Origin of the sequence: Streptomyces sp. NPDC050508 (assembly GCF_040655155.1) — a bacterium.
In the GTDB taxonomy this organism is placed as follows: Bacteria; Actinomycetota; Actinomycetes; order Streptomycetales; family Streptomycetaceae; genus Streptomyces.
Window position 1 is genome coordinate 845,575 of the sequence record NZ_JBFAJJ010000002.1, and the last position, 56,473, is coordinate 902,047.

The following is a 56,473-nucleotide window of genomic DNA, read 5'->3' on the forward strand; positions in this document are numbered from 1 at the left end:
CGAACCGCCGCCGACCGTCCTGGCGGCGACGGGATGCCGGGTCTCACTGTCGTACAGATAGGTCTCGACGAACGACCGCCCGAAATACTCGGGAATGGCGTCGGACAGCAACGGCCGTACGCGCGACCAGGCGCCGTCGGCGCCGACGAGCAGGTCCGTGACGACGACGCTCCCGTCGGCGAAGGCGACTTCGTGCCGTCCGTCGTCGAGGGTGCGGGTGCCGCTGACCTTGTGCCCCCACCGCACGGTCCCGTCCGGGAGCGAGTCGAGCAGGATCTGCCGCAACTCCCCGCGCTGCACCTCGGGTCGGCCACCGGCGCCGTCGTCGGGCTCGTCGAGCTGGACGGTGCCGTTCCAGTCGATGACACGGGTCGCCTGGCGGCCCTCCTGGATGATGGCGCGGAACTCGTCCATCAAGTCGGCGGCTTTCAGGGCGAGTTGGCCGTTGTAGTCGTGGATGTCGAGCATCCCGCCCTGGAGGCGGGCCATCGGTGAGGCCTCCGCTTCGTAGACCGTGGCCGGGATGCCGTTCACGTGCAGGACGCGGGCGAGGGTCAGTCCGCCGAGTCCGGCGCCGATGATCGTGACGTGTGTGGTCATGACGACTCCTTGCGTGCGTTGCGTGTCGCGGGCCCACCGGACGGTCGCCCGGCGGCTACTCCGGAACGGTTCCAGCGAGCACCGACAATCCACCGACGCGAGACCGACACGGCCGACAGCTGACCGACATGGCTGTTGCATGGCAGGTGCGGCGCTTGCATCATCCGTGGATGGATGACGACACCCCGATGATCACCCCAACTGCCCTCCCCTCCCTGCGCGTTGCGGCCCAGGAGGCAGGCTTCACCAGGTCGTGCGAGGAACGGACCGGCAGCCTGTTGTCCGTGCTCGCGGCAACCCGTCCAGGTGGCCGCATCCTCGAACTCGGCACCGGCGTAGGCGAAGGCACCGCCTGGCTCCTGAGCGGCATGGACGAAACCGCTCGCCTGATCACCGTCGAACGTGACGCCACCGTCCAGGCCATCGCCCGCGAGGAGTTGGGGTCGGATGGGCGGGTGACTTTCGTGACGGCGGACGCGGGTCCATGGCTGGAGGAGTACGACGGGGAGCCCTTCGACCTGGTCTTCGCGGACACATGGCCCGGCAAATTCACCCACCTCGAACGGGCGTTGGACCTCGTGGCTCCCGGCGGCACCTACCTGATCGACGACCTGCTCCCACAACCGGACTGGCCGACGTCCCACAAGTCCGCGGTGAATCGCCTGTTGGCCGAACTGGAGGGACGCTCGGATTTCCGCTCCGTGCGCTTGGCGTGGTCGAGCGGTTTGGTCATGGCGGTACGGGCCGCCGGTTGAGGGGCGGCGGGGTGGCAACGTCCGCCGCAGTAGGTGGTGGGGGGCCAGGGGCCGCCGAGGCCGGTGGTGATGAACGGGATTACGGGCGTGAGGAGTTCGGGGGCGGGGGGTTGTTCGGCCGGGGGTGGCAGCGGCGGTTGTGGTGGCGGTTCGGCATCCGGCTTGACCAGTAAGAAGAGGGCGAGCAGGGCTAGCAGGCCGGCGAGGGTACTGAGGACGAGGTTCACTCCTCGACCAACTCGGTGTCGGCGACCAGTGCTTGCCGCTCGGTGTGATCCTTCAACTTCACCCACAGAAAGGCGTGCTCAGCGTCGACACCGGCATACCCGGAACCGACCTGCACGACGACGCCCTCGAAGGTCTCCGGTGCTTCCCGGCGGTGGGGTCCCGGGGGCACGTAGCTGGTGCCTTTGACTCGGTCGCCGACGAGGAAGGGGGTGTCGCTGCGGGGGTTGTTGCGTGGAGTGGTCATGGGACCACTTTCCGCAGGTGGGGTCCTGTGCGGCAATCGAACAAGGGAATCCCGCATTAACTGGTATATGCCGGGTGGTGGGCATTCGCCTGCGGGCACAGGGCACGGTATGTCAGACTCCGGGCACTGGCTGCGATCTGCTGGGCACCGTGCGTGATTCGGTGGGCATGCGGGTCGAGTTGGCGGGCACGGTACGAAAAGAGGTGGACACGGTGGCAGCGAAAACGGGGCCCACCATTCGTCGTATGCAGCTGGGTCAGGAGCTGCGACGCCTTCGAGAACAGGCGGACGGGGGAGGTGAGTTGGGCCGGGGCATCACGAGGGGCCAGGCGGTGAAGGGGACGAGCGTCTCCGAGTCGACCTTGCATCGCGTGGAGCGGGGGCTGACGAGCCTGCCGAGGGTGCAGGACCTCAAGTCGCTACTGAAGCGGTACGGAGTGACTGACACGGGTGACATCGAGTTCCTGCTGGACATCCACAAGGGCTCTCTGAACCGGGGCTGGTGGTCGCAATATCGACTCTTCATGCCCTCGGGTTTCAACATCGGCGTGGGCCTTGAGGGCGACGCCAAGATTCTCCGGGTCTATCAGCCGGACGTCGTCTTCGGTCTGTTGCAGACAGAGGCGTACGCACGAGCGATGTTCGAGAGTGCCAAGCCGGTTGACGAGCGCAACACCGAGTTCGTCGAGCGGAACATTGAGATCAGGATGCGGCGCACGGAAGTCATCACCCGAAGCGACCGCCCCGTGGAGATCCACGCGATCCTTGACGAGGCTGTCTTGCGGCGCATGTACGGCGGCCCGGAGGTGATGCGGGACCAGTACGAACACCTGGCGGAACTGGCCTCGCTGGAAAATGTCACCGTGCAGATCCTGCCGATGGGCCAGCCCGTCTACCGTTGCCACCAGAACTTCATCCTCATGGAGTTCGAGCCACCGCTGCCCACCGTGGTGAGTGTCGATGGCTTCACCTCGGTGAACATCACGGACAAGGACACGGAGATCTGGGCTTACCGGCGTCGCTTTGACGCCATGATCGCCGAAGCCGGGGCGCCGAGGCAGACAGCCGATTTTCTGAAGCGAGCAGCACGAGAGTTGGAGCAGTCATGAGTACCCACCGCAGTGCCTTCGAACTGGCCCACCGCGCAGCATGGTTCAAGTCGTCGTACAGCGACCAGACGGGCGCTCACTGCGTCGAGGTAGCCAACCTCCTGCCCGCCCGAGTTGCCGTCCGCGACTCGAAGCTCCCGCACGGCCCCGCCCTCACTCTCCCGCCGGAGGCATTCGTAAGCTTCGTGGCTCACATGAAGTCGGCCTGACCTTGAAGCCAACCTGGTTCAAGTCGTCCTACAGCAACGACTCGGGCGGCAACTGCGTCGAGATAGCCAACCTCGCTCCCACCCAAACCCTGGTCGCCGTCCGCGACTCCAAGAACCCCCACGGCCCCGCCCTCACCCTCCCCCGAAGGCATTCACCGCGTTCGTCGACCACATAAGGGCGGTCTGATCAGGCGCCCTGCGTCCGGTCGGCGTCCAAGATGCTGATGGCAGAATGCCGGGGTGGAGTCGATCTTGCGTGCCGCCGGCAAACTGCTGGATGTCGAGTTGTCCAGCCCCGTCGACCTGGGCGGCAGCTCGCGTAGCACCGTGTTGCGTTGCGAGACGGCCGGTGGCGGCACCGTGATCGTCAAGGCGTTCGGCAACGAGCCGGAGTCCTTGCGCGGCTTCACGGCTGAGGCCGCTGGGCTGTCTCTCGGGATCGCCGGTCCTGAGGTGCTGGGTGTGGACCCCGAGGTTCCCCTGCTGGTCATGGCGGATCTCGGCAACGCGCCTACCCTGGCGGACGTTCTGCTCGGGAGCGATCCGACGGCCGCGGAGAGCGGGTTGCTGGCCTGGGCCCGCGGGCTCGGGCGGCTGGCCGCCGCGTCGGTGCACCGGCGTGCCGATCTCGCGCGGCTGTGGTCCCGGTACGACAAGGGCATGCCGTCCTGGGGGGACGAGCCCTGGATCGCGCGGAGGGCCACCGACCTGCTCGCGCTGCTTGACGGCGCCGGAATCGCGGTTCCGCCGGGCCTTGCCGAGGAGTTGGCCCGGATCGGGACGGCAGGTGGGGAGGAGTATCCGGCCTTCACCCCGGGTGACACCTGTCCCGACAACAACCTGCTCACCTCACAGGGGCTGCGGCTGATCGACTTCGAAGCGGCCGGCTACCAGTCGGTGTTCCTGACGGCCGCGTACTGCCGGATGCCGTTCTCCACCTGCTGGTGCGTCTTCACCCTGCCGGCCGGGATCGCCGCGGAGATAGAGCAGGCGTATCGCGCGGAGGTCGTCGGTGTGTACCCGGCGCTGGCCGAGGACGAGGTGTGGCAGGCCGGCATGCGGCAGGCCATAGCGGTCTGGACGGTGGACGCGACGGTGAGGATGCTGCCCCGCACCGCGGAGGACGAGCCGCTGCACCGGACTCGACCGGCCCCGACGAGGCGCCAAGTACTGCGGCACCGCTGGGAGACGGCGAGCACGCTGGCGGAGTTCCCGGCACTCGCGGAGACCATGCGGTTGTTGTTGCGTGAGGTCGCCGGAGGCTGGGAGGTGGCCCCGCTGCCGGGGTATCCGGCTTTCGGGAACCGAGGCGCGAGTGGGCCGTTTCGGACACCGGCCGATGTGACGACTTCCGGCTGACGGCACGTCGGGGCGGCATCGCCAGGATTAGGCTCACCGCCATGCCTCCGGCCAAGAAGCGCACCCGCACCTACGACCCGGCCAAGACCCGCACCGCGGTCCTCGCCCAGTTCGGGAACGTACGAGAGGCGGTGGCGACACTCACGCCTGAGCAACTCGCCCTGCCCACGCGCCTGGGCGACTGGACCGTCCGGGACCTCGTCGCGCACACCGGGATGGCGATCGGTGCCGTCAGCCGCTTCATCGACCGGCCGGCACCGCCGACCCAGGAGGTCACCGCCCTCGACTGGCCGTTCGCGACCGCCGCCAACGCGGCCGGGATCGACGACATGAGCCGCCGGCTCGCCCAGGAGAACCCCGATCCGGACACCTACCTCGCCGACATCGACCGCCGCTTCACCGCGGACCTGGCCGAACACCCCGGCACCCGTCTCCTCGCCACCGGCACCGGCCCGATGCTGTTCTCCGACTACCTCGTCACCCGTACCGTCGAACTCGTCGTCCACACCGACGACTTGAACGCCGCCGTGCCGGGACTCGACATCCCCTACGACCGTCAGGCCCTCGCCGCCTGCACCCGGCTGCTGGCCGACGCCCTCGCCGTGAAGGCCCCCGGCGGCTCGACCGAGGTCCGCATCCCGCCGTACGCCGTCGTGCAGTGCGTCGAAGGACCCCGGCACACCCGAGGCACCCCGCCCAACGTCGTCGAGACCGACCCCCTGACCTGGCTCCGGCTCGCGACCGGGCGGACGCGGTGGAAGGACGCCGTAGAGGAGGCGAAGGTCAGTGCGAGCGGGGAGCGGGCGGATCTGAGCGGGCTGCTGCCGATCATGGGGTGAAGCGACCCGGGAATCCTGAAGGGAAGGCCGGGGAGTCCTGAAGGGAAGGCCTGGGGAGTCCCGAAGGGAACCTGTCCTCCACCCCTCCCGTCCCATCCCCATGGACAAACAGCGATTCACCCTCGCCGTCCTGACCATCGTCCCGCTCGTGGTGGCGTGCGGCAGCGAGAAGGCGAACAGCGGCAGCAGCTCCGGCTCGGTAGCAGCGCAGCGGCCCGTCACCGGTGTCGACTGGCGGGTGCAGGGCATCACCGTGGACGGCGCCGCCCAGCAGGTGCACGGCAAGCCGTGGCTCACCTTCGACGCCAAGACCGGCAAGGTCGGCGGCCTGCTCGGCTGCAACTCCGTCGGCGCGACCGCCACCGTACGCACCGGACAGATCACGCTCGGACGCCCGTCCACCACCCGAATGATGTGCGACGCCTCACTCATGGGCACCGAACGCGCCCTGCTGGGCCTCTTCGGAGGGCAGGTCAGTTACCGAGTCGATCACGACACCATCACGCTGACCAGCGGAAACGGCACGATCGTGCGCGCCGTCGCCGACGAGTGATCCACTACTGACCAGTAACCCCAATTCGGACCAGTGGTCGATCTCGCCTACACTCGGTGCCGTGCCACGTGGTGACGGTCGACTCAGTCATGATCTGCTCCCCGGCGAGAAAGGACCCCAGGACGCTTGCGGCGTCTTCGGAGTCTGGGCTCCCGGTGAAGAGGTCGCCAAGCTCACTTACTTCGGGCTCTACGCCCTCCAGCATCGAGGCCAGGAATCCGCGGGAATCGCGGTCAGCAACGGCTCGCAGATCCTCGTCTTCAAGGACATGGGCCTGGTCTCCCAGGTCTTCGACGAGACCTCGCTCGGTTCACTCCAGGGTCATATCGCGGTCGGTCACGCCCGCTACTCGACCACGGGTGCCTCGACCTGGGAGAACGCCCAGCCGACGTTCCGCGCCACCGCGCACGGTTCGATCGCGCTCGGCCACAACGGCAACCTGGTCAACACCGCGCAGCTCGCGGAGATGGTCGCCGACCTCCCCAAGCAGGAAGGCCGTACGCCGCGCGTCGCGGCCACCAACGACACCGACCTGCTCACCGCGCTCCTCGCGGCCCAGGTCGACACCGACGGCAAGCCGCTGACCATCGAGGAGGCCGCCCACGCGGTCCTCCCGCAGGTCCAGGGCGCCTTCTCGCTCGTCTTCATGGACGAGCACACCCTCTACGCGGCCCGCGACCCGCAGGGCATCCGCCCGATGGTCCTCGGCCGCCTGGAGCGCGGCTGGGTCATCGCCTCCGAGTCCGCCGCCCTCGACATCTGCGGTGCGGCGTACGTCCGCGAGATCGAGCCGGGCGAGTTCGTCGCCATCGACGAGAACGGCCTGCGCACCTCCCGATTCGCGGAAGCGAAGCCCAAGGGCTGTGTCTTCGAGTACGTCTATCTCGCCCGCCCCGACACCGACATCGCCGGGCGGAACGTGTACCTCTCCCGCGTGGAGATGGGCCGAAAGCTCGCCAAAGAAGCTCCGGTCGACGCCGATCTGGTCATAGCGACTCCGGAGTCCGGCACCCCGGCCGCCATCGGCTACGCGGAGGCCTCGGGCATCCCGTTCGGTGCCGGTCTGGTGAAGAACGCCTATGTCGGCCGTACGTTCATCCAGCCTTCGCAGACCATCCGGCAGCTCGGCATCCGGCTGAAGCTGAATCCGCTGAAGGAAGTCATCAAGGGCAAGCGCCTGGTCGTCGTCGACGACTCGATCGTGCGCGGCAACACCCAGCGGGCGCTGGTGCGCATGCTCCGCGAGGCCGGGGCCGCCGAGGTCCACATCCGGATCTCCTCGCCGCCCGTGAAGTGGCCCTGCTTCTTCGGCATCGACTTCGCCACCCGCGCGGAACTCATCGCCAACGGCATGACCATCGACGAGATCGGCACCTCGCTCGGCGCCGACTCCCTGTCGTACATCTCCCTCGACGGCATGATCGAGGCGACCACCATCGCCAAGCCGAACCTCTGCCGCGCCTGCTTCGACGGCGAGTACCCGATGGACCTCCCGGACCCCGAGCTGCTCGGCAAGCAGCTCCTGGAGACCGAGCTGGCGGCCGGTCCGGCCGCCACGGCCGCGGCCGACGCGATCCGTCGCCCGTAGAAGCCCCGTTTCACCAACCCGAAAGATCCCAGGCAATGTCTGAGACCACTGGTGCCAGCTATGCGTCCGCCGGCGTCGACATCGACGCGGGCGACCGCGCCGTAGAACTCATGAAGGAGTGGGTGAAGAAGACCCAGCGCCCCGAGGTCCTCGGTGGCCTCGGCGGCTTCGCCGGGCTCTTCGACGCCTCCGCCCTCAAGCGGTTCGAGCGCCCCCTGCTCGCCTCCGCCACGGACGGCGTCGGCACGAAGGTCGACATCGCGCGCCAACTCGGCGTCTACGACACGATCGGCCACGACCTGGTCGCGATGGTCATGGACGACATCGTGGTGTGCGGTGCCGAGCCGCTCTTCATGACCGACTACATCTGTGTCGGCAAGGTGCACCCCGAGCGTGTCGCGGCGATCGTGAAGGGCATCGCGGAAGGCTGTGTGCTGGCCGGCTGCGCCCTGGTCGGCGGCGAGACCGCCGAACACCCCGGTCTGCTGGGCCCGGACGACTTCGACGTCGCCGGCGCCGGTACGGGCGTCGTGGAGGCCGACCGGCTGCTCGGCGCGGATCGCATCCGGACGGGTGACGCGGTCATCGCCATGGCCGCCTCCGGACTTCACTCGAACGGGTACTCGCTCGTCCGGCATGTGCTCCTGAACCAGGCCGGTCTCAGCCTGGAGGCGCGCATCGAGGAGCTCGGCCGCACGCTCGGCGAGGAACTCCTGGTGCCCACCAAGATCTACTCGCTGGACTGCCTGGCGCTGACCCGCACGACCGACGTGCACGCCTTCTCGCACGTCACGGGTGGCGGACTCGCCGCCAACCTCGCACGGGTCATCCCGGACGGCCTGCACGCGATCGTGGACCGCTCCACCTGGACCCCGGCCCCGATCTTCGACCTCGTCGGCAGGACGGGCCAGGTCGAGCGCCTGGAGCTGGAGAAGACCCTGAACATGGGCGTCGGCATGATCGCGATCGTGCCGGAGGAATCGGCGGACGTGGCCCTGGAGACCCTGGCCGACCGCGGGGTCGAGGCGTGGGTCGCGGGCGAGATCACGGAGCGGGGCGAGTACGCGACGGGCGCGGAGATGGTCGGGGACTACTCAGCCTGATCCAAGCGGCTGCCTGAGGAACGGCAGCACAAAACCCGGTCCGGCGGTGTTGCCCCGGACCGGGTGAGGTGCAGTTGTTCCGGATATGCGGAAACTGCGAGGGACGCTGTTGCGTCAAGCGCCGCGACGTTGCGACTGAGGACCGGACTCGTCGTCCTCGTCCTCGTCGTCGTCGTTATAGAGATCCGCGTACTGAGCGTACGGGTCGTCTTCTTCCTCGTCGTCGTCCTCGAACGGCTCGCCATTCGGCGGCTGGCTCGAAGTCGAAGCGCCCAGCTCATTGGCCAGACGCGAGAGGTCAGTCCCGCCGCTGCTGTACTTCAGCTGGCGGGCGACCTTCGTCTGCTTGGCCTTTGCCCGGCCGCGCCCCATGGCTCGACCCCCTCGGATACGAGGCTCGGTGGCCTCAGAGTCTTGACACGCGTTCATGATCTGGAACGGACTCTCCGTGGAGAGACCGGTCCGTAGGGCTTCCACGGTACCTGAGCCCGCGCCCATACGGTACGTCGCCCGCAGCACGTGCCGGGCTCCAGGACCCGCGGGGTGCCCTGTCCTCGCTGGTCAACCGCGATTTTAACCACTTCTTGGCAGGCGACCCGCCGACGAACGTGAGAGTTCTCTCTAAGTCGTCGCCGACGGGTACCGGAGACGCATGCCGAGCGGCCGAGCGGAACCTCAGCGTCCGCGCGCTGCGGCGGCCTCGTGCATCCGCTGCTCGGCGATCCGGTCGGCCGCGGCGGCCGGCGGAATACCGTCTTCCTTCGCACGTGCGAATATGGCCAGCGTCGTATCGAAGATCTTCGCGGCCTTCGCCTTGCACCGCTCGAAGTCGAACCCGTGCAGCTCGTCGGCGACCTGGATCACCCCGCCGGCGTTCACCACGTAGTCCGGCGCGTAGAGGATCCCGCGGTCGGCGAGGTCCTTCTCGACGCCCGGGTGCTCCAGCTGGTTGTTGGCCGCGCCGCACACCACCTTGGCGGTCAGCACCGGCACGGTCTCGTCGTTCAGGGCACCGCCGAGCGCGCAGGGGGCGTAGACGTCGAGCCCGTCGACCCGGATCAGCGCCTCCGTGTCCGCGACGGCCGTGACGCCCGTCGGGTGCTTGTCGAGGATCCGCCGTACGGACTCCTCGCGCACGTCCGTGATCACGACCTCGGCGCCCTCGTCCCGCAGGTGCTCCACCAGGTGGTGCCCGACCTTGCCGACGCCCGCGATGCCGACCGTACGGCCGCGCAGCGACGGGTCGCCCCAGAGGTGCTGCGCGCTGGCCCGCATGCCCTGGAAGACGCCGAAGGCGGTCAGCACGGAGGAGTCGCCCGCGCCGCCGTTCTCCGGGGAACGTCCGGTCGTCCAGCGGCACTCGCGCGCCACGACGTCCATGTCGGCGACATACGTGCCGACGTCGCACGCGGTGACGTACCGCCCGCCGAGCGAGGCCACGAACCGGCCGTAGGCGAGCAGCAGTTCCTCGGTCTTGTCGCGCTCCGGGTCACCGATGATCACGGCCTTGCCGCCGCCGTGGTCCAGTCCGGCCATGGCGTTCTTGTACGACATCCCGCGGGCGAGGTTGAGCGCGTCGGCGACGGCCTCCTCCTCGCTGGCGTACGGGTAGAAGCGCGTACCGCCCAGGGCGGGGCCCAGGGCGGTGTTGTGGATGGCGATGACGGCCTTGAGGCCGCTGGCCCGGTCCTGACAGAGCACGACTTGCTCATGACCGCCCTGGTCCGTGTGGAACAGGGTGTGCAGGACGCCGTTGTCTACGTCGGTCACTGTGGTGACTCCTGGGTGAGTGGCGGCGGTTGGAGACAGGCTCCCGTAGGGGTGGCGGGTGCCGTGGCACGAGCGTAGAGCTTGAGTCCGACCGCCATCGGTGCAGTGTTCAGGATCACCTACCGAAGGAGGGTGGCCGTGCGACGATTTGCATAGTTTTCCCGCGCGTTTGTGAGCGGGTTCCGGAGGTTTTCCCGACGGTCGGCGGGGGAGGGAGCAGGCGTGCCCAAGAAGGTGTCCTCGGTGGTCGTCCCGTACGCGACCTATCTGCGCGTCTACGAGCCGCTGGCCGCCTTCCCCGAGCCCGAGCGCGGCCACTGGGCGCGCTACGCCCGCCGCCCGGACCGTCCGTCGTACCAGGACGAACTGCGCCGCGCGCTGGCCGACTTGCTGCCCACCCCGCCGATCCCGGTGCCGGTGCAGGAGAGCGCCGACGCCTTCGTGGTGGAGGTCGACGGTGTGGTGTGCGTCTGCCCCTGGCGCACCCGGCTGCGCGGCTGGCAGGCCCTGGGAGACCTCGCGGAGGAACTTCCGCCGCCGGTCCTGGACGCCGTACTCCCGCCGCTCGTACGGCATCAGGCCACCCAGGACTACGAGCGCTGGCTGGCCCGGAACCCGGATGCCCGGCCGTGGATCCGCACGGCGACCTGGCAGGTGCCGCTGAACTGGTTCGTGCTCGTCGGGGACGAGGAGCGGCGCTACGACAAGGCCTCCGGGGACGATCCGCCGATGCTGCGCTACCGGACGCCCATGGTGCAGGCGCGGCGGCGCACGGCGCGGGCGCTGCGGACGCTGAAGGACGCGATGGACGACGGGCCGCTGATCGACGGTCTGGTGGACGTGGGGCGCTGGCTGGAGGAGTTCCATCCACGGTCCCTGGTCGAGCTGGACTACGGCGGGCTCGTGCACGTCGTGCCGGCCGGCGAGCTGGAGGGCGACCACTCGGCGGCGGACGTGGCCGCGGGGATCGAGGCGCTGCGGACCGGGGACGGGGCGGCGGCGGGCGAGGCGTACGGGCGGCTCGTGGAGCGCTGGCGGTCGGTCAGGGACCGGCGCTCGGCGAACTGACGCGACGACCGGCACGGCTGACATTTTCGAACAGGTGCGCATAGGATTCTTACGGTCCGTCAACACGGGACGTAGGTCCTGATCCGGACGATTGATGTCAAGCGTGACGGAACGCACGTACAGATCCCTTGCGCCCCTTGCCCACCCTCATGCCAAAATAGGACAAGGAGTCCGGGGAGGACTCTATCCGTCATGCTTTGGGCGGAAACTTAGCTTTGCGTGCTTTGGGGGGTCTGGATGACTCCTGATCGCCCTGTGACTGATCGTCACAGTGGTGTGACTGTCCGCTATGGCATGGTCCATCGGCTTCCGTCGCTGATGGACACCTGGGAGGGCAATTCCATCGGTTTGGCCTACGCGGTTGGACAGATGGTGTAGTTGTAGTGCCGAGGACAAGCCGTTCGTCCTATAACCGACTCGACCCGCACACGCCATTTCGGGCAACGCGGGTCAAGGTGCAGAATTTAGAGGAAAGAACCGAGAAGGTTCGGTTCTCCCGAGGAGGCCGCTCATGACCGCTCGCACCCCTGATGCCGAGCCGCTGCTGACCCCGGCTGAGGTCGCCACGATGTTCCGTGTGGACCCCAAGACGGTCACGCGGTGGGCGAAGGCCGGCAAGCTCACTTCGATTCGCACGCTCGGCGGACATCGCCGTTACCGCGAGGCGGAGGTCCGTGCCCTGCTCGCGGGCATCCCGCAGCAGCGCAGCGAAGCCTGACCAACTGAATAAGGGCGAGACGGCTGGTCCCCCAACCGGTCAAGCGCCCGACACCACAGCTCCAAGCGACGCGGGTTCTGCCCCAACAGGGCCCACGCCCAACGCTTTTGAAGTAACTGAACAGGGTGCGTCGTAGATCGCGCTGGACTCCGCCGGGTCCAGCGCGATCTTTTTTGTGCCTGGTCGTGGGTCCGTGCGCGCCGAGCGCGGGGTCCTGTGAGGGACCTTGTCGGAGTCTGGGGAGGGCTGTCGGATCTCCTGTGGACCATCCCTCGCGGGGGTGCAATTGCACATATTAAATTGACCAGTTGTAGGTGAGGTGTAAGTTCCGACGTTTCAAAAACTTATGCGGTGACACCCGTCACATGCCGGATGGCTTGTTGCCTCTGGCGTATGTGCGCTAGGAGGTTCCGCTCTCCGGATCGTCCTGTGGTTCCCGCGACGGAGGGGCGTCCATCGCCAGCCGCAGCAGTCGGTGGCAGATCGGGCAGTGCCGGGTCACGTGGCGGTAGGAGGTGGCGGCCGACAGATGTGCACGGAGCAGCGCCCGCGTCTCGTGCCTGACCGAAGCCGCCATGTGCCACCCCCAGTGGCCCTGCGCGGAACGGGGCCTGGTTTCTGGGTACCTGGCGGGTGGGCGGGCGTCAAGGGTGCCGTCCCTGGGGGCTGCGCCCCCAGACCCCCATCGGCCCTGAAGGGGCCTCGTCCTCAAGCTCCCCCAGAGGGGGGACCCCCAACGGGCTGAGTGTGCGGGCCTGCGCCAACAAGCTGGCGCCCTCCCCGGAGGGAGCGGGCACGAAGAAGGCCCGCATCTCCGAAGAGAGCGGGCCCGTCTCGATCACATGCGGTCCTGACGGGATTTGAACCCGCGGCCTCCACCTTGACAGGGTGGCGAGCACTCCAAGCTGCTCCACAGGACCTTGATTCGCGGCGCTTGATGGTGCGCTGTGCCGCGAGATGAGACTGTACAGGAGGGTGGCCCGCCTGGTCGAACTCACCCAGTGTGCAGGCGTTGTTACGGCGCGGCGGCGTCGATCGCCTTCACGATCCGCTTGTCGGAGACCGGGTACGCCGTGCCGAGCGCGTGGGCGAAATAGCTGACCCGGAGCTCCTCGATCATCCAGCGGATGTCCCGGACGGAGGAGGGCACCGGGCGGCCCTGCGGGAGTTGTTCCAGCAGCCACGCGTACTCGTCCTGCATCTCGTGGACCTTCTCCATGCGGGTTGTGTCCCGCTGGACCCCCGTCGGCATCTGCTGGAGGCGGCGGTCGGCGGCCACCAAGTAGCGCATCAGGTCGGGCAGGCGACGTATCCCCGCCGCCGTGACGAAGCCCGGCTTCACGAGGGCGTCCAGCTGGGCGCGTACGTCCGCGAGGTTCGGGAGGAGGGCCGGGCTGTGTGCCGCCTTCAGACGGCGCTCACAGGCCTGCCAGGCGGCCAGCACCTGTTGGACCTGGCCCACCGCCCGGACCGTCGTGTCGACGATCTCGGCGCGCACCTTCTCGTAGAGCTTCCGGTACGACTCCTCGTCCCACGCCGGGCCGCCGAAGTCACCGATCAGCTTGTCCGCCGCGGCCAGCGCGCAGTCGTCGAACAGCGCCTGGATGGAACCGTGCGGATTCGCGGACAGGGCGAGCTTCTGCGGGTTCGTGAGCTTTTCGGACGCGAACTTCGCCGGGTTGACCGGGATGTTGCGGACGATGAGCCGGCGCGTGCCCTTCCACATCGCCTCCGCCTGCTCGGCCTCCGTGTCGAAGAGCCGTACGGAGACGGTGTCGCCGTCGTCCACGAGTGCTGGGTACGCCTTTACCGGCTGGCCGGCCCTTCGGGTCTCGAAGACGTGCGTGAGCGTGCCGATCGTCCAGTCGGTCAGGCCCTTGCGTTCGAGGGACTCGCCGCCCTCACGCTCGGCCGTCGCCGCTGCCGCCTGGGAGATGGCCTGGCGCGCCTTCGGCTTCAGGCGGACCTTCAGCGCCTCCAGGTCCTTGTCCTCGGCGATCTTGCGGCGCCGCTCGTCGACGATCCGGAAGGTGATGAGGAGATGGTCCGGGACCTTCGACCAGTCGAAGTCGTCGGCCGTGAAGGGGACTCCGACCATGCGCTTCAACTCGCGGGCCATGGTGGTGGGCAGGGGTTCCTGAAGGGGGGCTGCCACGGCCAGGAAGCGTTGGGCGAAGTTCGGGGCCGGGACGTAGTTGCGGCGGATCGGCTTCGGGAGGGAGCGGATCAGTTCCGTCACGACCTCCTCCCGCAGGCCCGGGATCTGCCAGTCGAAGCCCTCGTCCGTGACCTGGTTGAGGACGTGCAGCGGGATGTGGACCGTGACACCGTCCGCGTCCGCGCCCGGCTCGAACTGGTACGTCACCCGGAACTTCAGCGGCCCCTGATGCCACGAGTCCGGATAGTCGTCCTTGCTGATGTCCCCCGCGCGCTCGTTGATGAGCATCGAGCGCTCGAAGTCCAGGAGTTCGGGCTCCTCATGCCGCTTGTGCTTCCACCAGGAGTCGAAGTGGGCGCCGGACACGACGTGTTCGGGCACCCGCTGGTCGTAGAAGTCGTAGAGCGTCTCGTCGTCGACCAGGATGTCCCGGCGTCTGGCGCGATGCTCCAACTCCTCGACCTCGGTGAGGAGTTTGCGGTTGTCGGCGAAGAACTTGTGGTGCGTGCGCCAGTCGCCCTCGACCAGCGCGTTGCGGATGAACAGCTCGCGGGACGCCTCCGGGTCGATCCGGCCGTAGTTCACCTTGCGCTGGGCGATGATCGGGACGCCGTAGAGCGTGACCTTCTCGAAGGCCATCACCGCCGCCTGGTCCTTCTCCCAGTGCGGTTCGCTGTACGTCCGCTTCAGGAGGTGGCCGGCGAGGGGCTCGACCCACTCGGGCTCGATCTTGGCGTTGACGCGCGCCCAGAGGCGTGACGTCTCCACCAGCTCCGCCGACATGACGAAACGCGGGGTCTTCTTGAAGAGCGCCGAACCCGGGAAGATCGCGAACTTGGCGCTGCGGGCGCCCAGATACTCGTTCTTCGCGCCGTCCTTCACGTCCTTCATGCCGATGTGGGACAGCAGGCCCGCGAGCAGCGAGACGTGGACGCTCTGCTCGGCCGCGTCCTCCTCGTTGAACTGGATGCCCATCTGCTTTGCCACCGTGCGGAGTTGGCTGTAGATGTCCTGCCACTCACGGATGCGGAGGAAGTTCAGGTACTCCTGCTTGCACATGCGACGGAACGCGGACGAGCCGCGCTCCTTCTGCTGCTCGCGGATGTACCGCCACATGTTCAGGAACGCGAGGAAGTCGCTCGTCTCGTCCCGGAAGCGGGCGTGCTGCTGGTCGGCCTGGGTCTGCTTCTCGGCGGGGCGTTCGCGCGGGTCCTGGATGGAGAGCGCGGCGGCGATCACCATGACCTCGCGGACACAGCCGTTCTTGTCGGCCTCAAGGACCATGCGGGCCAGGCGCGGGTCCACGGGGAGTTGGGCGAGCTTACGGCCCGTCTGCGTGAGGCGGTTGCGCGGGTCCTTCTCGCTCGGGTCCAACGCGCCCAGTTCCTGGAGGAGTTGGACGCCGTCGCGGATGTTGCGGTGGTCCGGCGGATCGATGAACGGGAACTTCTCGATCTCCCCGAGACCGGCCGCGGTCATCTGCAGGATGACGGAGGCGAGGTTCGTCCGCAGGATCTCCGCGTCCGTGAACTCCGGGCGGGCGAGGAAGTCGTCCTCGGAGTACAGGCGGATGCAGATGCCGTCCGACGTACGACCACAACGACCCTTGCGCTGGTTGGCACTTGCCTGGCTGACCGCCTCGATGGGCAGCCGCTGCACCTTCGTACGGTGGCTGTAGCGGCTGATACGGGCGAAGCCGGGGTCGATGACGTACTTGATGCCCGGGACCGTGAGGGAGGTCTCGGCGACGTTCGTCGCCAGAACGATCCTTCGCCCCGTGTGCTGCTGGAACACGCGATGCTGCTCGGCGTGCGAGAGGCGGGCGTAGAGGGGGAGGACCTCGGTGAAGCGATAGTTCTTCTTCGTCAGCGCGTCGGCGGTGTCGCGGATCTCCCGCTCCCCGGAGAGGAAGACGAGGATGTCGCCCTTGCCCTCGCCCTGAAGCTCTTCCACGGCGTCGCAGATCGCGGTGATCTGGTCGCGGTCGGAGTCCTCGGACTCGTCCTCCAGGAGCGGGCGGTAACGCACCTCCACCGGATACGTCCGGCCGCTGACCTCGATGATCGGGGCGTCGCCGAAGTGCCGGGAGAAGCGCTCCGGGTCGATGGTCGCCGAGGTGATGACGACCTTCAAGTCCGGGCGCTTGGGCAGCAGTTGGGCGAGATAACCGAGCAGGAAGTCGATGTTGAGGGACCGCTCGTGGGCCTCGTCGATGATGATCGTGTCGTAGGCGCGCAGCTCGCGGTCGGTCTGGATCTCGGCGAGCAGGATGCCGTCCGTCATCAGCTTGATGAACGTCGACTCCTGGTTCACCTGGTCCGTGAAACGGACCTTCCAGCCGACGGCCTCGCCGAGCGGGGTGTCCATCTCCTCCGCGATGCGCTCGGCGACGGTGCGCGCGGCGATCCGGCGGGGCTGAGTGTGCCCGATCATGCCGCGGACACCGCGGCCGAGTTCGAGACAGATCTTCGGGATCTGGGTGGTCTTCCCGGACCCGGTCTCACCGGCGACGATCACGACCTGGTGATCGCGGATCGCGGCCGCGATGTCGGCCTTCTTCTGGCTGACCGGCAGCTGCTCCGGATACGAGACCGCCGGGACGCGGGTGCGGCGCTCGGCCATCCGCTCCTCGCCACGGGCCACCTCGGCCTCGATCTCGGCGAGGACGGCGGCGCGGGCCTCCGGCTTGCGGATCCTGCGCGCGCCTTCGAGCCTGCGCCCGAGCCGGTGCGCGTCGCGCAGGGTCAGCTCGGTCAGGCGGGGGGCGAGATCGCCGAGGGCGGGGGCGGAAGGGCCGGGCGCGGAGGCGGGGTGCGTAGACATACGCCGTCCAGGATCTCACCTCGCCGAAATTCCTGGCGAACGAATTGTCCGCGACGGCTCGGCAGGGGTGGTACGGGTGAGTCAGGGTGCCGTTGTCGGAGTGGTGGGCGAGGGGACGGTGGCCGTTCCCAGGGGCTCCGCCCCCGGACCCCCGTCGGCCTGAACGGCCTCGTCCTCAAGCGCCGGACGGGCTGGTTGGTGCTGACCGGAATCCCGCGACATCGACTGTGCCGTGTTCGACACGGCCTTGATGCCCAGGTACGCCGTGGTCAGGCCCGCCATCGCGGTGAACGCCGAGGTCAGGACGCCCACGATCACCGCTCGGTCGCCGTTGAGCTGCCACACCCCGAAGACCGCCACCGCCGTGATCGCGACATTGCTGCCGACCACCGCGAGCAGTCCGTACCGCGCCCGTATCTTCTCCAGGTCGATGTCCTGGCCCATCGCGCCCCACCCTGTGTCGTCCGGGTTACGACGAAAGCCCCGTCCCGGTGGGACAGGGCTTTCGATCCGGTGGCTGGGGCCGGGGTCGAACCGGCGACCTATCGCTTTTCAGGCGATCGCTCGTACCAACTGAGCTACCCAGCCACGAGATTCCTTGCGGAATCTCAGCGGTCCTGACGGGATTTGAACCCGCGGCCTCCACCTTGACAGGGTGGCGAGCACTCCAAGCTGCTCCACAGGACCTTGCTGTTGCGTGCGAACTGGCGGAGCCAGTGTCGCACACGGTGTTACGTGCCCCCAACGGGATTCGAACCCGTGCTACCGCCTTGAAAGGGCGGCGTCCTAGGCCGCTAGACGATGAGGGCTATCGGCCCGCCTGGGCGCTTCTCAGCGCGTCGGGGACGTCAGAAGCATATGGGATGGCGGGAGGTATCGCCAAAACGGTTTACGAGACCGAAGGAGAGGGGCTTGGGGAGGGGGTCGGGGACGGACTGGGGGACTGGTGTGCGCCGGGGAGGTTCTCCTTCGGCAAGTGGCGGCTCACCTCGGCCGTCGTCAGGCCCAGGCCGCCGAGCTTGATCTCGTCCCAGGCCTGGAGGCGGCGGGTGTCGCGGTCGATGTAGAGGATCGACGCCTCGATCGGGTCGGGGTACTTGCCCTCCACCGCGCGCAGGCCGCTGCCGCCCGTCGAGCCCTCGATACGGAGGCGGGTGCCGTGCTTCATGACCTCGGTGCCCTCGTGGTGGAGGTGGCCGGCCAGGATCAGCGGGACCTCGCCGTCGGTCTGGCGTGCCGCCGACGGTTCGTGGACCAGGGCGATGTCGACCGGGGTGCCTGCGGCCTGCTGGTCGCGGAGGGCGGAGGCGAGTTGGTCGCCGGCGAGTTCCTCCGCGTTGTTGCCGCCCGGGGCGGTCGAGCGGTCGGGGGTGAACTGGGGGTCGCCGATGCCCGCGAAGCGCACGCCGGCGACCGTTTCCGCCCGGCCCTCGTCCAGGACGTGCACGTTCTTCATGCGTTCCAGGTAGCGCTGGGTCACGAGGGAGTCGTGGTTGCCCCTGACCCAGACGTACGGGACGCCCATGTCGGCGATCGGGTCCAGGAAGCCGTTCTCCGCCGACGTGCCGTGGTCCATGGTGTCGCCGGTGTCGACGATCACGTTGACCTTGTACTGCTCCACCAGCGACGCGATGATCTTCCAGCTCGCGGGGTTCAGATGGATGTCCGAGACGTGCAGGACGCGGATCGTGGCGGGGTCCGGTTGGTACGCGGGGAGTGTGGAGGTGACGTCGTAGAGCTTCGTCACGTTCGTCACCAGGCGGGCCAACTCCTTCTGGTAGACGTCGAATTCGGTGACGATGTTGCGCGCGTTGCCGACCAGGGACGGGGCGGAGGAGAGCAGGCCGGAGAACTTCGGTTCCAGGATCGACTTGGGGTTCCAGGTCGCGTAGGCCGTCGCTCCGGACGCGGCGAGGAGGGTGAGGGCCAGGCCGCCGGCCGCGAGGGCCCGGCGGGGGCGGCGGTAGACCGCCAGGCCCAGGGTCGTGGCGCCGAGGACCACGGCCGCGCACGACCGTACGGCCAGGTTGAGGGTGCCGTGTTCGACGTCGCGGGCGACTTCGTCCTGGAGGCCGGAGATGCGTTCGGGGTGGTCGACGAGGGCCTGGGAGCGTTCCGGGTCGAGTTGGTCGACGTTGACGTCCAGGCGGACGGGGGCGTGGTGGCTGTCCAGGGTCAGGGCGCCGAGCGGTGAGACGTTGATCTTCGTGCCGCCGGTGAGGGACGGGCGCAGGGTCATGGTCGTGTTCATGGGACCGACCTGGGTCCGTACGTTGCCCACGATCAGCAGGCCGAGCCAGGCCCCGACGATGACGACCAGGACGAGGCCGAGGGCGCGGGGCCAGGGGTGCGGCTGGGGGACGAGTTCGACGGTCGGGCGGGGACGGCTTGCGCGGTAGTGGCGGGTCAGGGCGCGCTGGGCTCGGCGGAGGCGGTTCAGGGCTGCGACGGGGACGCTGGCCATTGGTCCCGTATGCCCAAGGGTGGGGGGAGGTATGCGGGTGGGTCAGCCCCAGCCGAGTTCGTGCAGGCGTTCGTCCTCGATGCCGAAGTGGTGGGCCACTTCGTGTACGACGGTGACGGCGACCTCGTGTACGACGTCCTCCGTGGTCCTGCAGTAGCGCAGGGTCGGGCCCATGTAGATCGAGATGCGGTCGGGGAGGACGCCCGCGTACCACTCGCCCCGTTCCGTGAGGGGTGTCCCCTCGTAGAGGCCGAGGAGTTCGGGGTCGGACGGGTCGGGTTCGTCCTCGACGAACACGGCCACGTTGTCCATGACCCGCGTCAGCTCCGGCGGGATCCGGTCCAGGGCCTCACTCACCAGCTCTTCGAACGCCTCGCGTGTCATTTCCAGCACATACCTATTGTCCGGGACGAACGCGGGTTCGGGGTCGCGGTCGGGCCCGGAGTTCGGGGAGCAGGGCGGCCGTGCGCTCCAGTTGCTCGCGCTGGCCGCGCAGGTCCAGGGCGGCCAGACGGGTGACGAGGTGCCGGGCGCCGGCGGTGACGTACTGCTTCAGGCGGGCGGTGACCTGCTCGGCGGTGCCTGCGACGACGGTTTGGATCTTCCGCAGTTCCGGGAGGGGCATGCCGTAGGCGGCGTGCGCGTAGTCGTCGAGCGCTCGGTGGGCGTGCTTCGGGTCCTCGTCGATTCGTACGGTGACGAAGAGCGCCGGGGTGATGGCCTCGGGGGTGCGGCCCGCCGCGGCTGCCGCTTCGTGGATGTGGTGCAGGCCGGTCGTGTAGTCGGCGGGGTCGGGCGGGTAGGGGAGCCAGCCGTCGTAGAGGCGGCCGGTGCGGGTGAGGGCTGCCGGGGTCGCGCCGCCGAGCCAGATGGGCGGGCCGGTGGGGCGGGACGGGCGTAGGGCGGGCGGGAGGTCGGTGAAGTGGTGGAACTCGCCGTGGAAGGAGTCGGCGCCGTTCCAGAGGGCTCGCCACAGTGCGACCGTCTCGTCGAGGCGGGCGAAGCGGCGGGCCCAGGGGACCTCGGAGAGGTCGTAGAAGGGGCGTCCGAAGCGGCCGGGGTAGCCGGCGCCGACCGCCAGTGTGAGGCGGCCGTCGGAGAGGAGGTCGATCGAGGCGAGGGACTGGGCGGCCTGGACCGGGCGGCGGAGGAAGGGGAGCAGGGCGGCGGTGCCGAGGGTCGCCGTCCCGGTCGCCGGGGCGAGGGCGGCGAGCATCGTGAGGGCTTCGATGCGGGGGCTGATCAGGGAGTCGTTGACGAAGAGGGAGGTGAAGCCGAGGTGTTCGGCGGTGCGGCCGAGGGCGATCAGTTCGCGAGGGTCGTCGGCCGTGGCCCATTGGGCGGTTCCGGTCGGGAGCAGTACGCCGATGTCCATGACGGTGATGTTCGTGAGGAGCGGGCATGGCCTCAATTCCCTGGGGGGAATGGCCGGTTGGCGCGGGTCGTCGTAGAACTGGGCCGTGGACTTCTCCCGGGTGCTGCGTGAACGTCGTACGAGTCGTCGGCTCAGTCAGCTGGAGCTGGCGTTGCGGGCCGGTACCACTCAGCGGCATCTGAGTTTCATCGAGTCCGGGCGGTCCGCGCCGGGGCGGAACATGGTCGTACGGCTCGCCGAGTCGCTCGAACTGCCGTTGCGGGAGCGGAACGAGCTGTTGCTGGCCGCCGGGTTCGCGCCGGTGTATCCGGAGAGCTCGCTGGACGATCCGGTGCTGGCGCCGGTGCGGGCGGCGCTCGGGCACGTCCTGCGCGGGCATCTGCCGTATCCGGCGCTGGTGGTGGACCGGGGCGGGAATCTGGTCGCCGCGAACAGCGCACTCGGTGTGATCACGGAGGGGGCGGCGGCGGAGCTGCTCGGGCCGGGGACGAACGTGTACCGGCTGGCGCTGCACCCGGACGGACTGGCGCCGCGGATCCTCAACTTCGCCGAGTGGGCGCGGCACATCCTGGCCCGGCTCGGTCGATTGCCGCAGCTGCGGGCCGAGTTGGCCGGGTATGTGCCCGAACTGGAGCCGTCCGGTGGGCAGTTGGGGTTCGCGGTGCCGTTGCGGCTGCGGTCGGCGTACGGGGAGCTGCAGTTGACGACGACCGTGACGACGTTCGCGACCGCTGTGGACGTGACCCTCGCCGAACTGAAACTGGAGGCGTTCCTGCCGGCGGACGCGGCGACGGCGGAGGCGTTGGCACTGGCGGCCGCCGATCAGGCTCCGGGGAACATGTAGTCGGTGCGGATGCGGCCGTCGGTGTCGAGGACCAGTACCTCCAGGCCGCCGCCGACCACTTCTCCGCTGCCGACGGCCACCGTGTCCCATCGGAACTGGATCAGGCCGTCCAGGCGTACGGCGTCGGTGCGCGGCCGGAAGGTCAACTCGCCCTTCTCGACGAACCGTTCGTAGCTGCGCGTGACGCGGGTCTCGATCGCGTCGTACCCCTGGGCCCGGAGGGTCGGGTGGTCGAAGCCGAGGTTCGCGGCGAGTTCGCGGATCTCGGCTGGCGGTTGGAGGACGTGGGTGCCGTCCTCGGTCCAGAGGCTCTCGATCGCCGCCCGGCGGCGGGTGGCGTCCGGTTCGGTCCACTGGGCGATGTAACGCTCGGCCAGGTGCTGGGGGTCGGTCTCGGTCTTGGTCTCGGTCATCCGTGGCTCCTTCGGGACTCGCTGCGGGGGCGGTCGGTTCGCGGTCGATCGTGCGGCGGGCGCCGGGAAGGGACAATTCCCGGCCAGGAATGGGCGACGGCGGTGGGGCGCGTGTCTTCCGGCGGGCGGCGGGAGTTGAGAGGACGACTCCCTTTTTCCGCCCTCGGAGGTGGCCCCGTGCGCCCCATGTACGTACCCGTCCGTCTGGCCGCCGCGGTCGCCGTCGTCGCCGCTGCCGCCGGCTGCATGAGCGTGGGCGACGACGCGGGCGGCGGTGCCAAGCCCTCGCACTCCGCCGGGCAGCATGCCGGTGAGGCACCCGACGGCGGTTCGGGGGTGTCGGGGGGCGGGCTCGGGTTCGGCGGTTCGGCGGGGGACGGGAAGCAGGGGCACGGCAAGCCGAAGCCGGGGGAGTCCGCCTCGGGTTCGGCCTCGCCGTCCGCGCCGGGGGGTGCGGCGAGCCCGTCCGCCTCCACGGCGCCCCGACCGGGCACGAGCGCGAAGCCGGGTGCGCCGACCACGGCCGCGCCGCAGCCGACCCCGACGCGGACTCCGCCGCCCGCCGACCCGTCGCCGAGCCCTCCGCCGCCGTCCCCCAGCCCGACCGTCGCGGAGCCCTCGTCCTCGGCCCACGAGGACCCCGTACCGCAGCTGGTGGACCGTGAACCGGCACCGGCGGCCGGGTCACCGGCGTAGGAACGGGTGTGACGCACGTCAATGTGGGCCGGTTTGCGTTGGGGGGTGGTGGGTGCGTAAGGTGGTAGATCGTTTGATCCCATTGCCCGGCGCCACTGTAGAGCGCGCCGTGTGGCGCGTACTCTCCCTTGCCGTGGCGGACCGCATTGAGGCGGTCGATAGCGAATCACGGAGTTGACGGGCGCGTGCCGACGGATACTCCGGAAGGTTTCGCATTCGCATGTCCATTTCCAGTACTGATCACGTCGTCATGCCCGAGAACGAGAACGAGGGCACCGAGACGGCCGTAGACGCAGCCGTGGAGGCTCCCGAGGTCACCTTCGCGTCCCTCGGCCTCCCCGAGGGCGTCGTGCGCAAGCTCGCGCAGAACGGCGTGACCACCCCCTTCCCGATCCAGGCGGCGACCATCCCGGACGCCCTGGCCGGCAAGGACATCCTCGGCCGTGGCCGCACCGGCTCCGGCAAGACCCTCTCCTTCGGTCTGCCGCTGCTGGCGACGCTGTCCGGCGGCCGCACCGAGAAGAAGCGCCCGCGCGGCATCATCCTCACCCCGACCCGCGAGCTGGCGATGCAGGTCGCCGACGCGCTCCAGCCCTACGGCGACGTCCTCGGCCTGAAGATGAAGGTCGTCTGCGGCGGCACGTCCATGGGCAACCAGATCTACGCCCTTGAGCGCGGCGTGGACGTGCTGGTCGCCACTCCCGGCCGCCTCCGCGACATCATCAACCGCGGCGCCTGCTCCCTCGAAGACGTGCGGATCGCCGTCCTCGACGAGGCCGACCAGATGTCCGACCTGGGCTTCCTGCCCGAGGTCACCGAGCTGCTCGACCAGATCCCGGCCGGCGGCCAGCGCATGCTGTTCTCCGCCACCATGGAGAACGAGATCTCCACGCTGGTCAAGCGCTACCTCAAGGACCAGGTCACGCACGAGGTCGACAGTGCGCAGGGCAACGTCACGACGATGTCCCACCACATCCTCATCGTGAAGCCCAAGGACAAGGCGCCGGTCACCGCCGCGATCGCCTCCCGCAAGGGCCGCACGATCATCTTCGTCCGCACCCAGCTGGGCGCCGACCGCATCGCCGAGCAGCTGCGCGAGTCCGGCGTGAAGGCCGACGCGCTGCACGGCGGCATGACGCAGGGCGCCCGTACGCGGACGCTGGCGGACTTCAAGGAGGGCTACGTCAACGCGCTCGTCGCGACCGACGTCGCCGCCCGCGGTATCCACGTCGACGGCATCGACCTGGTCCTGAACGTGGACCCGGCCGGCGACCACAAGGACTACCTGCACCGCGCCGGTCGTACGGCCCGTGCCGGTCGTACCGGAACCGTCGTCTCCCTCTCCCTGCCGCACCAGCGGCGTCAGATCTTCCGGCTGATGGAGGACGCGGGCGTCGACGCCGGCCGTCACATCATCAACTCCGGTACGGCCTTCGAGCCCGAGGTCGCCGAGATCACCGGCGCCCGTTCGATGACCGAGGTCCAGGCCCAGTCGGCGGGCGACGCCGCGCAGCAGGCCGAGCGTGAGGTCGTCCAGCTCACCAAGGAGCTGGAGCGGGCCACACGGCGTGCCGCCGAGCTGCGCGAGGAGTCCGACCGGCTGGTCGCCCGCGCCGCCCGTGAGCGGGGCGACGACCCGGAGGTGGCGCTCGCCGAGGCCGCCGCCGTGGTCGAGGCCGCTGCCGAGGCCGTGGCGACGGAGCAGTCGGCCGCCGCCGAGGCGCCGGCACGCGAGGAGTCCTCTTCCTACGACCGTCCGCGTCAGCAGCGTGACGACCGCGGCAACTACGAGCGCCGTGACCGTCGTGACGACCGTGGCGGTGACCGTGGTGGCCGTTCCTTCGACCGTCGCGATGACCGTCCGTCCGGTGGCTTCCGCCGCGACGACCGCCGTGACGACCGTGGTGGCCGTTCTTTCGACCGTCGTGACGAGCGTCCCTCGGGTGGCTTCCGCCGTGACGACCGCGGTGGCAACGACCGTCCGTCTTCGGGCGGCTTCCGTCGCGACGACCGTCCGTCCGGCGGCTTCAACAACGACCGTCGTGACGGCGACCGCGGTGGCCGTTCTTTCGACCGTCGTGACGAGCGTCCCTCGGGTGGCTTCCGTCGCGACGACCGCGGTGGCAGTGACCGTCGTGACGGCGACCGTGGTGGCCGTTCTTTCGAGCGTCGTGACGACCGTCCGTCCGGTGGCTTCCGCCGTGACGACCGCGGTGGCAACGACCGTCCGTCCTCGGGCGGCTTCCGTCGCGACGACCGTCCCTCGACCACTGGTCACCGGGGCAGCGACCGTCCGTTCAACCGTGACCGCCAGGGCGACCGCCCCGGCTTCCGCGCCGGCGGCCACGACCGTCCGGCCGGCCACCGCGGCACGACCGGCACGGGTACCGGCACCGGTTCCTTCGGCCGCCGCGACGACAAGCCCCGCTGGAAGCGCAACGGCTGACGCCGTGTGACGTAGCGAAACAGTGAGATGGCCCCCGCCCGGGATCGGGTGGGGGCCATTTTTTGCGCGTTTCTGTCTGTGCGGTGACTGTATGATCGGCCGACTTCTGTGGGGGATGTGACGGCTGGGGGCCGGGGCAGCGAGAACGCCATGCATCCCTCACTTCTCTGGGGGAGGATTCCTTGGCTCGTCATGCCTTCACAGGTATCGCTGTCTCGGCCGTGCTCGCGGCGGGGTTGAGCCCACTACTGCCGACACCCGCGTCGGCCGTGGGCACGGCGCAGGAGACGGTCGTCCCGGCCACGCTGCGCAGTACGTACACGACAGCGTCGCTCTACTACCCCGACACGACCTCGGGCGGGGACGGAGCGGGCAGCCAGGGCGTGTTCCACCGGCTGGAGGGCCGCGGAGTGGTGTGGACGCGCTACTCGGACGGCACGTCGTTCGACGCGCCGGTGGGCGCCGGCACGGTGGCTACCCTGAGCACGGGCAGCGACGTCCTCGCGAACCGCTACAGCGACGGCCGCTACGTCCTGTGGAACGCCGTCGACGGCACGTCGACCACCGTTCAGGTGCCCACGGGACAGTCCGTGCACGCCGGCGTGTTCGGCGGCCTCGTCGGCACCCTTGAGAACGTCACCGCCGCGGACGGGACCACCACCAGGGTCGAGCACCTGCTGTCCGCGGGCCCCGACGGCACCACGCGCGATGTGATCGTCGGGGACGGCGCGCCCGAGGGCATGACGATCGCGGGGCCGCTGCGGGGCGACGCCTCAGGGATGATCTTCTTCGCCCGACTGGACGACTCCGTCCGCATGGTCGACGTCGACCCGGCGACCGGCCGGGTCCGTGGCTGGACGCCCCCGTTGCCCTCGGGTTACCTGTCCGCCAAGATCTCGCCCGAGCACCTCGTCGTGTACAGCGGCGCCCAGAGCCCGAAGGCGCTCGTCTTCTCCCGCTCGGACCTGTCGGCGGCGCCGGTCGAGGTCACCTTGGACACCAGTAGCAGCGGCACAGCCACGGCGGACGACCTCTCCGTGGTCGGCGACTGGCTCGTGCACCGCCCCGGCAGCCTGGGCCAGGTGACGGCGGTGCCGATCGCCGGCGGCGCCCCGGTCACCCTGATCGCCTCCTCGAACTCCGGCGTCTCCGCCGTACCGGACGGCACCGCCGTGGTGATCGGCCGCACCGGCGCCGACGACTGGGGCGTCCAGCACATCCAGGCCGGCCCCGACGGCAAGCCGACCGTCACCCTCGTCAAGCCGCTGCCGAAACCGCCGTACAAGATCCAGGGAATCGCCCTGGAGCAGGGGCGGTTGACCGTCGCGGACAGCAGCTGGGGCGGGGTTCGCGACGACTACGTGCGGACCGTCGCCGCGACCGGTACGCCCACGTTCGGTGCGCGGTCCTCGTACGACGGGACCGATCTGCTCGTCGGCGACTGCCCGGACACGGAGATCGGTTGCTCGCAGCTCTACGGCACGGACGACGACCGTGCGGTCTGGCTGTCGAAGAACTCGGCCGACTACGACCGTCTCACCGTCAGCGGGTCCGGCCCGTACGACTACTGGGAGCAGTCGGTGCCCGCTGGCGGCCGGATCACCGATGTCTCCGGCCGGTACCTGATCCACACCACGGCGACCGCGCAGACCGTCTACCGGATCGGCAGCGGCACCCCGGCGCTCACCCGCACCCCCGGCGCCGCCGCCCTCTCCGGCGACACCCTCTGGACGCCGGGCACCACCCCCGGCACCCTCACGGCGTACGACCTCACCACGAAGAGGACCACCGAGACCCTCACCACGGACGCCGGCTGCGCGCCCACCGAACTGCGGGTCGACGGCCGTTGGCTGTACTGGAGTTGCGCCGACGGCACGGCCGGCGTCTACGACCGTACGGCGAAGAAGTCAGTCCAAGTCCCGTCCGGTGAGGCGGAGTTGGGCGACGGATTCGTCGTCACGCACGACAGGCAGGCCGGACAGCTGGTCCTCACCACGCTCGCGGACGGCACACCCGTGAGCCAGGTGATCGGCGCGCTGCCGGACACCGGGGTCTCCCAGCGCGAGGTGCGCTGGACGGTCGACGAGTCGACCGGGAACGTGGCGTACGTCGACGACCAGGAGCGCGTGCACCTCGTACCGACCGGCGTGCCCCAGCAGCCGTTGCGGCTGCTCGCCCCGGTCGACTCCGCGGCCACGCTCATCGCGCGGGAGATCGACACGACACCGTCCACCCTCACCACCCTGCTGCTGTCGAAGCCGGCCGCGGGCTGGCGGCTGACCGTGCGCAGCCGGGCCACCGGCAAGGTCGTGGACACGCGGACCGGCGGTGAGACGCGCGGCGAGGTGAAGGTGGGCTGGTTCGGGACGGACGCCAAGGGGGCGTTCCTGACGAACGGGTCGTACGACTGGACGCTGTCCGTGACGCCGGCCGACGGGGTCGGCGCCCCGGTGACGGCGAACGGCACGGTCCGGCTGTTCGACGCCGCGCCGGCCCGCCACGACCACATCGGCGGCGGCGACTCCGTCGGCGACCTGGTCACCCTCAGCTCCTCGGGCACGCTGGCCTTCCGGCAGGGCTCGGGCAAGGGCACGTTCTCCTCGTCGGTCGGCAGCAGTACCGGCTGGACGACCGCCGACAAGGTGGTGTCGATCGGCGACCTGAGCGGGGACCGCTGCAACGACGTCCTGGTCCGGCTGAGGACCGGGGCGCTGCGGGCGTACAGGCCGGCCTGCGACGGCATGCTGAAGCCGTCGACGGCGTACACCTCGCTCGGCACGAGCGGCTGGAACCAGTACGACGTGCTGACCGCGCCCGGCGACATCAGCGGCGACGGCCGTCCGGACCTGCTCGCGCGGGCGGCCTCGTCCGGCACCGTCTACCTCTACAAGGGGACGAGCACGGGCAAGCTCTCCGCCCGCGTGAAGCTGTACGCCGACTGGAAGACGTACAAGAAAATGGTCGGCGTCGGTGACATCAACGGCGACGGCATCGGCGACCTGCTCGCCCAGGACAAGTCGAACACCGTGTACCGCTACTACGGCACCGGGAAGGGCACGTTCGGGGCGCGCGTGAAGCTGTTCGGTGCGTGGGGCGGGTCGTACAACACGGTGGTCGGCGTCGGCGACATCACCGGGGACGGCAAGGCCGACCTGGTCGAGCGGGACTCGGCCGGGGTGCTCTACCGCAACGCCGGTGATGGGAAGGGGTCGTTCGGGGCGCGGGTGAAGATCGCGACCGGATGGCAGGCCTACAAGGGCGTCTTCTGATGTGACTCGTATGTGACTCCTAGGGCGTTTTTTGGCCACATCGAGTCCTTATCGATTCCTTAAGTGGCGCATGTCACGCCCCCGGCGAGGGAATCGCTGGGGGCATGACAGATGACGCCATAGCGAGTGGGCTGTCAAAGGGAGATCCCCCCGGTCTCTCCGACGAAGAACGGCTTGCCCAACTCGGCTACACGCAGGTTCTCGCCCGCCGCATGTCGGCGTTCTCCAACTACGCGGTCTCCTTCACGATCATCTCGGTCCTGTCGGGCTGCCTGACGCTGTACCTGTTCGGCATGATCACGGGCGGTCCGGCCGTGATCATGTGGGGCTGGGTGGCGGTCGGCCTGATGACCCTCTTCGTCGGCCTGTCGATGGCCGAGATCTGCTCGGCCTACCCGACGTCGGCGGGCCTGTACTTCTGGGCCCACCGCCTGGCACCTCCGCGCACGGCGGCGGCCTGGGCGTGGTTCACGGGCTGGTTCAACGTCCTCGGCCAGGTCGCGGTGACCGCCGGCATCGACTTCGGGGCGGCGTCGTTCCTGGGCGCGTACCTGAACCTCCAGTTCGACTTCAAGGTGACGCCGGGCCGGACGGTGCTGCTGTTCGCGGCGATCCTGATCCTGCACGGCCTGCTGAACACCTTCGGTGTGAAGATCGTCGCCCTCCTCAACAACGTGAGCGTGTGGTGGCACGTGCTGGGCGTCGGCCTGATCGTGGGCGCGCTGACCTTCGTCCCCGACCACCACCAGTCGACGACGTTCGTCTTCACGAAGTTCGTGAACAACACGGGCTGGGGCAGCGGGGTCTACGTGGTGCTGCTGGGCCTCCTGATGGCGCAGTACACCTTCACCGGCTACGACGCCTCGGCCCACATGACGGAGGAGACACACGACGCGTCGACGGCGGGCCCGAAGGGCATCGTCCGCTCCATCTGGACGTCATGGATAGCCGGCTTCGTCCTCCTCCTGGGCTTCACGTACGCGATCCAGTCGTACAACGGGGAGTTGAAGTCGGCGACGGGCGCACCGCCGGCGCAGATCCTCCTCGACGCCCTGGGCGCCACGTCGGGCAAGTTGCTGTTGTTGGTGGTGATCGGCGCGCAACTGTTCTGCGGGATGGCGTCGGTGACGGCCAACAGCCGCATGATCTACGCCTTCTCCCGCGACGGCGCGCTCCCCTTCTCGCACGTCTGGCACACGGTGAGCCCGCGCACCCGGACACCGGTCGCGGCGGTGTGGCTGGCGGCGGCGGGCGCGCTGGTGCTGGGCCTGCCGTACCTGATCAATCTGACGGCGTACGCGGCGGTCACGTCCATCGCGGTGATCGGCCTCTACATCGCGTACGTCATCCCGACGCTGCTGCGGCTCGGCAAGGGGGACGACTTCCAGCGCGGGCCGTGGCATCTGGGCCGGTGGTCGCGGCTGATCGGGATGGTGTCGGTGGTGTGGGTGGCCGTGATCACGGTGCTGTTCATGCTGCCGCAGGTCGCGCCGGTCACCTGGGAGTCGTTCAACTACGCGCCGGTGGCGGTACTGGCGGTGCTGGGCTTCGCGGCGATCTGGTGGAGCGCGTCGGCCCGACACTGGTTCCTGAACCCGGAACACGCCCGCACGAAGGCGCGGGAGGCGGCGCGTGCCGGTGCGCCCGAACCGGTAGATCCGTAACACTCCGGACGCCCCCGGCCGCCTTCCCCGCATCCGGCGTGGCCGTGTCCCCGATACCCGATCGGAGACACGGCCACCTCCCGCTATGCTCGGGGAGGCAACATCGCGAGGACCCTTAGCTCAATTGGCAGAGCAGTGGACTTTTAATCCATTGGTTGTGGGTTCGAGTCCCACAGGGTCTACTGGCGCGGGGGAGGGGAAACCCCTTCTGACCTGCGGTGCAGCGCCCGGTTCGGCTTCGGTCGGGTCGGGCGCTGTCTCGTTCTCCGGCCCTTGCGTGAGCGGATGTGCTCGTGGTCTGCCGATCGGAAGTTGATCCCTTGGGGGCGGGGTGCCGCGGGGTCTCCCTCACTGTGGGGATGCCGCCGCCTCCGTGCGCGAACGTCGCCGTAGGTCCCGCAGGGTGATGGGTGGCAGGTCGGTCGCGGCGAGGATGCGGCGGACCGTCTCCGGGTGCAGACAGGAGCCGTCCGCCTCGGGCTGGAGGGCGCTCCGGCGGCGGAGAAGTGCTGTGCCTTGGGGTCGCATCGGGTGGTGCCGCGCGTCCGACGGGCCGTGGCCGGTGTCGGCGTGGAGTTCAAGACCTCGGTAAGGCTGGCGTTAGAAAGGGCTTGCTGCCGCATCAAAGCCCCGTCAGTGGGAGGCCGTTGACCCGGATTCGAGCCGTAGCGTCGCCGAGGGCGCCGGACCGGCGCCTGCGCAGCGGGCCCCCACATGGCCGCACCGAGGAGCTGACGAACATGACCACCACCGTGCCCGGCACCACCCCCGCGGCCGGGCCGCTCGGCGACCGGCGGACCGATGCCCGCGAGAAGGACATCATGCGCTTCCGTGTGGTGTCCGGACCGGATCTGACCACCCGCAACGACGCCTACCTGGCCTGGCAGCTCGACCGCCAACAGGCGGACCTGTGGCCCTACTTCCGCCGCTACGACACCGCCCTGACCACCCGCGCCACCGTCGTGTCCCACACCGGCGTGATCACCGGGGGACCCAACTTCGGCGGCCAGGACTACCTCTCCCTCACCGGCCACCCCGCCGTCCTCGACGCCGCCCACCAGGCCCTGCGTGACTACGGCCCCCTCACCGCCGGCTCCCCGGCCCTGGGCGGCGCGACCCCGATCAGCAGGGCGCTGGAAGCCGGTCTGGGCGAGGCGCTGCGCACCGAGCACGTGGCGCTCTTTCCCACCGGCTGGGCGTCCGGCTTCGGCACCATCCGGGCCCTGATGCACCGCCGCGACCACGTCCTGCTCGACAAGCTCTCCCACGACTCACTGCGCCAGGGCGCCGCCGCCAGCGGGGCGAGTGTGGAGTTCTTCCGCCACCTCGACAACGACGCTGTACGACGCCACCTTGCCGGTATCCGCGCCACCGACATCACCAACGCCGTCCTCGTCGTCACCGAGGGCGTGTTCTCCATGGACTCCGACACCCCGCAGCTGGCCGAACTGCTCGGTATCTGCCGGGAGTTCGGCGCCCAGCTGATGGTCGACGTCGCCCACGACTTCGGCGCCATGGGCGAGTTCGGCGGTGGTCAGCTGGAGGTGCACGGCATCCTCGGCGAGGTCGACTTCGTGGTCGGCGCCTTCTCCAAGACGTTCGCCACCACCGGCGGCTTCCTGGCCACGCCGTCGGCCTCGGCGCGGGAGTACGTGCGGATGTTCGGCGGTCCGCAGACCTTCTCCAGCGCCATCACCCCCGTACAGACCGCGGTGGCCCTCGCGTCCCTGTCCGTCGTGAACTCGCCCGAGGGCGCCCGGCGCCGGTCGGCGGTCGCTGCCGTCGCCACCCGCCTGCGCGAGGGACTGACCGCCCGCTGTCTGGAGGTCATGGGCGACGTGGTCTGCCCGGTCGTCCCGGTCCTCATCGGCGACACCCCCACCGGCCGTACCGCCTCCGGTCTCATCGCCCGCGCCGGCCTCGTTGCGCACCTCGTCGAACAGCCGGCGGTCGCCTCCGACGCGGCCCGCTTCCGCATGCAGGCCATGGCCTACCACAGCGACGACGACGTCGACACCGCGATCGACATCCTCGACACCTGCATCCGCGCGGCCCGGCAGCAGACCTCCCGCTGAACCGCGCCCCTGGCGTGAAGGAACCGGGCGGGTCGACGTGCTCGCACCGCCCGGCCCGGACGGACGCTCCGCACCGTGCCGTCGGCCTGGACATGACCGCCGACCATGAGTCTTCGTGGACCAACCGTCAAACGGTGTCCGGCGTACGCGGACCCATCCGCCGCAGCCTGAGGCGGGCGGACGGCGACATTTGGAAGGGCTGTTCAGAGGGCCTCTGTGCGGGAGCGGATGTCCGGGGTCGGATGTGCCGTCCGACGTGATCGTGTGACTGCCTCCGCACCGACGGACATCGGCATCGGCAGCGGCGTTCTCAGCTTCGGCGTCATCCCCATGGCCTTCGGCAGGGGCCTTCCGGTCGGGGTAGGTGTTTGCCTACCTCAGAAGTAGGTTTCGGCCCATGGCGCTTGCCGGACCCCTCGCAGCAGCATGAGTCTCCAGGCCGCACACGTGGCCCGGAAGATGAGACGGGGGGCGGATATGTGGCCGTTGCCGGTGGGCGGGGTGCCTTGGTCGGCGGGCGTGCTCGTGGCGTTGACCGCGGTCGGCGCGGTGCTGGCCTTCAGGGCGGAGCAGGCGTGGGACAGGCCGGGGCGTACCGCGCGACCGGCTCGGCGGATCGGCTGGCCGGTCGTGGCGGGGCTGGTGGGTACGGCCGCGTACGGCAGTGTGCCGACCCTGCTGTTCGCCCTGCACAACTCCGCCGGATCGGACGGCTACATCGTCACCGTTCCGGATCTGCAACCCGACGGGCTGCTCGCGGCGGCGCTGCTGATGGCCGGCCTGTTGGCCACCACGCTGCTCACCTCGGCGAGTGTGCCCGGGCGGTGGGTGCTGCCCGTGGTCGCGGCGGTGACCGGCGAACTGCTGGAATGGACGTACTGGCTCACGCATTCCTCTGCCGGTTATGGGAAGACACTGCTGAACGTCCTGGTGGGCTGTGTGAGCGTCCCGGTGCTCGCCGCCTTCGCCGGTGCGGCTCTGTGCCGGCCGGCGAACGGCAGGCCCGCGCGTCTGGCCGGAGCCGGCGCGTCGAGGTCCGCGCGCTGGGCCCTGCTGTTGCCCGCCGTCGTGGTGATGACCGGTGACCTGCTCGGTCTCGATCTGTGGCAGTTCGCGTCACCGGGCACTGGGATCGGGTCGGCAGTGGTGGGTTACCTGGCGGGGCTGGCGCTGCTGGCGGCCGTCGTGGCAGGGCTGGTGCGGTGGCCCGGGGCGGCGGCGAACCTGGCTGTCCTGGGGCTGGTGGGGATCGGGGGGTACGACGTCGCCCAGAGCGGGTTCGGGCAACACCTGGTGGAGGTGCGGAAGTTCGGCTCCCCGCCCGGGCCGGCGCCGTCCCTCCCCCTGGAGATTGCCAACCACGCATCGGTCCTCGGCGGCATCCAGGGGGCGGTGCTGCTGGCCCTCGGGCTGTGGCTGCTGCCGAGGACCGTGCTGGCGGATGCCGGTCGGCTGCTCGGGAGGGGTCCTGACCCGGCGCTGGCCCGGCGGGTGCGGGAGCTGGCCGAGACGCGGGCCGACGCGGTCAGCTCCGCGGCCGCGGAGCTGCGCAGGATCGAGCGGGACCTGCACGACGGCGCACAGGGACGACTGGTCACCATCGGGATGAACCTCAGGGTCGCGGAAGAGATGATTCACAGCGATCCGCACGAGGCCGCCGCGCTGGTGGTGGAGGCCCGCGTCGCCTCGGCGGCGGCACTGGAGGAACTCCGCGGCCTGATCAGGGGGATGCACCCGCCGATGCTGGCCGACCGGGGCCTGGCGGAGGCGGTCCGGGCGCTCGCACTGGACCTTCCCCTGCCGTGTGAGACCGAGATCGATCTGCCCGAGCGGCTCGCCGCCCCGCTGGAGTCGGCCTGTTACTTCGCCGTCGCGGAGGTGGTCACCAACGCCGTCCGGCACTCCTCGGCACATGCACTCCAGATCCGTATGGCCCGGACGGACGGGATGCTGCGCATCGAGGTGGTCGACGACGGGGTGGGCGGCGCGGACCCCGCCCGGGGCACCGGGCTCGCGGGGGTGGAACGACGGCTGGCGGCCTTCGACGGCATCCTGGCGGTCAGCAGCCCGCCCGGGGGGCCGACGATCGTGGCCATGGAGGTGCCGTGCGCGTAGTCGTCGCGGAAGATCTCTTCCTGCTCAGGGAGGGGCTGGTCAGGCTCCTCAAGGCACGTGGGTTCGAGATCGTGGCGGCCACCGACAGTGCGCCGGGCCTGCTCGGCGCACTGCTTGAGTTCCGGCCGGACCTCGCGATCGTGGACATCAGGCTGCCGCCCACCCACACGGACGACGGGCTGCGTGCGGCGCTGACCGCCCGGGAACGGATACCCGGGCTGCCGATTCTGCTGCTCTCGCAGTACGTCGAGCAGATCTACGCCCAGGAGCTGCTCGCCGACCAGTCCGGAGGGGTCGGTTACCTGCTCAAGGACCGGGTCTTCAGCGACGACCAGTTCGTCGACGTGATCCGCACGGTCGCCGCGGGCGGCACGGTCATGGACCCCGAAGTGGTCACCAAACTGCTCGGCCGCCACAGCCGCGGCGAACGCGAACCCCTCTCCAGGCTGACCGAGCGGGAACGCCAAGTGCTTGAGCTCATGGCAGAGGGACGCTCCAACAGTGCCGTCGCGAACCGGCTCTTCATCAGCGAGAAGGCCGTCTCCAAGCACAGCACCAGCATCTTCACCAAGCTGGAGCTCGCCCCCTCCGAGGACGACAACCGCCGCGTGCTGGCCGTGCTCGCCTACCTCATGTCCGCGCCGCGTGACGGCCGCATCCCACCGAGCCACTGAGCTGATCAAGACCGAAAAACTGCCGCGCCGGGCCGGCGGCCCAAGCGCCGGACGCAGCCCAGCACTGTCCAGAAACCCAGGGAGGGTCCGTGACAACCACGCCGTTCATGAACCAAGAAGGAATGACGCGCCGTCGCATGCTCGGAGCCGCGCTGGCAGTCGGGGTCACCGTGCCGACCGGCGTCGCAGGTCAGTCGTGGGCGGCTTCGACCGCCGCCCCGGGCCCGGTGCAGCTCACGCTGCCCGTGCCCACAGGACCGTACCCGGTGGGCACGGTGCCCCTGCACCTCGTCGACACTTCACGTCCCGATCCCGTGGCCGGTCCCGGGCATCACCGCGAGTTGATGGTCGGCGTCTGGTACCCCGCCCGGGGCGTCGAACGGTTTCCGCCGGCCCGCTGGACGTCCCCGGCCGTGTTGCGGCCGCTCCTTACGTCAGTGGGTTTTCCGGCCGATGTCGCGGTGGCGCCACTCACAGCCGGCCATGAGGGCGCGCCGGTTCGGCGAACGGGCGGGCGATTGCCCGTCGTCGTGTTCTCGCACGGCGCACACGATCACCGGGCGGACACCACCATCGTGGTGCAGGAGCTTGCCAGCCACGGGTACGTGGTGGTCACGGTGGACCACACGTACGACGCGTTCAGCGTGTTCCCGGACGGTCGGCTCACTGTCCCGCTCGACCGACCCGCCCTGACGCCACGGGACTTCGCAACCGACATCCGGTTCGTCCTCGACCGCGTCGAGGACCTTGCGGCCGGGCGCAACCCCGATGTCGAACACCGGCCGCTGCCGGCCGGCCTGCTCGGCGCCCTCGATCCGCAGCGCATCGGCATGTTCGGCTGGTCGAAGGGCGCGTCGGCGACGGCCTTCGTGATGAGCGAGGACCGGCGCGTCCGGGCCGGGCTGAGCTTCGACGGACCGATGCAGCCTACGGTCACCACCGACCTGGACCGGCCGTTCATGCTGATGACCGCCGAGTTCCCCCGTGCCACGCAGCCGAGCGTCGCCGAGTTCTGGTCGCACCTGCGGGGATGGCGGCTCAACGTCCAGGCGGAGGGCGCGGTTCACTCGTCGTACTGCGACGCCCAGTTCCTGATCCCGCAGCTGGCACAAGCCGTCGGGATGAGCGACGAGGAGCTGCAGGGCTGGATCGGCACCCTCGATCCGGTCCGGGCGGTGCGGATCCAGCAGGCGTACCCGCTCGCCTTCTTCGACCTGCACCTGCGCCACCACCGAGGGCACCTGCTCGACGGACCGTGCCCGGCCTTCCCGGAGGTGAAGTTCATCCCATGAAGCGGCGAACCGCCTCACTCCCGGTCGGCTCGCCGCCGTGACTACCGACATCCCTTGCGGTCACGGACTCCGCGTCGGCATTCGCGCGCGGTGGGGTCCTGCTTCGGAGCGGGTATCCGTACTGGTCAAACCCACGGTCTGCGTGAGCGATGCGTGAGCGGACGATGCGGCATGAGCCGTCACGAGCCGCACCGCGCATCACGGCGCGCATGCCCTGACCAGGTGGTTCCGGACACCGAAGAACCGTCCGGAACCACCCAGCAAGATCCCGCCAGGACTTTCAATCCATTGGTTGTGGGTTCGAGTCCCACAGGGTCTACCGGTGGTGGGCGGGGGTTATGGCCTCTGACCTGCTGTGCGGCGCCCGGGTCGGCTTCGGTCGACTCGGGCGCTTCCTTGTTTTCGAGCCATCATCCGCACACCGGCGGCCGGTGAAGCGATGGGCCGGTCGGCCTCTGTCGTCGCGCGGGCTGAGCGCGCACGATAACCGTGTGCCAGGTCGTGTGGAAGTGGGGCCACTGCGCGGGGCGCGGGAAGCACACCGTGCGGCACGCGGAGCGCGTCGTGTCGCCGCAGCACCCCGGCGTTTCGTCAAAGGGGTTCACTGCCATGGCTGTACAGCGATCGGGACCGGTGTCCCAGGGGCGAAACGGCGGGGAGCGGCTTGCCGGCCCGGCCGGTCGGCCCGGGCTTCGGGTACGGCTGCGGTCGCGGGCGGCCGGGGCCACGGTCTGGTACCTGCGGATGGTCGCGCTGCTGAACCTGGTGGCGGTGGTCTCGCTGCCGTTCCGGGAGGAGGTGCGTGAGCACAACGCAGGTGGTTTCTTCACTCCCTATCTCGCCACCGCGGGTCTGGTCTCGGCGGCGTTGGCGATGTTCCTGGCCGTGGTGATGCGGCGCCGCAAGCGCGCCGCGTGGATGTTCAACATGCTGCTGGCCGGCCCGCTCTTCGCGCTCTACGTCCTGGCGTTGACCCAGGCCCAGTACCAACGGCACGGCCTCAACTGGTTGTCGGCCCTGTTCACCGGCCTCTTCGTGGTCGCGCTGCTGCTCGCGCGCGAGGAGTTCCAGGCTGTCGGGGACCGTTCCAACCCCCGCCTCGCGCTGGCCGTGGCGGTCGGCGGGGTGGTGGTGAGCGGCACTCTGGGCACCGTGCTCGTGAGCGTCACCAACCGGGTCTCCGGCGCACCGCTGGGCGACCGGATCGCCTACACCCTGCTGCGGAGTGTCAGTGTCGGCCCGCTCGCCGACCACCTCGACTCCGTGGTGGCGCCCCGCTGGGCGGACGCTCTGATCAACGTCCTGGCGGCCGTCACCTTCCTTCTCGTGCTCTACGCCTGCTTCCGTGCCCCGCGAGGCCGTGAACTTCTGGGCGAGGACGACGAGAAGCGGCTGCGCGCACTGCTGGCCCGGCACGGTGAGCGGGACTCGCTCGGCTACTTCGCGCTGCGCCGCGACAAGGCCGTCATCTGGTCCCCGACCGGGAAGGCGGCGATCACCTACCGGATCGTGGGCGGCGTGGCCCTGGCCTCCGGCGACCCCATAGGCGACCCCGAGGCGTGGCCCGGCGCGATCGAGGTGTGGCTGCGTGAGGCGCGCCGGCACGCGTGGACGCCGGCCGTGATGGGCGCGAGCGAGGAAGCGGGCACGATCTATGCCCGGCACGGTCTGGACGCCCTGGAACTGGGCGACGAAGCCATCGTGGACCGTGTCGACTTCACCCTGGAGGGGCGCGCGATGCGTGGCGTGCGCCAGGCACACAACCGCGTCCGCCGGGCCGGGTACACCGTGCGTGTCCGCCGCCACGAGGACATCCCGGAGTCCGACATGGCCACCTTGGTCGACAGGGCGGACCACTGGCGGGACGGGGAGACGGAGCGCGGCTTCTCGATGGCCCTGGGGCGGCTCGGTGATCCGCTGGACGGCCGTTGCGTCATGCTGGAGTGCCACGACAGCGCGGCACGACCGCGGGCGATCCTCAGCTTCGTACCGTGGGGCGAGAAGGGGCTGTCGCTGGATCTGATGCGCCGGGACCGCAGTTCCGAGAACGGCCTGATCGAGTTCATGGTCATCGAACTGCTCCTGCGCGCGCAGGAGTTCGGCGTGGAGCGGGTGTCGCTGAACTTCGCCATGTTCCGGGCGGTCTTCGAGCGCGGCTCCCGGCTGGGTGCCGGTCCCGTGCTGCGTCTGTGGTGTTCCGTGCTGACCTTCCTGTCCCGTTGGTGGCAGCTGGAATCGCTCTACCGGGCCAACGCCAAGTACCGGCCCGTGTGGGAGCCGCGCTATCTCCTGTTCGAGACGAGTGGCGAAGTGCCCCGCATCGTGTTCGCCGCCGCCCGCGCCGAGGGCTTCCTCGCCCTGCCCGCCCTGCCGAAGCTCGGCCGCCGCCGGCGGCGGCCGCGTGCATCCGGCGAGAGCGCCCAACCGCCGCTGGGAAGCGGTCCTTTGCCGACGAACACGCCGTCGCCCGATTGACCGGCGCGCGGCGGGCAGGTCCGTGCCGGACCGGATCCCGCCGTCGCCACCGCGGCGAGCCGTGTTCCCGCCGGTGGTCGAGACGACGTCGTACAGAAGGTCGAGACGATGTCGTACCGAACCCTGCGACGGAGCGTTCACATCGAGCGGGTTCAACTCGACGGCAGTACCACTGCCGGTCCGGAGGATTCGGGGCCCGACCTCGGCCTCGTTCCGTTGACGACAGCGAGACTCATGTGGGCTTTCGGTGGCCCGGCTCAGGGAGCGAGTGAGAAGTAGCTTTCCTCCTCCTGGCTGAAGTGCAGGCGGAGGACGGAGTGGAGTCCGTACAGGCAGGCGCGCAAGTCGTCGAGTTGTTCCGGCTTCAGCGCGCCCGTCTCGTCCGCCATGCGGAGGTGGGTGGTGATGCGGCGGGCCAGGCGGGTGATCTCGGTGTGGGCCCGGCTCATGGTCTCGGTGGTCTCCGGGCCCCCGAGCTGTCTGTTCATGGCCGGGTAGAGCTGGTGCTCCTCCGCGTATTCGTGGGGGAGCAGCCGGGTGGTGAGCAGGTGGTCGACGCGGCGTACGGCGGCCAGCGACCGCGGACCGTCCTGCGCGGAGAGCAGGCCGGCGGCTTCACGGATGGCGTCCAAGGCGTCCCTGAGGTCGTCGTGTTCGGCCGCGAAGCGGTGGATGAGGGCCTCAGCGTCCGGTTCGAGAGCGGTGCGGGCGCCACGAGGCGGCAGCAGCGCGCGCAGGGCGTTGAGGATGACCGCGATGTCGATGGCTTCCTGGAGAAGGGCTCCGACGGCAGGGGGCAGCCAGCCGAGGAGGGCCGCGATCATGGCGATCAGTGACATCGCCATCCCGCCCGCGGCACTCTGGACCGCGATCCGGCGGGCCCGCACGGCGATCTCCATGGCGTCGGCGAGGCGGTCCACCCGGTCGGTCGTGAGGACGATGTCCGCGGCTTCGGAGGTCGCGGTGGAGCCGCGGGCGCCCATGGCCACGCCGATGTCGGCGGCGGCCAGGGCGGGTGCGTCGTTGACGCCGTCGCCGACCATGACGGTGACGGCCCGTGCGCGTTCCTCCTGTACCGCCGCGACCTTGTCGGCGGGGAGCTGACCGGCCCGGACGTCGTCGAGGCCCAGGACGGCTCCCACTTCGCGGGCGGGTTCGGCGCGGTCACCGGTGAGCATCAGCAGCCGGGTCAGCCCCGCCGAGCGAAGCCGGCGCACCGTGCGTGGGGCGTCGTGGCGCAGCGGGTCCTGGAGCAGGACCGCACCGGCGAGCGCGTCGTCGACGGTGAGCCAGGCGATGGTGGCGCCGTCGAGGACGGCACGGTTGTCCACGGCACGTGCCCAGTCGGGGAGGGCCGCCTGAGGGAGATCGGACCTGCCGACGCCGAGGCGGAGGCCGTCCACGGTGCCGGCGGCCCCGCGCCCGGGTTTCTCCGTGACTTCGGCGGGCATGGACAGCGCCAGGCCCCGGACACGTGCCTCGCGGACGATCGCCTCGGCCAGCACATGCGCGGATACCTGGTCGAGCGATGCGGCCAGCCGCAGCACCTCGGACGGCGACCGTTCGGGGGCGGCGGCGACCGCCAGGACACGCGGTCGGCCGACGGTCAGGGTGCCGGTCTTGTCGATCACCAGGGTGCGGGCCCGGCCCAGGCTCTCCAGTGCCCCGCCGTCCCGGACGATGACACCGCGGCGGGCCGCCCGCGACAGCCCGGAGACGACGGCGACCGGCGCCGCGAGCAGCAGCGGGCAGGGGGTTGCCACGACGAGGACGGCGACCGCCCGTACGGCGGATCCGCTCACCAGCCAGGCGAGAGCGGCCAACCCCATCGACAGCGGCAGGAACCAGGCCGCGTAACGCTCCGCCAACCGCACGGTGGGTGCCCGCTCCGCGCCCGCGTGCCGGGCCAGTCGCACGATCTCCGCGTACGTACTGTCCTGCGCGGTGGCGGTGGCCCGGAGTTCGAAGACACCGCCCGCGTTCACGACACCGCTGCGTACGGGCTCGCCGGTGCCGCGCTCGACCTGGGCGGACTCGCCGGTCAGCACGGACTCGTCGAGTTCCGCCGTACCGGCCAGGACGCTGCCGTCGACGGGGACCACGTCTCCCGGGCCGACCACGAGCACATCGCCGACGACGACCTCGGCGAGCGGGATCACGGCCACCTCGCGGCCGGTCCGGCGGCGGGCCGAGCGGGGGGCGTGCTCCAGCAGGGCCCGCAGGTCGTGGGAGGCCCGGCTCTCGGCGGCGGCGTCCAGGGCCCGGCCGGTCGCCAGCATCAAGGCGATCAGCGCACCCGCCAGGTACTCGCCCACCGCGAGCGTCCCGACCAGCGCCAGCACCGCGATCAGGTCGACGCCGGCCCGTCCTTTCCGCAGCGCGGCCAGGACCCAGGCCAGGGCGGGCACGACGGCCAGTACGGTGCCGGCCGCCCAGCAGGCGTCGGCGATGCCCGGGCTACCGACTGCCCAGGCGATTCCACCGCTCAGCAGGGCGGCCGCCGTAGCGACCAGCAGCGTCGGTTCGAGCAGTCCGCGGACACTCCGGGCCTTCGGTTCCTGCCGGTCCCCGGTGTCTCCCATGTGCGACACGACAGTGGCCCTCCGACTTCCCCGGGCACGTCACTCCGCCGGGTGCGGCAGTGTCCCGGGTCTTCATGCAACCGTGCGCACCGCGCCGGCCGGCAGGGCCGAACGGTCCACAACCATGGGCCTGTCGGCCAATCCGGGCGCGGGTGGCGGAATCGTAGGATGTCGGTGTGCTTGTGCTGGTGGTCGAGGACGACCCGGGGATCGCCGCTTCCCTGGTGCTGGGCCTGGAGCGGGCCGGGTACCGGGCACGCAGTGTCGGCACCGGGAGGGAAGCGCTGGCGGCGGTCCCGGACCCCGATGTGGTGCTGCTCGACCTCGGCCTGCCCGACTTGGACGGCGTCGAGGTCTGCCGTCGGATGCGGAGCCGCTCCGGCGCCGCGATCATCGTGGTGACCGCGCGCGGAGAGGAAGCCGATCGGGTCGCGGCCCTGGACGAGGGCGCCGACGACTACCTGGTCAAACCGTTCGGCCTGGCGGAGCTGCTGGCGCGGATCCGGGCCGTGCTGCGCCGCGTCCAGCCGTCCGACTCCGAACTGCTGCGGCACGGACCCCTCGCGGTGGACCTGCGGACCCGCAAAGTGACCGTCGGCGGGCGTGAAGTCGTGCTCACACCGAAGGAGTTCGACATCCTGGAGTGTCTGGCCGCCGACCCGGGGCGGGTGGTCACCCGCCAGGAGGTCCTGGAACGCGCCTGGGACGCGCACTGGTACGGCCCCACCAAGGTGCTGGACGTGCACATCGCGGCGCTGCGCCGCAAGCTCGGCGTACCCGGACTGGTGGAGACCGTGTACGGCCGTGGGTTCCGCCTCGGCGCACCCGATCCCGGCCAGGACCCTGCCGCCGGTGCGCGATGACCCGGCGTATCGCACTGGCCTTCATCGCGCTGATCGTCATGCTGCTGGTGCTGGCGGTGGTGCCGCTCGGGCTGTCCCTGTCGCAGCGTGAACGCACCTCTTTCCGGGACACGACCGAGGCGGTGGACCGGACGATCGCCGCCGCGGCCGAGGAACACCTGTCGGACCACCGCTCCTCCGCCTCCATGCGACAGCTCCTGGAACAGGCCGAGCGGGCGGGGGACTGCGCCGCGGTCTTCGACGCGGCGGGGCAGGTCGTGGCGGCCACCGAGTGCCCCGGACGAACCGGCGAAGGCGACGAGGACGACGAGGCCGCCGACGCCTGGGGCGACCTGGCGCACCAGGTGCTCGCCCACCCGGAGACGGCCACCCGTGAGCGGGACGACCGGCTGGTCGTCGCCGTGCCCATCGGCGACACCGCACGTCCGGTCGGGGTGGCGGTGCTGTCCCGGTCGGCGGAGGCCACGAACGACCGGATCAGCGCGATGTGGGGGCGGCTGGCGCTGATCGGCGCCGGTGTTCTGGTGGCGGGCGGGCTGTTGTCGGTGGCGCTGGCCCGCTGGGTCGGACGCCCGCTGCGGGCCGTGGACGCCGCCGCGCTGCGGCTCGGCGAGGGCGCGCTGGACGTACGGGCGCCGGGCGGGCACGGTCCGGTGGAGGTACGCAGGCTCGCCTCGACCTTCAACACCATGGCGGCACGCATGGAGGCCCTGATCCACGGGCACCGGGCGGTCGTCGCCGACGTGTCGCACCAGCTGCGCACGCCGCTCACCGCGCTGCGGCTGCGGCTCGACCTGCTGGCGGCGGGCGCCGACGAGGCCACGGCGGCGGAGTTCGCCGGGGCGCAGGAGGAGATCGCCCGGCTGTCCCGGCTGGTGGACGGGCTGCTCGCGGTGGCCCGCGCGGAGACCGCGGTGCCCAGACCGGTTCCGGTCCGGGTGGACCACGTGGTGGACGAGCGGGTCACCGCTTGGGAGCCGGTGGCACGGGAGCGGCGGGTGCCGCTCGTCGGCCACTGCGGCACCGGGGTGACGGCGTACCTGGGCGCGGGAGATCTGGAGCAGGTGATCGACAACCTGGTGGCCAACGCCCTGGACGCGGTGGGTGAGGGCGCGACTGTCCGCGTCGAGGGGAGGGCGACGCGTGAAGGGGTGCTGCTGACGGTGGTGGACGACGGCCCGGGGATGACCGCGGCGGCCCGCGAGGCGGCCTTCCGGAGGTTCGGCAACCCGGACGCGTCAGGCAGCGGTCTGGGACTGGCCATCGTGCACCGGTTGGTCACCGCGAACGGCGGCACCGTACGGCTTGAGGACACGGCCGGCGGAGGGCTGACCGTCGCGCTGGAACTTCCCTCGCCACCGTCCCAGGGGCCGTCGCGTGGCCTGCGGGCGGGATCTTAACCGCTTCTGAAGAACTCCTGAACCGGTTCCCGACGGGCCGCCGGGCAGCCTGGGTAGTGGGACAACCGATCTCCTGGTGAGGAGTTCATCCATGCCTCTTCCCGAGCAGCCCGCAGCCGCCGACCGATCCGTGCACGATGCCGTCCGGCGCCGCGAACGAGGACTGCGTCGCGTGAGCGTGACGAGCCGTTGGGTGGCCGCCGCAGCCGTCGCGGGCACCGCCGTACTGGGTGCCGGGTACGCGCACGCGCTCCCCGGCATCGCCCTGCCGACCGGGTCCGCCCAGCACGGCACCGGTACCAGCACGGGCACGAGCGGCGGCCTCCAGCCCGCCGGACAGGCGCCCGCGCCGACCGGGCAGGCGCCGCAGACCCAGTCGGGTGCGTCGTGAGCGCCACATCGGCGGGCGCACGCAGCCGAGTCGGAGGCGGTGCGGGAGCCGCGCGCCCGGCGGCGACCGTTCGTACGGTCGCGGCTATTCCCGCCGTCGCCACTTCGGCTGTCGTCGCGCCCGCGACCGCGGTCTTCCCCGCGCTGGGCACCACCGCCGTACTGCTCACCGCCGACCAGGCCCGCGCCGACGACGCGCTGCTGATCCTGCGGGCCGAGCTGGCCGCCATCGACGCGGCGTGCAGCCGGTTCCGTTCCGACTCGGAGCTGTCCCGCGTCAACGCGGCCGCGGGCATCGGGCCCGTACCGGTGAGCGCCCTGCTCGCCGAGGCCGTGGAGGTGGCCCTGCGCGCCGCCGAACTCACCGACGGAGCCGTCGATCCCACGGTGGGCCCGGCGGTCGTGGCACTCGGCTACGACCGCACCTTCGCCGAGGTCGCCGCGCGGCGGCCCGAGAACACCGAGCCGGCGACTGCGCCGCGGCCCGCCGCGGGCTGGCGGTCCGTCCGTTGGGACCCGGCCCTGCGGCTGCTGCGCCTTCCTGCCGGCACGACGCTCGACCTCGGCGCCACGGCCAAGGCCCTGGCCGCGGACCGTGCGGCCCGCCGGGCCGCCGCAGCGGTGGGCTGCGGAGTCCTGGTCAACCTCGGCGGCGACCTGTCGGCGGCGGGCGAACCGCCGGCCGGCGGCTGGCGCGTCGCCATTGCCGACAACCACGCAGGCCCGGAGGGCGGTTGGCGGGCCGGGATCGCGGACGTCCACGCGGCCCGGGAAGGCAGCGGACGGGCTGGGATCACGGACGACCACACAGCCCCGAACGCCGGTCCGCAGGCCGCGACCGCCGATCGCCACACAGTCCTGCACACCGGCCCGCAGCCCACGATCACCGACAACCGCGCGGCCCCGAACGCCGCCCCCCGACACCCTGTCGTCTCGATCCGCGACGGTGGCCTCGCCACATCCGGCACCACCGTACGGACCTGGCGGCGCGGCGGCCGGACGCTCCACCACATCGTCGACCCGGCCACCGGCGACGTCCCACCGGCCGTCTGGCGCACGGTCAGTGTCGCCGCGGGCAGCTGCGTGGACGCCAACACCGCGACCACCGCCGCCCTGGTCCTCGGCGAACGCGCCCCCGACTGGCTGCGCGGCACCGGTCTGGCCGCCCGTCTGGTCCGCGTCGACGGCAGCGTGCTGTGCCTCGGAGCCTGGCCCGCCGACGGAGGCGACCGATGACCGGCACCGGCGCCGTCCTGTTCGCCGCGGGAACCTCCGGCCCCAGCCCGCTCTGGTACGCCACCCGAGCCGGCGGCACCGTATCGCTGGTCCTGCTGACCGCGACGGTCGCGCTCGGTATCGCGACGGCGGGACGGTACGCGCCGGTGCGCCTGGGCCGGTTCGAGGTGTCCGCGCTGCACCGCAACCTGTCGCTGCTCACCCTGGCCTTCCTGGCGATGCACATCGTCACCGCCATCGCCGACAGCTACGCCCACCTCACCTGGCCGACGGCGTTCGTGCCCTTCATGGCCTCGTACCGTCCGCTGTGGGTCGGCCTGGGCGCGGTCGCTCTGGATCTCCTGGTGGCGGTCGCGGTGACCAGCGCGGTCCGTGGACGCCTGGGCCTGCGCCGGTGGAAGGCGGTGCACTGGCTGGCGTACGCGTCATGGCCGGTGGCGCTCTTCCACGCGGCAGGCACCGGTACGGACACCCGCCTGGGCCCGCAACTGGTGCTGTACGCGGGCTGTCTGCTGACCGTCGTGGCCGCCGTGTGGTGGCGGCTGGTCAGGGCCGGGGCGCAGGCGGCCCGGGTACGCCGGTGGGCGACGGCGGCCCTGGTTCTGGTGCCCGTGGCACTGGTCGCGTTCCTGGCCGTCGGCCCGTTGCGGCCCGGCTGGGCGCAGCGCGCGGGCGGCACGGCACAGGCCCCGGCGTCGTCCACCGCCCCGGTGGTCCCCCACCAGTCGCCGACTCCACAGCAGCAGTCCGACCAGCAAGCCGAGCACGAGGGAGACGACGCCGAATGAACTCCGACACCGGGACCGGGTCCGTACTCGCCGGAGAACATGCGGCGGCCCCCTGCGGGCCCTACGGCGAACGACTGCTCCACGGCTGGTACGACACCGGCCGGACCGCCGACCTGACGGAACACCTCGGCCGGTACGGCCCGCTCCCGCTGTCCTCGGCGCGCAGTCGCGGGGCCGCCATGCCGCTGGTACGCGCCGTGGAGGAGGCCGGGCTCACCGGCCGGGGCGGCGGGGGCTTTCCCACCGGCCGCAAGCTCCGCTCCGTGGCCGGGGCGAAGGGGCCCGCCGTAGTGGTCGCCAACGGCATGGAGAGCGAGCCGGCCAGCCACAAGGACGAGGTGCTGCTCTCCCTCGCCCCGCACCTCGTCCTGGACGGTGCGGTACTGGCCGCCGTCGCGGTCGGCGCCGACGTGGTGCACCTGTGCGTGCCCCGCACCCGGGCGACGCAGGCGGACCAGCTCACCGCGGCGGTCGCCGAGCGGCGCCGCGCCCGGCTCGATCCGGTACCGGTGAAGGTCCACACGCTGCCCCACCACTTCGTCTCCAGCGAGGAGACGTCCCTGGTGAGCTGGCTGAACGGCGGCGACGCCCGCCCTTTGGCCACCCCACCCCGCCCCTTCGAGAAGGGCGTCGGCAAACGGCCCACCCTGATCGGCAATGTGGAGACCCTGGCCCGCCTCGCGCTGATCGCCCGCTACGGCTCCGCCTGGTTCCGCGAGAGCGGCAGTCCCCGGGCACCGGGCACCACGCTGGTCACGGTCTCGGGCGCCGTCCGGTACCCGGGGGTGTACGAGATCCCGGCGGGCAGTCCGGTGCCCACGGCGCTGGGCCGGGCCGGTGGCCCGCTGGGGCGGCTCGGTGCCGTACTCGCGGGAGGCTTCTTCGGCAGCTGGCTGCCGGTGCCGCTGAGCACTGTGGCCCCGGAACGAGGCGCGGGCGTTCTGGTGGCGCTGCCCGAAGACACCTGCGGTCTCGCCGAGACGGCAGCCGCGCTGGAGTACCTCGCCGCGCAGAGCGCCCGGCAGTGCGGGCCGTGCCGTTTCGGGCTGCCGGCCGTCGCCGAGGACTTCGCCGCGCTCGCCCGGGGCGCTGCCGATGCCCAGCGGATCGACCGGCTGCACCACCGCCTCGGACTGCTCCCGGGACGCGGCGCGTGCAGCCATCCCGACGGCGGAGCACGGCTGGCCGCCTCGGCGCTGCGGGTCTTCGCCGACGACGTCCGCCGGCACGTACACGCCGGACCGTGCCGCGCCGCGTACGCCCCCCTCGTCCTGCCCGTGCCCGCAGCCCGGCCCCCCAAGGAGGAGGAATGGCGATGACCCGCGCCCGAGCCGAAGTCCAGGCCCACGTACTGGCCGTCGATTTCGCCGCCTGCGACGGGCACGGCCTCTGCGCCGAACTGCTGCCCGAGCTGGTCGGCCTGGACGAATGGGGGTACCCCGTGCTCCATGGCTCCACGGTCCCGCCCGAGCTGCTCTCCCACGCCCGACGCGCGGTCGCCGCGTGCCCGGTGATGGCGCTCCGCCTGAACCGCTTGCCCGCACCTCCGCCCGATCGGCCCCTGAGCCCCACTACGGGCACCCGCGGACGTACGTAGCCGCTGCTCGGCGACTCGCCTTGCGTGAGTGGACGACGCGGCAGAGGCCCCCGCGGTGTGGACCGGGCGCGGAGCAGTACCTGCCCTGACCTGGTGGTTCCGGACACCGAGTCAGCGTCCGGAACCACCCGACAAGATCGCGCCAGGACTGTTAATCCATTGGTTGTGGGTTCGAGTCCCACAGGGCCTACGCAATCGGTCCCGGCTCAGAGGCACTTCGAGCTGGGACCGCAGCTGTTTTCGGGGCTTCGGTGATCGTTAGTTCAGCCGACGCTCAGATGGCGTGGTCCCGAAGCCCCGGCACGAACTCCTCAGGCAGGGTGTCGCCCTCTTGCAGGTTCAGGTCGAGAAGCGTCTGCCTCGCCGACGGATCCAGTGATGTCCACCATTGCGCGACTCGCGCGCTGCGTGTGTTGGCCATGGGCCCAGGAGAACAGGGGCGAAAAGGGGTGAGCCAACCTCATGAGACAGGGCCTGGTCCCGCCCGACGCCAAGTGCTCACGGGGTACGGGACGGGCGGGGGTCAGTAGCGTCGCCCGGGCGCGGTCTGGGTCGGCACTGGCTTGCACGGAGCCGTGTGGATGTGGATGAAGAGTGTCGTGCCCGCGCCCGAGGGCGACATCTTGGGCACGTCTCTCGCGTCTTCGTCCCGCATCGGCTTGTCGCAGCTCACGCAGATCTTCACCGCCGGACCTCCTTGCGCCAGACGACGAACCAGGCCGGTACAGGGCCTCCGCCTCCGGGCACTTGGGCACTTGGGCGGTGGCTCCGGACTGTCCACGTCGACCTTGCAGCCGGGGCGGGCGACCGAGTGGTCGAAGAGGGCGTTGAGCGCCTCGTCCATCGGGGTCGGTGCGGGTGCAGGTCCGGTCATGATGTGGAGGCCGGTAGGGCCTGATCGGCGAGCGGCACGCGGTCGTAGGCCTGGCGGCATGGGTGGCAGGCGAAGTGGTTCCCCATCGTTCCCGGTCCACTGCTCTGCTCGATCACCTGGATGAGGCGCACGCCCCGTGCGTAGTTCTGATGCCAGGCACACCACCCGACAGCGGCGGGGGTGTTCGCGGTGCCCGCGGTCTGCGTAGGTTCGGCCATGTCGACCTGCTTTCTCAGGTTGGCCACGCCCGGGGCCGTCGACACGGCCGCCGGGGTTTCTCATGTCTCCCGGCGCTAGGAAGCTCCGCCTCCCATGTCATGCCGGCTACCTCCAGACGCCTGGCTACGCGACGGCGCTCATGGGCACGATCGCGGGCTTCCGCGGCACCCCGGATGCTGTGAGCGAGGCGGTCGAGGTCCGTATGCGCCGCGCTCGGGTGATCCACGAAGGCGATCACCGGTTCGCGACGCTCATTGAGGAGAACGTCCTCCGGCACCGGGTCGGCGACACGGACGTGATGGCCGGCCAGTTGGGCAGCCTCCTCGCCGCGATGGTGCTCCCGTCCATGTCGCTCGGGATCATCCCGGCGGCAGCGCCCCGGGAACAGATCATGTGGCCTCTGGAGCAGTTCACGGTGTTCGACGATGTGCGCATCCACGTGGAGTTGCTCGCCGCGAAGGTGACGGTCACAGCCCCTGGCGAACTCGACATCTACCTCCGGGCGTTCGCGCGACTCGCAGACCTTGCGGTGCACGGCGCCGAAGCGCGCGCCCTGATCCTGAAGGCGATCGAATACCTGCACTGATCCCGGACATGACGAAGCGCCCTCAACCACGGCCGCGATGACCGTGGTTGAGGGCGTTCGATGTTCAGCGCATGAGGAACTGGGTGACGATCCCGGCGCCCGCACCGAGGACGGCCGCGCCGCCGGCCGCTCGCCAGCTGGTGTGTTCGAGGGCGCGGATGCGGGACTCGTGGCCGGCGACGTCCTTGCCGACGTCGGAGAGGGTCTGGCCGATGATGTCGAGTTTGGTCTCCACCCGGGTCACGTCATCGCTCAGGGATCTCACCTCCTGGTGCATCTGGCCGTTGCTGATGTAGACGCCCGAGTCGGGGGTGCTCAGCGGTGGCTCGCGTCCGTGGTAGGCGCCTTGTTGGGTACGGCGTAGGTGATGCCCAGGCGCCGAGGACGGCGAGCACGATAGTGACGCCCTCCCCGGTGCTGAGCGATCCGTCCTGTACGGCGGTGGCGCCTGCGGCGAGGTCGGCCGCGATGGACTTGGCGATGCTGGAGATCTTCATGGTCGCCCTCGCTTCGCAGGGAGCGTGAGCTTCTGGCCGGGCCAGGTGCGGAAGCCTCCGTTCGGGCTGCGGTGGAGGCATCCCGCATGCTGTTCAGGGGCTGCGGCCCGTCGGCATGACCGTCGCTCTGGAAGGCCGGCCGGCGTCGCGGACGCCGCGAGAGACCTCACACGGATCTTTGGACGGCAGTGGGAGTACGTACAACCGTCCTTGATCAATGCCGACGCGTCAGCTCGCCAGGACTTCCGGCAGGGGGCTGGCGAGGCGCCTCACTGAACTGACTGAAGCCGAACGGAAGTTCATCGCTGCAGCGCAGCCTGTCCTGGGGGACGGAGGGGCAAGAGCGATACCGGACGCCTCAGCAAGGGATGAGTGAACGGATGGGAACACCGGGTCCGGGCTGGCCGACTGTTGCTGCTGGTCGCACCACCTTGTGACTCGCAGCGACAGCCGGCCATTGGCAATGACAGTTGGCCCGTGCCATCCGGTGAGAGTCGGAGCGGGTTGTGCCGAGTCACGCTGCTTGGCACCGCCCTCGCTCATCCATGTCAAGATTCGACGGTGGCGATGACCGACGTCACGCGTGCGATCGCGGCTGCGACTTCGGTCGCTGCATCGCTCGACCTGCCGGCCGACGACGCGATTGTTCTCCACAACTCGAACAAGCTGGCACTGCGGCTGACGCCATGCGGCGTCCTTGCCCGGGTCGCCCCTGTGGGACGAGAGGTTGCACAGTTCGAAGTCGAGCTCGCTCAGCGGCTCGCCGAGGTCGGATGCCCGGTGTGTCCCTTGGAGCCTCGGGCGGACCCGCGTGTGTACACGCGCGATGGCTTCGCAGTGACGCTGTGGACCTACTACGAGTCCGTGACACCTCACACCTCACCAGTCGACCACGCCAAGGCGCTGGAACAGTTGCACGCCGGCATGCGCAAGGTCGATGTGCCGAGCCCGAGGTTTACGGACCGGATCACGGAGGCGGAAGAAGTTGTCGCCGACGCGGATCGCTCGCCGGGGCTCGCCGACGCGGACCGCGCTTTCCTCAGCGGCAGGCTGGCTGGCCTGCGACGGGCGATCGACGACCGCAGCGCCGTGGAGCAGCTGCTTCACGGCGAGCCGCATCCGGGCAATGTGCTCAGCACGAAGAACGGCCCGTTGTCCATCGACCTTGAGGCGTGCTGCCGCGGACCTGTCGAGTTCGACCTCGCCCATGTTCCCGAGGCGGTCTGCGAGCACTACCCGAACGTCGAACAAGGGTTGCTGCACGATTGCCGACAGCTTGTCCTCGCGATGGTCGCCGCGTGGCGTTGGGAGCTAGCTTGGCGACCAGTTTCCGAACGGGAGGCGATTCGGAGAGGAACTCCTGCGCGCACTGCACGACGGTCCTCCTTGGCCGACGCTCGACACGATGAACAAGCGAGTGGGCGGCCTTTAGAGATCGCCTAGAAATCGCCGATGGTCACGTGAAAGCAGCAAGGAACCAAGCGACGAGGCTGTCGCCGTTGCAACCCCATGCGCGTCGGCCTCGCTGCCGTGCTGAACCATGGCGCCGGCGCCAACAGGAGCCGGTCCTCGGTGTCTGTGTACAGACCGCGGGTGACGTCGGCGAGGTCTTCGACGAAGTTGAGTGAGACGGGTATGCGACCACCTCTCACGGCGTTGCCGGGCTGTTCTGCGCCATGACGTGGAGAGGGCGGTTGCGGAGGCCCGGTGGCGCGGGCGGCGTGGATGCGGTCTTCGGCTTGGGTACGCCGGCGGTGACGCAGTTCCAGCGTGGCAATCGGGGTGTTCGTGGTGTTGGTGGCGAAGCAGGTCGCCCTGTCCAAGACCCTTTACGACCCCTGTGAAGCCCACGGGGCATTACGCGTGGCAGGGAGAAGGACCGTCGGCGACGCGTAATGCCCCGCGGGCATCACAGAACACGAAACAGGTCTTGGACAGAACCGGCGATCAGGCCGCACGGTGGAGTCACACCTGATCAACAGCGACGGTTGGCATGAGGATTTTCCTGACGGGCGGATCTGGCTACATCGGCCGGGCCACGATGCCGAATTGCTGCGACGAGGCCACTCCGTGGAGGCGCTGGCGCGCAGCGAGCAGTCGGCACAGGCCGTGACAGGCACCGGGCGGTCGAGGCAGCAGACCTACGGGGACGTCGGTGATCATTGGTGCCAGCGTGCTAAAACCGAACAAGCAACGTAAAGGGGACGCTTGATGGTTGACGGGACTGCATCTCTTCTCGTGTCCGAGTCGGTCGACTACGGCGTCTTGATTCCTCTGGACGTTTATTTCGACGACCTCGACCCATACGGGATGCTGCACAACAGTCGTTACACCGTGATGGTCGAACGTGCTTGGAACACGTACGCGTTCAGTCTGGGCTTCGGTGCATCCGAAGAGGCCAAGCCGACCCATTACGTCGTGAAGGCGGTCGGCATCGTGTTCGACCTCCCTGTGACCGGCAACGGGGAAATCGCCGTCCACCTCTGGACCGAGCGGGTAGGCCGCACATCGGCAACGACCTGCTTCCGCGTGTGTAGTCGTGATGGCAGCACCACGTATGCACATGGGACGCGGACCATCGTGAATGTAAGCGGGGAGACGATGCGCCCCACCGGGTGGTCTGAGGACCATCGAGCGGGGTTCGATCGAATCCAGGGCCCTGAAGCCTGAGATCCTGCTTTCAAGCCCTCGAACCGGTGGGCTCGCCGGATTTCACGAGCCTCCGGGTGGACGCTCACCATCACCCGGCGGTTCGTGCGTCTTACAGGTCTCAGGGTTTCCGTTCGTTCCACGGTCGCCGTAACCGTTCAACGGAATGCTTCCTCAAACTTCCAATTTCGGCCAACGGGTGTTGAACTGCGACTTTTTGGACGTCCGGTGTGGCTTGCCCAGCCAGCCTCCAGACGTGTTCGCGGACGTGGCCCTGGCCCTGCGGATCGCCGACAGGATGAAGTCCAGGAAGGTGTCCTGCTCGGCGACGACCACTGCTCAAGGGCACGATCCAGTATCCCCGATTCTTCCCCATACCTGCCGCTCGCCGTAGGAGAGAAGCCCGGGGGGCTCCAGGTCAAGTTTCTCGGCACGCTTTACCAGGACTTCTTGGTGTCCATTCATTTCCCCGGTCGCCGGATCCAAAAGAAGGGTGAACTGGACCCCCTGGCCGTCTGCCTGTGCGGAAATGCCGAAAACCTCACGGCCGGATTTGTCCGAGGTTGTTCCTGCAATGGTCAGGCCCTCCACTCCTGCCAGCACACGCAGAATCGCGGCACGCAGTGACGCCTCCACAACGCCCAGATCGTAATAGATTTCCTTCACCGCCCCAAGCAGTCCCTGCGCGCTTCCGTCACTCACAGACATCAGCTGCCGTGAAAGGCTCTCAGGATTGTGAGACAAAGGCATGACGCCTTCCCATACGTCCTTGAGCGTGCTGTACTGTCCGGCTCGAACCGGGCGATCTGTTACTTGTGCATCGTGGAGCACCGCATCGGCTTCACCCCACATCCCCGCTGCGCCAGTGGAGACAAACTCGGGAGGATATTCTGTACGTACGAGGCGGCCCGATCCATCCGAGCTACGCCAACGTTCCGTCGTCGTGGGAAACCAGGCACTGGCAGCCATGCCACCGATCACCCGAGTCGTGAGATTCAGCCCAATGTCTCTGGTATAGATATACGGGCCGCCGAAAGGTGGGTCATTAAGTTGCGCCACACTCTCAGAGATACCCGTCATGAATTCAACTCTGCTGAAGTCGAGCGGCTCAAACGCCAACATTTAGTCCTTCGACATTCACGAACTGGCTGATCGACGGCTGACCACGGAACAGGTCGACGATCCCACGTTCTTGATCACTCTGAGGCGGACGAATCGGTGGCTGCCGGACGAGACCGGGGAGATCAGTTTCACCGCCTTCTCGGCGATCTCGCGGTCCAGTTCAGGGAGCAGGCTCGTGTACGTGTCCGAGGTCAGTGTGATGGTGGAGTGCCGCAGCGTCTCCTTCACCGTGTGGAAGTCGCCGCCTCCTCCGTGCGTGAGCGTCGCGAGGATGCGGCGGAAGGGCTCGGAGACCGTCCCGGGATGGAGCCAGGAGCCGTCTTCCTTCGTGAAGACCTTGCCGGTGTCCTGCCAGGCTTCGCCCCACTGCGCGCGCTTCTTCTGCTGGCGGGCTTTGTGGTCGCGCAGTTCGGAGATGGTCGTGCTGTCGAGCGTGATCGTGTTCGCGCTGCCGTCCGTCTTGGGCTCCGGCTCGTAGGTAGGGGTCCCAGCCGTCCCCACGATCTCCTTGGCGGGCGTGATGAGGCCGGCGTCGAGGTCGATCTCGCGCCAGTCCTGGCCGACCGCCTCGCCGCGCCGGAGGCCACGGGTGCCCATGAGGTGGAGGATCGCGTACAGGCGGTCGCCCTCGGCTGCGTCGAGGGAGGCGCCGAACTGCTGTGGCGTTCACGCACCATGACAGGGCCGGGGATCTGACGCGTCTCTCGCCACAGCCGGACACGTTCATCGGTCCACAGGAGGGGCTTTGGGCGCTTGGCGGACTCCGGCAAACCGGCTGCCTGCTGCCTCATCACCCGCGGACAATTTGGCACGCTCTACTGAGGGCCGGCGATCCCCGAATTGGAGGACACGAGGCAGTCGGAGTAGTCCACGAACTCGGTTTGATAGTCGGCGAGGGACATCTGAATCTTGCCAGTGGTCAGCTTCGTCGGCGCATAACCGGTAATCAACCGCATGATCTCGTTGGCAGCCATACCCGCGACGATGCTTAGAGACGGAGCGCTCTGCCAGGCGTTAACCGATCGGATGGGTCGAGCGTGGACGGATTCTTTACGGAAGGTGGTAAGCATGGGGTTGTCTCCACCCCACCATGTCGCCCTTTCGCGCTCCTGGATCTTTCCCAGGTCTAGATGAGTCTCTTGCGAGTAGTCGTAGAGAGGGCCTACGCCGACATCGAAGGGATCGCCGGCGAGTTCAATAAGAGGAATCCCCAACTCTGCGCAGACTTGGTGGATCAGTACCTCCGCAGTCTCCTTCACGAAGGCGGACTGATTTGCCCAGCACAGGACAACCAGGTGGCAGTCGGTCACCGCCCGACGGATCTGCTCCTCGTCGATTTCGATGAATTCATCCATCGTCTCGACGTTCACATGCGGGTTGACGCGCTTCAGTTCGTCGGCCGCTGCGGCGACCTTCTGCCGACCGATGGAGTCGTTGCGGTACAGCACCTGCCGGTTGAGGTTGCTGTGCTCGACGTAGTCAGCGTCTACAAGGCGTACGGAGCCAATACCGACCAGGCCCAGGAGCAGAGAGTTCCAGGTTCCCCAGCCGCCCATTCCTAGGATGCAAGCACGGGTGCGCTTGAGTTTCTCCTGGTAGCTGAAGCCGGGCTGGCCGGATTCCTCAAGCGCCTCAAACTGGATCATTTGCCGGTCGTAACGTTCGATCTCCGCGTTGGAGAGGAGATCGGACCGCTCGGCCTCGTCGACCAGAAGGTTTGCCTCGCTCAGTTGCTGGAGCACTTGGCGCGTCTCCGCGCGGGGAATGTTGTGAGTGACCTCCATGTCCCGCTCAAGCCTTTGGGTCGTGCGGGTGCCGTCGAGCATCTGGATCAGCCCGACGAAGCCGGACGGCGCATCGGGAACAAAATAAGCGGACGGGCCGACTTCTCCGATGGCCAGGTCGCCGTTCGAGCTTCGATAAACTGGGTGAGAATTCTTCAGTCGCGGCTTTATCACTGGTCGGTCCATTTCGCTCTATGGGGGAGCAATATGAGTTCCGGGGTGCCCAGAGGAATGAACTGGGCGCCCCGGAACAGGGTTCTACGAGTTCCCTACTTGGCCGCCTTCAGCTCGCGACCCTTGTGATACATCGCCAGCTCTTCGGCGACGAGCGCAACACGCTCTGTCTGCTTTACCAGGACGATCTTCATATTCAACTCACCTCCCCCTCTAATCGGCGTGAGGGCAACCTCACGATTTCAAAAACGTACCAGATGGCTACGCCACCCGGAAGAGCGTCTCGTATCCAGAGGCCGCCCATACGCGGGCGCGTTCGGTCGACTTGCACCGAATGTGAATTATCGAATACAAAGTGGCCCTCATGATTATTTGGATGATTCAACCAAAAGGAATGAGTCAATTTACGGGGAGTGCGTTTAATGAATTCCGATAGGGGCACCTCGCTCGCGGCGAGGAGACCGGTCTGTTCGATGCCGGGGAACGGTTCCCTGCTCCTGACTGCCTGTTGCGGCAGATCACCTGCGGCACGCCGCCTGCGCAAGTCGTAGCCGCCGCGGCGCAGGTGTGGCGGGTTCCGGGTGCGTCGCTGGTGCGAGTGGGGACCTTGCTGAGCTTGGCCGGTCTGTGCTGTGGCCTTCGTGAGCGTGCCTGACGGCCGGCCCGCTGTGGATGCCCCGGGCCTTGTGGGTGCCGTGTCTCACTGTGGCCGTGCCGTGCTACTCGGTGGCTCAGCGGACGGAACGGTGCCTGAGACCGCACGGATCGAGCACCGCGGCGACTGGC

At 69.5% G+C, this 56,473-nt stretch carries 48 protein-coding genes, 5 tRNA genes and 4 pseudogenes (1 of these 57 cut by a window edge); 33 read left to right on the forward strand and 24 right to left on the reverse strand.

Annotated features, from left to right (window positions below):
• Positions 1–600, reverse strand: the 5' portion of a protein-coding gene (locus AB0I69_RS09185) for an NAD(P)/FAD-dependent oxidoreductase (RefSeq protein WP_363094916.1). Its footprint begins 534 nt before the window's first position; 600 of the gene's 1,134 nt are visible here — the first part of the coding sequence; the start codon lies at positions 598–600; its stop codon lies off the left edge, out of view.
• 170 nt (positions 601–770) lie between these two features.
• Here AB0I69_RS09185 and AB0I69_RS09190 point away from each other — a divergent pair, with 170 nt between their 5' ends.
• Positions 771–1,355 (forward strand): class I SAM-dependent methyltransferase, encoded by a 585-nt coding sequence (locus AB0I69_RS09190; protein WP_363094917.1) that lies wholly within the window; start codon positions 771–773, stop codon positions 1,353–1,355.
• Positions 1,356–1,578: 223 nt separating this feature from the next.
• Here the strand turns inward: AB0I69_RS09190 and AB0I69_RS09195 are convergent, their stop codons facing one another.
• Positions 1,579–1,827 carry a hypothetical protein gene (locus tag AB0I69_RS09195; protein WP_363094918.1) on the reverse strand — a complete coding sequence of 83 codons (249 nt, stop codon included), beginning with the start codon at positions 1,825–1,827 and terminating at the stop codon, positions 1,579–1,581.
• A 149-nt stretch (positions 1,828–1,976) separates the two neighbouring features.
• Here AB0I69_RS09195 and AB0I69_RS09200 point away from each other — a divergent pair, with 149 nt between their 5' ends.
• From AB0I69_RS09200 to purM, 8 genes and pseudogenes are all read left to right on the forward strand, one after another.
• A complete protein-coding gene (locus tag AB0I69_RS09200; RefSeq protein WP_363094919.1) occupies positions 1,977–2,936 on the forward strand; it encodes a helix-turn-helix transcriptional regulator in 960 nt (319 codons plus the stop codon).
• A complete protein-coding gene (locus tag AB0I69_RS09205) occupies positions 2,933–3,145 on the forward strand; it encodes a DUF397 domain-containing protein (protein ID WP_363094921.1) in 213 nt (70 codons plus the stop codon). The genes AB0I69_RS09200 and AB0I69_RS09205 overlap by 4 nt, the downstream gene beginning before the upstream one ends.
• Positions 3,142–3,332, forward strand: a pseudogene (locus AB0I69_RS09210) (DUF397 domain-containing protein). The gene AB0I69_RS09205 and the pseudogene AB0I69_RS09210 overlap by 4 nt, the downstream one beginning before the upstream one ends.
• A gap of 53 nt (positions 3,333–3,385) precedes the next feature.
• Entirely contained in the window at positions 3,386–4,504 is a 1,119-nt protein-coding gene (locus AB0I69_RS09215; protein WP_363094922.1) for a hypothetical protein, read from the forward strand.
• Positions 4,505–4,545: 41 nt separating this feature from the next.
• The gene (locus AB0I69_RS09220) at positions 4,546–5,343 is read left to right on the forward strand and encodes a sterol carrier family protein (protein ID WP_363094923.1); all 798 of its coding nucleotides are present in this window, start codon (positions 4,546–4,548) and stop codon (positions 5,341–5,343) included.
• Positions 5,344–5,443: 100 nt separating this feature from the next.
• Positions 5,444–5,896 carry an META domain-containing protein gene (locus AB0I69_RS09225; protein WP_363094924.1) on the forward strand — a complete coding sequence of 151 codons (453 nt, stop codon included), beginning with the start codon at positions 5,444–5,446 and terminating at the stop codon, positions 5,894–5,896.
• A gap of 61 nt (positions 5,897–5,957) precedes the next feature.
• Entirely contained in the window at positions 5,958–7,484 is a 1,527-nt protein-coding gene (purF, locus tag AB0I69_RS09230; RefSeq protein ID WP_363094925.1) for an amidophosphoribosyltransferase, read from the forward strand.
• A 35-nt stretch (positions 7,485–7,519) separates the two neighbouring features.
• Positions 7,520–8,587 carry a phosphoribosylformylglycinamidine cyclo-ligase gene (gene purM, locus AB0I69_RS09235; protein ID WP_363094926.1) on the forward strand — a complete coding sequence of 356 codons (1,068 nt, stop codon included), beginning with the start codon at positions 7,520–7,522 and terminating at the stop codon, positions 8,585–8,587.
• 114 nt (positions 8,588–8,701) lie between these two features.
• Here purM and AB0I69_RS09240 read toward each other — a convergent pair whose 3' ends face one another.
• A complete protein-coding gene (locus tag AB0I69_RS09240; protein WP_019061825.1) occupies positions 8,702–8,959 on the reverse strand; it encodes a DUF3073 domain-containing protein in 258 nt (85 codons plus the stop codon).
• 303 nt (positions 8,960–9,262) lie between these two features.
• Positions 9,263–10,357, reverse strand: coding sequence for a Glu/Leu/Phe/Val dehydrogenase (locus tag AB0I69_RS09245; protein WP_363094927.1), 1,095 nt, complete (start codon positions 10,355–10,357; stop codon positions 9,263–9,265).
• Positions 10,358–10,579: 222 nt separating this feature from the next.
• Between AB0I69_RS09245 and AB0I69_RS09250 the strand changes: the two genes are divergently transcribed.
• Both AB0I69_RS09250 and bldC read left to right on the forward strand, forming a co-directional pair.
• Positions 10,580–11,425: a hypothetical protein gene (locus AB0I69_RS09250; protein ID WP_363094928.1), complete on the forward strand. Its 846-nt coding sequence runs from the start codon at positions 10,580–10,582 to the stop codon at positions 11,423–11,425.
• Positions 11,426–11,936: 511 nt separating this feature from the next.
• Positions 11,937–12,143, forward strand: a complete 207-nt coding sequence (gene bldC, locus AB0I69_RS09255) for a developmental transcriptional regulator BldC (protein WP_003949541.1) — start codon at positions 11,937–11,939, stop codon at positions 12,141–12,143.
• A 400-nt stretch (positions 12,144–12,543) separates the two neighbouring features.
• Here bldC and AB0I69_RS09260 read toward each other — a convergent pair whose 3' ends face one another.
• From AB0I69_RS09260 to AB0I69_RS09305, 10 genes are all read right to left on the reverse strand, one after another.
• On the reverse strand, positions 12,544–12,720 hold the full coding sequence (locus tag AB0I69_RS09260) for a DUF6274 family protein (RefSeq protein WP_363094929.1): 177 nt from the start codon (positions 12,718–12,720) through the stop codon (positions 12,544–12,546).
• A 268-nt stretch (positions 12,721–12,988) separates the two neighbouring features.
• Positions 12,989–13,063, reverse strand: a tRNA-Asp gene (locus AB0I69_RS09265).
• A 95-nt stretch (positions 13,064–13,158) separates the two neighbouring features.
• On the reverse strand, positions 13,159–17,124 hold the full coding sequence (gene hrpA / locus AB0I69_RS09270) for an ATP-dependent RNA helicase HrpA (protein ID WP_363094930.1): 3,966 nt from the start codon (positions 17,122–17,124) through the stop codon (positions 13,159–13,161).
• An 81-nt stretch (positions 17,125–17,205) separates the two neighbouring features.
• On the reverse strand, positions 17,206–17,568 hold the full coding sequence (locus AB0I69_RS09275; RefSeq protein WP_363094932.1) for a hypothetical protein: 363 nt from the start codon (positions 17,566–17,568) through the stop codon (positions 17,206–17,208).
• 70 nt (positions 17,569–17,638) lie between these two features.
• A tRNA-Phe gene (locus AB0I69_RS09280) sits at positions 17,639–17,712 on the reverse strand.
• 24 nt (positions 17,713–17,736) lie between these two features.
• Positions 17,737–17,811: transfer RNA gene (locus tag AB0I69_RS09285), tRNA-Asp, on the reverse strand.
• 49 nt (positions 17,812–17,860) lie between these two features.
• A tRNA-Glu gene (locus AB0I69_RS09290) sits at positions 17,861–17,933 on the reverse strand.
• An 80-nt stretch (positions 17,934–18,013) separates the two neighbouring features.
• Positions 18,014–19,588: a metallophosphoesterase gene (locus AB0I69_RS09295; RefSeq protein ID WP_363094933.1), complete on the reverse strand. Its 1,575-nt coding sequence runs from the start codon at positions 19,586–19,588 to the stop codon at positions 18,014–18,016.
• A 42-nt stretch (positions 19,589–19,630) separates the two neighbouring features.
• Entirely contained in the window at positions 19,631–19,981 is a 351-nt protein-coding gene (locus AB0I69_RS09300) for a metallopeptidase family protein (RefSeq protein ID WP_363094934.1), read from the reverse strand.
• Between the two features lie 4 nt (positions 19,982–19,985).
• The gene (locus AB0I69_RS09305) at positions 19,986–20,963 is read right to left on the reverse strand and encodes an LLM class flavin-dependent oxidoreductase (RefSeq protein WP_363094936.1); all 978 of its coding nucleotides are present in this window, start codon (positions 20,961–20,963) and stop codon (positions 19,986–19,988) included.
• Between the two features lie 85 nt (positions 20,964–21,048).
• Here AB0I69_RS09305 and AB0I69_RS09310 point away from each other — a divergent pair, with 85 nt between their 5' ends.
• A complete protein-coding gene (locus AB0I69_RS09310) occupies positions 21,049–21,807 on the forward strand; it encodes a helix-turn-helix domain-containing protein (RefSeq protein WP_363094937.1) in 759 nt (252 codons plus the stop codon).
• Here AB0I69_RS09310 and AB0I69_RS09315 read toward each other — a convergent pair.
• Complete coding sequence (locus AB0I69_RS09315) at positions 21,786–22,220, reverse strand: hypothetical protein (protein ID WP_363094938.1); 435 nt, start codon at positions 22,218–22,220, stop codon at positions 21,786–21,788. The two genes, AB0I69_RS09310 and AB0I69_RS09315, sit on opposite strands and share 22 nt — an antisense overlap.
• Positions 22,221–22,406: 186 nt before the next feature.
• On the opposite strand from AB0I69_RS09315, the gene AB0I69_RS09320 reads away from it, so the two are divergent.
• From AB0I69_RS09320 to AB0I69_RS09340, 5 genes are all read left to right on the forward strand, one after another.
• Positions 22,407–22,916, forward strand: a complete 510-nt coding sequence (locus AB0I69_RS09320) for a hypothetical protein (protein ID WP_363095044.1) — start codon at positions 22,407–22,409, stop codon at positions 22,914–22,916.
• A gap of 220 nt (positions 22,917–23,136) precedes the next feature.
• Complete coding sequence (locus AB0I69_RS09325; protein WP_363094940.1) at positions 23,137–25,362, forward strand: DEAD/DEAH box helicase; 2,226 nt, start codon at positions 23,137–23,139, stop codon at positions 25,360–25,362.
• 182 nt (positions 25,363–25,544) lie between these two features.
• Positions 25,545–28,631 (forward strand): VCBS repeat-containing protein, encoded by a 3,087-nt coding sequence (locus AB0I69_RS09330; RefSeq protein WP_363094941.1) that lies wholly within the window; start codon positions 25,545–25,547, stop codon positions 28,629–28,631.
• A gap of 104 nt (positions 28,632–28,735) precedes the next feature.
• Positions 28,736–30,295 (forward strand): amino acid permease, encoded by a 1,560-nt coding sequence (locus tag AB0I69_RS09335; protein ID WP_363094942.1) that lies wholly within the window; start codon positions 28,736–28,738, stop codon positions 30,293–30,295.
• Between the two features lie 109 nt (positions 30,296–30,404).
• Positions 30,405–30,477 (forward strand) — tRNA-Lys (locus AB0I69_RS09340).
• A gap of 166 nt (positions 30,478–30,643) precedes the next feature.
• Here AB0I69_RS09340 and AB0I69_RS09345 read toward each other — a convergent pair.
• A complete protein-coding gene (locus tag AB0I69_RS09345) occupies positions 30,644–30,823 on the reverse strand; it encodes a hypothetical protein (RefSeq protein ID WP_363094943.1) in 180 nt (59 codons plus the stop codon).
• A gap of 212 nt (positions 30,824–31,035) precedes the next feature.
• Between AB0I69_RS09345 and AB0I69_RS09350 the strand changes: the two genes are divergently transcribed.
• The 5 genes from AB0I69_RS09350 (at position 31,036) to AB0I69_RS09370 (ending at position 38,926) form a co-directional block, all read left to right on the forward strand.
• Complete coding sequence (locus tag AB0I69_RS09350; protein WP_363094944.1) at positions 31,036–32,370, forward strand: aminotransferase class I/II-fold pyridoxal phosphate-dependent enzyme; 1,335 nt, start codon at positions 31,036–31,038, stop codon at positions 32,368–32,370.
• A gap of 477 nt (positions 32,371–32,847) precedes the next feature.
• Positions 32,848–34,485: a histidine kinase gene (locus AB0I69_RS09355; RefSeq protein WP_363094945.1), complete on the forward strand. Its 1,638-nt coding sequence runs from the start codon at positions 32,848–32,850 to the stop codon at positions 34,483–34,485.
• The gene (locus tag AB0I69_RS09360; RefSeq protein ID WP_359611024.1) at positions 34,476–35,159 is read left to right on the forward strand and encodes a response regulator transcription factor; all 684 of its coding nucleotides are present in this window, start codon (positions 34,476–34,478) and stop codon (positions 35,157–35,159) included. Before AB0I69_RS09355 ends, AB0I69_RS09360 begins: the two co-directional genes overlap by 10 nt.
• 122 nt (positions 35,160–35,281) lie before the next feature.
• Positions 35,282–36,451 carry an acetylhydrolase gene (locus AB0I69_RS09365; RefSeq protein WP_363094946.1) on the forward strand — a complete coding sequence of 390 codons (1,170 nt, stop codon included), beginning with the start codon at positions 35,282–35,284 and terminating at the stop codon, positions 36,449–36,451.
• A 609-nt stretch (positions 36,452–37,060) separates the two neighbouring features.
• Positions 37,061–38,926, forward strand: coding sequence for a phosphatidylglycerol lysyltransferase domain-containing protein (locus tag AB0I69_RS09370; protein ID WP_363094947.1), 1,866 nt, complete (start codon positions 37,061–37,063; stop codon positions 38,924–38,926).
• Positions 38,927–39,183: 257 nt separating this feature from the next.
• Here AB0I69_RS09370 and AB0I69_RS09375 read toward each other — a convergent pair whose 3' ends face one another.
• Positions 39,184–41,508 carry a heavy metal translocating P-type ATPase gene (locus AB0I69_RS09375; protein WP_363094948.1) on the reverse strand — a complete coding sequence of 775 codons (2,325 nt, stop codon included), beginning with the start codon at positions 41,506–41,508 and terminating at the stop codon, positions 39,184–39,186.
• A gap of 176 nt (positions 41,509–41,684) precedes the next feature.
• Here AB0I69_RS09375 and AB0I69_RS09380 point away from each other — a divergent pair, with 176 nt between their 5' ends.
• The 7 genes from AB0I69_RS09380 to AB0I69_RS09410 all read left to right on the forward strand — a co-directional run bounded on the left by AB0I69_RS09380 (position 41,685) and on the right by AB0I69_RS09410 (position 47,782).
• Positions 41,685–42,371, forward strand: coding sequence for a response regulator transcription factor (locus AB0I69_RS09380; protein WP_363094949.1), 687 nt, complete (start codon positions 41,685–41,687; stop codon positions 42,369–42,371).
• A complete protein-coding gene (locus AB0I69_RS09385) occupies positions 42,368–43,771 on the forward strand; it encodes an ATP-binding protein (protein WP_363094950.1) in 1,404 nt (467 codons plus the stop codon). The genes AB0I69_RS09380 and AB0I69_RS09385 overlap by 4 nt, the downstream gene beginning before the upstream one ends.
• A gap of 91 nt (positions 43,772–43,862) precedes the next feature.
• Positions 43,863–44,162 carry a hypothetical protein gene (locus AB0I69_RS09390; protein ID WP_363094952.1) on the forward strand — a complete coding sequence of 100 codons (300 nt, stop codon included), beginning with the start codon at positions 43,863–43,865 and terminating at the stop codon, positions 44,160–44,162.
• Positions 44,159–45,397: an FAD:protein FMN transferase gene (locus AB0I69_RS09395; protein WP_363094953.1), complete on the forward strand. Its 1,239-nt coding sequence runs from the start codon at positions 44,159–44,161 to the stop codon at positions 45,395–45,397. The genes AB0I69_RS09390 and AB0I69_RS09395 overlap by 4 nt, the downstream gene beginning before the upstream one ends.
• Positions 45,394–46,185 carry a ferric reductase-like transmembrane domain-containing protein gene (locus AB0I69_RS09400; protein ID WP_363094954.1) on the forward strand — a complete coding sequence of 264 codons (792 nt, stop codon included), beginning with the start codon at positions 45,394–45,396 and terminating at the stop codon, positions 46,183–46,185. The genes AB0I69_RS09395 and AB0I69_RS09400 overlap by 4 nt, the downstream gene beginning before the upstream one ends.
• Complete coding sequence (locus AB0I69_RS09405) at positions 46,182–47,504, forward strand: NADH-ubiquinone oxidoreductase-F iron-sulfur binding region domain-containing protein (protein WP_363094955.1); 1,323 nt, start codon at positions 46,182–46,184, stop codon at positions 47,502–47,504. The genes AB0I69_RS09400 and AB0I69_RS09405 overlap by 4 nt, the downstream gene beginning before the upstream one ends.
• A complete protein-coding gene (locus tag AB0I69_RS09410) occupies positions 47,501–47,782 on the forward strand; it encodes a ferredoxin (protein WP_363094956.1) in 282 nt (93 codons plus the stop codon). Before AB0I69_RS09405 ends, AB0I69_RS09410 begins: the two co-directional genes overlap by 4 nt.
• Positions 47,783–48,056: 274 nt before the next feature.
• Here the strand turns inward: AB0I69_RS09410 and AB0I69_RS09415 are convergent, their stop codons facing one another.
• Positions 48,057–48,203, reverse strand: coding sequence for a hypothetical protein (locus AB0I69_RS09415; protein WP_363094957.1), 147 nt, complete (start codon positions 48,201–48,203; stop codon positions 48,057–48,059).
• Between the two features lie 811 nt (positions 48,204–49,014).
• Between AB0I69_RS09415 and AB0I69_RS09420 the strand changes: the two genes are divergently transcribed.
• Positions 49,015–49,461 carry a Scr1 family TA system antitoxin-like transcriptional regulator gene (locus tag AB0I69_RS09420; RefSeq protein ID WP_363094959.1) on the forward strand — a complete coding sequence of 149 codons (447 nt, stop codon included), beginning with the start codon at positions 49,015–49,017 and terminating at the stop codon, positions 49,459–49,461.
• Positions 49,462–49,525: 64 nt separating this feature from the next.
• Here the strand turns inward: AB0I69_RS09420 and AB0I69_RS09425 are convergent, their stop codons facing one another.
• Positions 49,526–49,738 carry a hypothetical protein gene (locus tag AB0I69_RS09425; RefSeq protein ID WP_363094960.1) on the reverse strand — a complete coding sequence of 71 codons (213 nt, stop codon included), beginning with the start codon at positions 49,736–49,738 and terminating at the stop codon, positions 49,526–49,528.
• Between the two features lie 122 nt (positions 49,739–49,860).
• On the opposite strand from AB0I69_RS09425, the gene AB0I69_RS09430 reads away from it, so the two are divergent.
• Both AB0I69_RS09430 and AB0I69_RS09435 read left to right on the forward strand, forming a co-directional pair.
• The gene (locus AB0I69_RS09430; protein ID WP_363094962.1) at positions 49,861–49,986 is read left to right on the forward strand and encodes a hypothetical protein; all 126 of its coding nucleotides are present in this window, start codon (positions 49,861–49,863) and stop codon (positions 49,984–49,986) included.
• A 539-nt stretch (positions 49,987–50,525) separates the two neighbouring features.
• Positions 50,526–51,390: pseudogene (locus AB0I69_RS09435) on the forward strand (aminoglycoside phosphotransferase family protein).
• 234 nt (positions 51,391–51,624) lie between these two features.
• Here the strand turns inward: AB0I69_RS09435 and AB0I69_RS09440 are convergent.
• A pseudogene (locus AB0I69_RS09440) lies at positions 51,625–51,775 on the reverse strand (IS1380 family transposase); the annotation flags it as partial.
• Positions 51,776–51,980: 205 nt separating this feature from the next.
• Positions 51,981–52,121: a hypothetical protein gene (locus AB0I69_RS09445; protein WP_363094963.1), complete on the reverse strand. Its 141-nt coding sequence runs from the start codon at positions 52,119–52,121 to the stop codon at positions 51,981–51,983.
• A 48-nt stretch (positions 52,122–52,169) separates the two neighbouring features.
• Here AB0I69_RS09445 and AB0I69_RS09450 point away from each other — a divergent pair, with 48 nt between their 5' ends.
• Positions 52,170–52,628: a hotdog domain-containing protein gene (locus tag AB0I69_RS09450; protein WP_363094964.1), complete on the forward strand. Its 459-nt coding sequence runs from the start codon at positions 52,170–52,172 to the stop codon at positions 52,626–52,628.
• Positions 52,629–52,946: 318 nt separating this feature from the next.
• Here AB0I69_RS09450 and AB0I69_RS09455 read toward each other — a convergent pair whose 3' ends face one another.
• The 3 genes and pseudogenes from AB0I69_RS09455 to AB0I69_RS09465 form a co-directional block, all read right to left on the reverse strand.
• Positions 52,947–53,729, reverse strand: coding sequence for a hypothetical protein (locus AB0I69_RS09455; RefSeq protein WP_363094965.1), 783 nt, complete (start codon positions 53,727–53,729; stop codon positions 52,947–52,949).
• Positions 53,730–53,803: 74 nt separating this feature from the next.
• Positions 53,804–54,493: pseudogene (locus AB0I69_RS09460) on the reverse strand (site-specific integrase); the annotation flags it as partial.
• A 51-nt stretch (positions 54,494–54,544) separates the two neighbouring features.
• The gene (locus AB0I69_RS09465) at positions 54,545–55,687 is read right to left on the reverse strand and encodes a ThiF family adenylyltransferase (RefSeq protein ID WP_363094966.1); all 1,143 of its coding nucleotides are present in this window, start codon (positions 55,685–55,687) and stop codon (positions 54,545–54,547) included.
• Positions 55,688–56,473: the final 786 nt, after the last annotated feature.

What these genes read in the sequence shown, in the direction of transcription:
- AB0I69_RS09190 (WP_363094917.1), top strand. Translation starts at nt 771, where the DNA reads ATGGATGACGACACCCCGATGATCACCCCAACTGCCCTCCCCTCCCTG.
- AB0I69_RS09195 (WP_363094918.1), bottom strand. Translation starts at nt 1,827, where the DNA reads ATGACCACTCCACGCAACAACCCCCGCAGCGACACCCCCTTCCTCGTC.
- AB0I69_RS09205 (WP_363094921.1), top strand. Translation starts at nt 2,933, where the DNA reads ATGAGTACCCACCGCAGTGCCTTCGAACTGGCCCACCGCGCAGCATGG.
- AB0I69_RS09220 (WP_363094923.1), top strand. Translation starts at nt 4,546, where the DNA reads ATGCCTCCGGCCAAGAAGCGCACCCGCACCTACGACCCGGCCAAGACC.
- AB0I69_RS09225 (WP_363094924.1), top strand. Translation starts at nt 5,444, where the DNA reads ATGGACAAACAGCGATTCACCCTCGCCGTCCTGACCATCGTCCCGCTC.
- purM (WP_363094926.1), top strand. Translation starts at nt 7,520, where the DNA reads ATGTCTGAGACCACTGGTGCCAGCTATGCGTCCGCCGGCGTCGACATC.
- AB0I69_RS09240 (WP_019061825.1), bottom strand. Translation starts at nt 8,959, where the DNA reads ATGGGGCGCGGCCGGGCAAAGGCCAAGCAGACGAAGGTCGCCCGCCAG.
- bldC (WP_003949541.1), top strand. Translation starts at nt 11,937, where the DNA reads ATGACCGCTCGCACCCCTGATGCCGAGCCGCTGCTGACCCCGGCTGAG.
- AB0I69_RS09260 (WP_363094929.1), bottom strand. Translation starts at nt 12,720, where the DNA reads ATGGCGGCTTCGGTCAGGCACGAGACGCGGGCGCTGCTCCGTGCACAT.
- hrpA (WP_363094930.1), bottom strand. Translation starts at nt 17,124, where the DNA reads ATGTCTACGCACCCCGCCTCCGCGCCCGGCCCTTCCGCCCCCGCCCTC.
- AB0I69_RS09275 (WP_363094932.1), bottom strand. Translation starts at nt 17,568, where the DNA reads ATGGGCCAGGACATCGACCTGGAGAAGATACGGGCGCGGTACGGACTG.
- AB0I69_RS09295 (WP_363094933.1), bottom strand. Translation starts at nt 19,588, where the DNA reads ATGGCCAGCGTCCCCGTCGCAGCCCTGAACCGCCTCCGCCGAGCCCAG.
- AB0I69_RS09305 (WP_363094936.1), bottom strand. Translation starts at nt 20,963, where the DNA reads ATGGACATCGGCGTACTGCTCCCGACCGGAACCGCCCAATGGGCCACG.
- AB0I69_RS09315 (WP_363094938.1), bottom strand. Translation starts at nt 22,220, where the DNA reads ATGACCGAGACCAAGACCGAGACCGACCCCCAGCACCTGGCCGAGCGT.
- AB0I69_RS09320 (WP_363095044.1), top strand. Translation starts at nt 22,407, where the DNA reads ATGTACGTACCCGTCCGTCTGGCCGCCGCGGTCGCCGTCGTCGCCGCT.
- AB0I69_RS09325 (WP_363094940.1), top strand. Translation starts at nt 23,137, where the DNA reads ATGTCCATTTCCAGTACTGATCACGTCGTCATGCCCGAGAACGAGAAC.
- AB0I69_RS09335 (WP_363094942.1), top strand. Translation starts at nt 28,736, where the DNA reads ATGACAGATGACGCCATAGCGAGTGGGCTGTCAAAGGGAGATCCCCCC.
- AB0I69_RS09345 (WP_363094943.1), bottom strand. Translation starts at nt 30,823, where the DNA reads ATGCGACCCCAAGGCACAGCACTTCTCCGCCGCCGGAGCGCCCTCCAG.
- AB0I69_RS09350 (WP_363094944.1), top strand. Translation starts at nt 31,036, where the DNA reads ATGACCACCACCGTGCCCGGCACCACCCCCGCGGCCGGGCCGCTCGGC.
- AB0I69_RS09355 (WP_363094945.1), top strand. Translation starts at nt 32,848, where the DNA reads ATGTGGCCGTTGCCGGTGGGCGGGGTGCCTTGGTCGGCGGGCGTGCTC.
- AB0I69_RS09365 (WP_363094946.1), top strand. Translation starts at nt 35,282, where the DNA reads ATGACGCGCCGTCGCATGCTCGGAGCCGCGCTGGCAGTCGGGGTCACC.
- AB0I69_RS09370 (WP_363094947.1), top strand. Translation starts at nt 37,061, where the DNA reads ATGGCTGTACAGCGATCGGGACCGGTGTCCCAGGGGCGAAACGGCGGG.
- AB0I69_RS09375 (WP_363094948.1), bottom strand. Translation starts at nt 41,508, where the DNA reads ATGGGAGACACCGGGGACCGGCAGGAACCGAAGGCCCGGAGTGTCCGC.
- AB0I69_RS09385 (WP_363094950.1), top strand. Translation starts at nt 42,368, where the DNA reads ATGACCCGGCGTATCGCACTGGCCTTCATCGCGCTGATCGTCATGCTG.
- AB0I69_RS09390 (WP_363094952.1), top strand. Translation starts at nt 43,863, where the DNA reads ATGCCTCTTCCCGAGCAGCCCGCAGCCGCCGACCGATCCGTGCACGAT.
- AB0I69_RS09400 (WP_363094954.1), top strand. Translation starts at nt 45,394, where the DNA reads ATGACCGGCACCGGCGCCGTCCTGTTCGCCGCGGGAACCTCCGGCCCC.
- AB0I69_RS09405 (WP_363094955.1), top strand. Translation starts at nt 46,182, where the DNA reads ATGAACTCCGACACCGGGACCGGGTCCGTACTCGCCGGAGAACATGCG.
- AB0I69_RS09410 (WP_363094956.1), top strand. Translation starts at nt 47,501, where the DNA reads ATGACCCGCGCCCGAGCCGAAGTCCAGGCCCACGTACTGGCCGTCGAT.
- AB0I69_RS09415 (WP_363094957.1), bottom strand. Translation starts at nt 48,203, where the DNA reads ATGGCCAACACACGCAGCGCGCGAGTCGCGCAATGGTGGACATCACTG.
- AB0I69_RS09420 (WP_363094959.1), top strand. Translation starts at nt 49,015, where the DNA reads ATGGGCACGATCGCGGGCTTCCGCGGCACCCCGGATGCTGTGAGCGAG.
- AB0I69_RS09425 (WP_363094960.1), bottom strand. Translation starts at nt 49,738, where the DNA reads ATGCACCAGGAGGTGAGATCCCTGAGCGATGACGTGACCCGGGTGGAG.
- AB0I69_RS09445 (WP_363094963.1), bottom strand. Translation starts at nt 52,121, where the DNA reads ATGATCACCGACGTCCCCGTAGGTCTGCTGCCTCGACCGCCCGGTGCC.
- AB0I69_RS09450 (WP_363094964.1), top strand. Translation starts at nt 52,170, where the DNA reads ATGGTTGACGGGACTGCATCTCTTCTCGTGTCCGAGTCGGTCGACTAC.
- AB0I69_RS09455 (WP_363094965.1), bottom strand. Translation starts at nt 53,729, where the DNA reads ATGTTGGCGTTTGAGCCGCTCGACTTCAGCAGAGTTGAATTCATGACG.